Below are 56,782 nucleotides of genomic sequence, written 5' to 3' on the forward strand. Positions count from 1 at the left end.
GCTCCGGGGCGGGCGCGGGAGCGGGCTCCGGTGCGGGTGCCGGCTCCGGGGCAGGTGCAGCCTCAGGAGCAGGCGCAGGTGCGGGTGCAGCCTCCTGAGCGGGGGCAGGTGCCGCTTCAGCAGCGGGGGCGGCCTCGGGCGCCGGAGCGGCTTCAGCGGCGGGTGCCGGTGCAGCTTCTGCAGCGGGTGCTGCGGCAGCCGGGGCGTCGGCAGGAGCCGCGGAACCCGAGCCGTCACCGATGGTCACCAGAACGGCGCCGACCTCGACGGTCTCGTCTTCTTGCACGAGGATCTGCTCGATCACGCCGGCGACGGGCGACGGGATCTCGGTGTCGACCTTGTCGGTCGAGACCTCGAGCAGCGGCTCGTCGACCTCCACCCGGTCGCCGACCTTCTTGAGCCAGCGGGTCACGGTGCCTTCCGTGACGCTCTCTCCAAGAGCCGGGAGGGTGACGGATTCGCTCATCAGCGGGTGCTCCTTCGAAGCCTGTGTGGATAGCTTAGCTACGCGTGATTCGCGTGGGTCAGATGCCGTGCAGCGGCTTGCCCGCGATGGCGAGGAACGCCTCGCCGAGGGCTTCGTTCTGCGTCGGGTGCGCGTGGATGTACGGCGCGATGTCTTCCGGGTACGCCTCCCAGTTGACCGCGAGTTGCGCTTCGCCGATCAGCTCGCCGACGCGCGCGCCGATCATATGCACGCCGAGCACCGGGCCGTCCTTCTGCCGCACCACCTTGACATTGCCGGAGGTGCCGATGATGTGGCTCTTGCCGTTGCCGGCGAGGTTGTAGTCGTACGTGGCGATGGCATCCGCACCGAACTTCTCGACGGCCTTCGCCTCGGTGAGCCCGATCGACGCCACCTCGGGGTCGGAGTAGGTGACCTTCGGCACATTGACGTCGTCGACGACGATCGGGTTCAAGCCCGCGATCTCTTCGGCGACGAAGATGCCGTGCTGGAACCCGCGGTGTGCGAGCTGGAGGCCGGGAACGATGTCACCGACGGCCCAGACGCCGGGGATGTTGGTGCGCAGACGTTCGTCGGTGAGCACGAATCCGCGGTCCATGTTCACGCCGACCTCCTCGAATCCGAGGTTCGCGGTCGAGGGCCCCCGGCCGACGGCGACGAGCAACAGCTCGGCTTCGACGGTGGAGCCGTCTTCGAGCGAGACGACGACGCCCGAGTCGTTTTGGGTGACTCCCGAGAAACGAACCCCGGTCTTGAAATCGATGCCACGCTTGCGGAATGCCCGCTCGAACGCCTTTGAGATCGCGATGTCTTCGTTGGGCACCAGGTTCGGGAGCGCCTCGATGATCGTCACCTCGGCGCCGAACGAGCGCCAGACGCTCGAGAACTCGACGCCGATGACGCCGCCCCCAAGCACGGCGACCTTCTTGGGCACGAAGTCGAGAGCCAGGGCCTGCTCCGAGGTGATGACCCGCCCGCCGATCTCAAGACCGGGCAGCGAGCGCGAGTAGGAGCCGGTGGCCAGCACGATGTTCTTACCGGTGACGGTCACGTCGCCGACCTGGACGGTCGTGGGCGAGGTGAGACGGCCTTCGCCCTCAATCGTGGTGATGCCGCGCGACTTGATGAGGCCCTGCAGGCCCTTCCACTTGCTGGCGACGACCTCTTCGCGGTAGCCGGTCACCGCGGCGATGTCGATGCCGCCGTACGTCGCGGTGACGCCGTACTTGGCGGACTCGCGGGTGACATCCGCCACCTCGGCCGCATGCAGCAGCGCCTTCGTGGGGATGCAGCCGACGTGCAGACACGTGCCGCCGACCTTCCCCTTCTCGATGAGCCCGACCGTGAGGCCCAGCTGGCTGGCGCGCAGTGCGGCGGCGTAGCCACCGCTTCCTGCACCCAGAACGACAAGGTCGAAGTTCTGCTCGGACACCCGGCGACTCCCTATTTGCGTGCGATTGCGGGCCAGGACAGAGGGTGGCGTGTGGCCCAGAAGGGCAAGGTGTTCCTTGCCATATAGACCCTACTACGGCGTGGAAAAGTCTTCAGCGAAGCGCAGCAGGGTGCGCACCGTGGTACCCGTCGGGCCCTTTGCGATGCCGCCGTGGGGGGAGCCCGGATTGTTCGCGACGCCCGCGATGTCGAGATGAGCCCACGGAATGCTGCGCTTGGCGTCACCGTCGCCGGTGCTGCCGACGAAGGTCTTCAGGAAGTGCGCGGCGATCAGCATGCCGCCACTGGTGTTGCCCGGCTTCGCGTTGGCGATGTCGGCGACGTCGCTGTCGAGCAGCGACCGCAGCTCGGGCGGCATCGGCATGTGCCACAACACCTCGCCGACCGCAGCCCCGGCGGCTACCAGCTTCTTCACGATCTCGTCATCGCCCATCACCGGGGTGAAGCGCTCGCCCATCGCCACCCGCGCTGCGCCGGTGAGCGTGGCGACGTCGACGATGGCATCCGGATTTTCTTCGCTCGCAGCGACGATGCCGTCGGCCAGCACCAGACGACCCTCGGCGTCGGTGTTGAGCACCTCGACGGTCGTGCCACCCCGCATCCGTAGCACGTCGTTGGGGCGTGTCGCGGCGCCCGACGGCATGTTCTCGGCGATGCACAGCCACGCGGTCAACCGCACGGGAAGAGCGAGCTGCGCGGCGGCGACGACGACGGCGAGGGCGGTGACGGCACCGGTCATGTCGTACTTCATGCCGACCATCCCTGCCGGCGGCTTCAGCGACAGGCCACCCGAGTCGAACGTGATGCCCTTGCCGACGAGGGCGAGGTGGCGGGTCGCGCCCGCGGGGGAGTAGCGCACGACGACGAGCCTCGGGGGACGTACCGACCCGCGGCCGACCGCCAGGATGCCGCCGAATCCGCCGGCCTCGAGCGCCGCTTCGTCGAGCACCTCGACATCGAGGGGCAGACCCTGCGCGACGTCGACCGCGGCGGCGGCGAGCGTCTCGGGATAGAGGTCCGACGGGGGAGTGTTCACGAGATCGCGCACCGTGTGGATGGCGGCGGCGACGGTCGACGCTCGCGCGACGACGCCCGCCGCGTCGTCGGCGATGGCGGCAGGGACGTGCACGACGATGTCGTCGGCCGGCGTCTTGGTGGTGCCGATCGTCGACACCCGGTAGCCCGTGTAGGCGTATGCGCCGATGCCGGCGCCCTCGAGAACGGCCAGGGCCTCGGCGCCGTCGGTGACCGGGAGGGCCAGGGCCAGCGAGTCGATTCCGGTGAGCTGGCGGGCGGCGGATCCGGCCGCGTACCGCAGCGAGTCGGTCGTGAGCGTTCCGGAACCCAGCCCGATGAGAGCGATGGATGCCGTGCTGCCGTCGAGCGGGGGCAGGCGACGAAGTTCGTCGACGCCGCCCGTCGCGGCGATGCCGGCGAGCGCGGATGAAACCGAGGGGAAGGCGCCGTCGCCGACGGCGAGTCGCGGGCCGTCGGCGGTCTTGCGCACCCCGAGCACGAGCACCTCCGCTGCGGTGCTGACGGGTTCGGCGGATGAGATCGAGAGCACCGGTACGGCCATCGGGCCATGCTAACCGCGTGTTCGCTTACGGCTTCACCGCCGCGACGCTGTTCTCCTGCGGTGGCCGCAGGCCCCGAAATAGAATCGGGGCATGCGAGATCCCGGCGGCTTGTACGACCTGTCGGTCGAGGCCGGCCAGGTTCCGCGTGACCTGCACCTCGTCGCGGGGCTGACCGGATTCACCGACGCGGGCGGCGCGGTCAGCCAGGTGAGCCAGTACCTTCTCGACAATCTCGAGATGAACGAGGTCGTCGCTTTCGACACCGACGCGCTGCTCGACTACCGGGCCCGTCGCCCGATCATGTTCTTCGATCAAGACCACCTGAGCGAATACAAGCCGGCGAAGCTGTCGCTGTATCTCGCCAAAGACGAGCTCGGGCAACCGTTCCTCTTCCTCACCGGGTTCGAACCCGACTTCCAATGGGAGCGGTTCACCGCGGCGATCGTGCAACTCGTCGAGAAGTACGGGGTGAAAGACACGACGTGGGTCAACGCGATCGCGATGCCCACCCCGCACACTCGACCGATCGGGGTCACGGTGAGCGGCAACCGGCTCGACCTGATCGACTCCCTCTCGATCTGGAAGCCGCGCACGCAGGTTCCGTCGAACGCGCTGCACCTGCTCGAGTACCGGCTGCAACAGCTCGGGCATCCGACCGCCGGGTTCGTGCTGCTCATCCCGCACTACCTGTCTGACACCGAGTTCCCGCAGGCGGCCGTCACGGCGCTCGAGAGCATCAGCGCCGCAACCGGGCTGATCTTCCCCACCGACAGACTGCGCGAAGACAACCGGGAGTTCCTCGCCAAGGTCGACGATCAGGTGCACGGCAACCAGGAGTTGGAGCGGCTTGTGGGCGCCCTTGAAGAGCGGCACGACAGCTACATGGAAGAGAACCCACTTCCTTCGCCGCTGATGGACTCCAGTGGCGAGTTGCCGTCGGCCGACACGATCGCCGCAGAGCTTGAGAAGTTTCTGGCGAACCGCCGCGACGACCTCTGATCCCGGCGGCCGTGACGAGCCGGGTGCAAGCCGGTCGCTGCGGAGTGTGAGAGAATGATCGTTCAAGACCCGGTCGGGTCCTCGAGGTTTCCGTTGGAAACGCGGGGGACTTGACAAGGGTCTTAGTAATGCCCGGAAATGCCGGCCCATTCGGGCCGCGGAAGGGAACCCGGATGGCCGCCCGATCCACCTCGAAGACCACTGATTCGAAGAGCACTGATTCGAAGAGCACTGATTCGAAGAGCACTGAGAAGAAGTCCCCGGCAAAGGACGACACTGCCGTCGCCACCGCCACCAAGCGCGCTCCTGCGAAGACCGCCGCCAAGCCGGCCGCGGATCAGGCGCCCGCGAAGGCACCGGCCGCGAAGGCACCGGCCGCGAAGGCACCGGCCGCGAAGGCCGCTGTTACGAAGCCTGCTGCCGCGAAGGCTCCTGCGGTGAAGACCCCTGCGAAATCGGGCGCTTCCCAGGCCGCCGCTAAGGCTCCGGCCAAGGCGTCGCGCGCCAAGGCGGCGCCCGCCGGCGAGGTCGAAACCATCGACGACATCGACGATGTCGAGATCGACCCGACCGAGGTCGAAGAAGTCGAGGTCGACGACGAGGTCGTCGTCGTTGACGACGAAGTCGAAGTCGAGAAGCCCGCTGCCGGTCCGAGCGTCGACGAAGACGCCACCGACGGTGACGACGACGAAGACGACGACAAGCCGATCGAGGTGCTCCCGACGGGTGCCCTGCGCCTGTCGATGACCGACGACGAAGACGAAGTTCCCGTCTATTCGGCAGCGATCACCGGCGCGACGGCCGACCCGGTCAAGGACTACCTCAAGCAGATCGGCAAGGTGGCGTTGCTGAACGCCGCCGAAGAGGTCGAACTCGCGATGCGCATCGAGGCGGGCCTGTTCGCCGAAGAGAAGCTCTCGCATATGGCCGACAGCGAGAAGCGCAGCCAGCTGGGCCGCGAACTCACCTGGGTGGCCCGCGACGGCCAGCGCGCGAAGAGCCACCTGCTCGGTGCGAACCTCCGCCTCGTCGTCTCGCTCGCGAAGCGCTACACCGGTCGCGGCATGCAGTTCCTCGACCTCATTCAGGAGGGCAATCTCGGCCTCATCCGTGCGGTCGAGAAATTCGACTACACCAAGGGCTTCAAGTTCTCGACCTACGCCACGTGGTGGATCCGCCAGGCCATCACCCGTGCGATGGCCGACCAGGCCCGCACCATCCGCATCCCGGTGCACATGGTCGAGGTCATCAACAAGCTCGCCCGCGTGCAACGTCAGATGCTTCAGGATCTCGGCCGCGAGCCCACGCCGGAAGAGCTGTCGCGCGAACTCGACATGACCCCCGAGAAGGTCATCGAGGTGCAGAAGTACGGCCGCGAGCCGATCTCGCTGCACACCCCGCTCGGCGAAGACGGCGACAGCGAGTTCGGCGACCTGATCGAAGACACCGAGGCGGTCGTGCCGGCGGATGCCGTGGGCTTCACGATGCTGCAGAAGCAGCTCGAGAGCCTGCTCGATTCGCTTTCCGAGCGCGAGGCGGGCGTCATCCGCATGCGCTTCGGCCTCGGCGACGGCATGCCGAAGACGCTCGACCAGATCGGCGACACCTTCGGCGTGACGCGCGAGCGCATCCGCCAGATCGAGTCGAAGACGATGGCGAAGCTTCGCCACCCGAGCCGCTCGCAGTCGCTGCGCGACTACCTCGAGTAAGCCCACGTGGACGTTCCCTACGACGAGAACCGCGTGCGGCCCCGCGAGGTCGAGGTCGACGGCGTTCGGTATGAGCGCATCCCGATCAAGACCCATGTGGTGCTGCCGGGCGAGCCGTTGCACCCGGTGATCGAGAAGTACGCGCTCGACCACCTTCAGGACGGCGACTGGCTGTTCATGACCGAGAAGATGGTCGCCGGCTCCCAGGGCCGCGCCTATCCGGTCGCCGAGACGAAAGCCCGGCCGCTGGCCGTCTGGCTCTCGAAGCGTGTGGTTCGTACGCCGTGGGGCATCGGCCTCGGCATCCCCGAGACGATGGAGTGGGCGATCCGCGAGGTCGGCACCCCGCGCATCCTGTTCGCCGCCGCCGTCTCGGTGATCACCAAGCGGTTCGGTCGCACCGGCGACTTCTACCGGATCGCCGGCACGAAGGCGCGCGGCATCGACGGCCCCGGCTACCCGACGATCCCGCCCTACGACGAGATGGTCGTGCTCACCGCCGCGAAGCCGAAGCAGACCAGCGAAGGCGTTCGGGATGCCGTGGCCGGGTGGGGCAAGCGCGTCGACGTCTTCCTCGTCGACATCAACGACATCGGCGGCAACGTGCTCGGCTCGACCACCGATCGCGCGACCGAGCTGTTGGTGGCGCGCATCTTGAAGGACAACCCCATCGGCCAGGGCCACGAGTCGACCCCGCTCGGCATCATCCGCCGCGCCCCCTCGGTGGTCGAGTAGCCCGCGAAGCGGGCGTATCGAGACCAGCCCCGCGGCCTACTCGTTGAGGTAGACCCGGGGAATGCGGGTGGACGCGCGAGCGAGGATCTCGTCGCCGATCGTGGCCGCCCACCGCGCCCAGTCCTCAGCGGTCGGCTCGCCGTGGTCCCCGGGGCCGTAGATCACGGCGACATCGCCCACCTGATCGTGGCGGGTCGCCCCCACGAACGTCTCATCGACGTGGATGACGAACACACCGGCCCGGCGGTCGCCCAGCAGCACCTCGGCGCCTTGCCCGCTCGGCGCATCCGGAGTCGCGGTCGGAGGAAGGCCGTCGGCCGAGCCGATTCCGAGCACCGCGTAGTCGCCGTGCAGTCGAACGATCTCCGCCGTGACCGTCATGGGGGCGCGCATGCCCAGACCCCGCGCATCGACGTCGTCGAACGGCGAGACTCCGTAGGCGGCGATGCCGAATCGCACGAGATCGAAGCGTGCTGCAGGCATTCGGATGCCGGCCGAAGACGCCGCGAGGTGCAGCAACGGGCGGTCGGGGCCGGCCATCGGCACTCCGATACCGGCGGCCACGGCGATCGCGGCCCGGAATTCGGCCAGGGCTGCGGCATCGTCGTCGGGGGAGGCGTCGGCGAGGTGTGACCACAGTCCGGCGAGGCGCACTCGACCGGCTTCCTGAAGGTCGAGGGTCGCCCGCACGAGCTCCGGCCAATCTTCCGGGCTCGCGCCATTGCGGTGCAGGCCGGTGTCGATCTTCAGGTGCACGGATGCCACGCCGGCATCGGCGATCCGCCGCAGTTCGGTGAGCGACGACACTCCGAGGTCGACACCCGCCTCGATCCCCGCGCGAAAGTCGGTCTCTTTCCCATGCAGCCATGCGAAGACTTGCGCGTCGATTCCGGCGGCGCGGATCGCCAATGCGGCGGGGACGTCGAGGACGGCGAGAGAGTCGGCACCGGACTCCAGGGACGCGCGGGCGATCGGCAGCATCCCGTGGCCGTAGCCGTCGGCCTTGACTGCGAGCATCGTGCGCGCCGGTGCGGCCAGGGCGGCGAGGGTGCGAACGTTGTGGCGGAACGCGTCGAGGTCGATCTCGATGCGGGCGCTCATCGAACGCTCCGTACGACACGCGACGCGATCCCGGCGGTGAGCGTTCGCTGCTCGCGCTCGGTCCAGTAAGCCCAGTCGATCGCCGACGGCTCCCCGCGCGCGGGATCGCCGAATAGCACGGCATCCATACCGAGATCGACCTCGGCGTCGCCGACGTCGAGCACGAACTGGTCCATCGCGATGCGCCCGACGAGCGGGAACGTCGTGTCACCGACGAGAACGCGGGCGCGATTGGATGCCAGCCGCGGCACACCGTCGGCGTACCCGAGCGCGACGAGAGCCAGCTGGGTCGGCTGAGCGGTGCGGTACGTGTAGCCGTAAGACACTCCGGAATCGGCAGGCACCTTTTTCACGGCGACGACTTCGCCGACGACCGACATGACGGCCCGCCCGTGTTCATCGTCATCGAAGCCATAGGCCCGCGAGGCTGACAATGGAGGCTCGTGATCGAACCGCACGGCCTCGCGACGGAACCCGGCAGCGACGGCGACCGCGGCATCCTGTTCGTTGCTGACGACGATCTCTGCCACGCCCGCATCGAGCGCCGCGGGGGCAATGAGAGCCAGTCCATGGCCGAATGCATCGGCGCGTGCATCGAGCACATCGCCTGGCCTGTTCGCTGCGAACGCGTCGAGGTCGATCAGCGCTCGACGGCGGATTCCAGACACCCGCCCATCCAAGCACCAGAAACGACGAAGGCCCCGGCGAACCGGGGCCTTCGTGCGAAGTCGATCAGTCGGAGACCGGCTGAAGTAGTCGGCTCGACTCGTCGTGCCATTCCAGCGCGACGGGCTGCAGCTTCTCTTTGAACTCGGTGGCGTGGTGAGCGCAGAAGAGCAGCTCGCCGCTCGCGAGGGTGGCCTTCACGTAAGCCTGCGCCCCGCAGTAGTCGCAACGGTCGAGGGCGCTGAGCAGGGGCGTTCCGAGTTCGAGCTCATCGACCGAACTGTCGGATGCGATGTGCGACATGTGCTCCTCCTCGGGTTGAGATCGGTGTTCCGTGACTCCATACAAGCACGCAGCTGTGTCAGACATGTGTCATGAGCGTTGCATTTCGCTCTCGGCGCACCCGGGAATAGCTCGGAACCGCGGCAACCGGGCGTCGTGCGGGGTGGGATACCGGGCAGGGTCGTCGCCCGGGGTTAGTCTGATCGACGGCCAACTTCCAGAATGTCTCGACAGGAGCAGAACCCGTGGCGAGCGACGACTATTCCGCCCGTCATCTGTCGGTGCTCGAAGGTCTCGAGGCGGTGCGCAAGCGCCCTGGGATGTACATCGGGTCGACCGACTCGCGGGGCCTCATGCACTGCGTCTGGGAGATCATCGACAACGCGGTCGACGAAGCGCTCGGCGGCTACGGCTCACGGATCGACGTCACCTTGCATCCCGACGCGAGCATCGAGGTGCGCGACACGGCCCGCGGCATCCCGGTCGACATCGAACCCAAGACAGGGCTCTCGGGTGTCGAGGTCGTGTTCACGAAGCTTCATGCCGGCGGCAAGTTCGGCGGGGGATCGTATGCCGCATCCGGCGGTCTCCACGGCGTCGGAGCGTCGGTCGTCAACGCCCTGTCGGAACGGCTTGACGTCGAGGTCGATCGCGACGGGGCCACGTGGGCGATGTCGTTTCACCGCGGCGAACCGGGGATCTTCGAGGATGCTGGCGAACCGAGCCCCGACGCGCCGTTCACGCCGTTCATCTCGGGCAGCGAGCTGCGCAAGATCGGCAAGGTCGCGAAGGGCGTCACCGGCACTCGCATCCGCTACTGGGCCGACCGGCAGATCTTCACGAAGGGCGCCGAGTTCCAACTGGATGAACTCTCCGCCCGTGCCCGGCAGACGGCGTTCCTCGTGCCGGGCCTCACCCTCGAAGTCGTCGACGAGCGTGGCGAAGAGACCCAACGTGAGACGTTCCGATTCGACGGCGGCATCGCGGAGTACGTCGGCTACCTCGCTCCCGACACTCCGCTCACTGACACGTGGCGCATCCAAGGCACGGGCACCTTCACCGAGACGGTGCCCGTGCTGCAAGAGAACGGCCACATGGTACCGACCGAGGTCGCGCGCGAGGCCGAGGTCGACATCGCGCTGCGCTGGGGTACCGGGTACGACACCGTGTTCCGTTCCTACGTCAACATCATCGCCACCCCGAAGGGCGGCACCCACCAGTCGGGATTCGAGCAAGGGCTGATGAAGTTCCTGCGGTCGGAGATCGAGAAGAACGCGCGGCGGCTCAAGGTGGGCGCGAGCGAGAAACTCGAGAAGGAAGACATCCTCGCCGGTCTCACCGCCGTGCTCACGGTTCGCCTGCCCGAGCCGCAGTTCGAGGGGCAGACCAAGGAGATTCTCGGCACCCCGGCGGTGCGCACCATCGTCTCGAACGTCGTGGCGAAGGCGCTGGCCGAGAAGTTCGCGAGCAACAAGCGCGACGACAAGGCCCAGTCGGCGCTCGTGCTCGACAAGATCGTCGCCGAGATGAAGAGCCGCATCTCGGCTCGGGCGCACAAAGAGACGCAGCGCCGCAAGAACGCCCTCGAGTCGTCGTCGCTGCCGGCGAAACTCGTCGACTGCCGGTCGAACGACGTACTCGGCACCGAGCTGTTCATCGTCGAGGGTGACTCCGCGCTCGGCACGGCGAAGCTCGGGCGCGACAGCGAGTTCCAGGCGTTGCTGCCCATCCGCGGCAAGATCCTCAACGTGCAGAAGGCGTCCGTGGCCGACATGCTCGGCAACGCCGAATGCGCCTCGATCATCCAGGTCATCGGCGCCGGCTCGGGCCGCTCGTTCGATCTCGAGCAGGCCCGCTACGGCAAGGTCATCATCATGGCCGACGCCGATGTCGACGGCGCGCACATCCGCACGCTGCTGCTCACGCTGTTCTTCCGTTACATGCGCCCGATGATCGACGCGGGTCGGGTGTACTCGGCGGTGCCGCCGCTGCACCGGGTGATCGTGCTGAACCCCGGGTCGAAGCCCAACGAGACGATCTACACCTATTCCGAGGCCGAGCTCAACGCCGTGCTGAAGACCCTCGAGAAGGGCGGCAAGAAGTACCAGGACCCGATCCAGCGCTACAAGGGACTGGGCGAGATGGATGCCGACCAGCTCGCTGAGACGACCATGAGTCGACGGCATCGCACCTTGCGCAAGGTGACCGTCGGCGATGCCGACAACGCCACGCGCGTCTTCGAACTGCTCATGGGCAACGACGTCGCCCCGCGCAAAGACTTCATCATCGCCGGCCAGGGTCTCGACCGTGACCGGATCGACGTCTGACCCGAGCGCGTTCTACGGGTCGCGCGGGCGGCTCGCTCTCGCAGTCGCGGTTTCCACGCTCGTCGTGGGGGCGCTGACACTGCTCGTCTTCCTGATGCGGGCGGGCGGAGATCCGGGGGATGCGGCGACCTGGCCGATCACCTGGGAGTTGCGCTCCAGCGACAACGGCACGCTCTTTCAGTTCTGGCAGGACGTCGCCGCCGGGCGCGCGCTCGACTGGAGTTTCTCGCCCCAGGTGTTCGTGTTTCCCGAGCTGCTGCTGAGCGGGGCCGCCTTCTTCGCGGCAGGCGGAAGCCTCTACGTCTACTACGTCGTCGTCGCGATGCTGAACCAGGTGGTGCTCTTCCTGCTGCTGGCGGCTCTTGCCCGGCACCTGTGGCCGGAGGCGAGCCCGCGCGCCGTGACCTTGCGGGCCGGTGCCGGCATCCTGCCTCTTCTGCTGTTGCCGCTGGTCGGCACCACCTGGGTGTTCTCGTTCCACCTGGCCCCCACCTACTACGTCGGAATGTATCTGGCGTTGCTCGCCGCTCCCTTGCTGTTCTTGGTGCGCACTCTCGCGGTGAGGGTCGCGCTCGTGCTGGCGATCGGGCTCACCGTCGCGTCGAATCCGTTGACCGTGTTGTTCGCGGTGCCCGGCGCTCTCGCCGTCGCTATCGCGGTGCTGGTGCGGTCGGGTCGACGATCCCTCGCCCTACCCGCGCTGCTCGTCGCCGCGGTGGGTGCTATCGCGGTGGTCGGGCGGCTCGCGCTCGGCCCGCTGCAGGGCACGGGACTGCTCACCTACGTCGACCTCGAACGCTTCCGGTCGCGAAACGACGGCCTGTGGCCCTACTGGTCGTTTCAGATGATCGACCCCGCGGCCCGGGTGCTGCTTCCCCTCGGGGCGCTCCTCGCGGTCGGATGCCTCGGGGCCGCCGTCATCGCGTGGGTGCGGCTGGCGGGTCGCACGACCGACGCCGGCGGTCGCAGCTTCGCGACGCTCTACTTCGGTCTCGTGCCGTTGGGCGGGCTCGCCGCGACCGTCATCGCGCTGATCACCCACCAGTACTACTTCTGGCCCGTGCTGGTGCTTCCGTTCGTTCTCGTGTTGCTCGCCGTACCGGTGCGGGCGGTCGAGCCGGTCGTCGTAGGCGGTGCCGCGGCGTTGCTGGTGCTCGGCGTGGCGACCGGCGGGGTCACGAACCTGGCGAGTGCGGGTGGCTACGTCGGCTACCGTAGCGCCGAGACGCGCTGTCTTGATGAAGTGGTGCCCGGCCAGGTGGGCTTCGCTACCTTCTCCGATGCTCGCCGGATCGGCCTGCCGTCGGCGACCGGCATCCGGCTGATTCCTGTCACGGCCGACCTCGCACCGAACCTCTGGCTCACCAACCGCGCGTACGCCCTGGAGTCGGGCACGTTCTTCTACGTCAACGAGTCGGGTGACGAACGGGCTCTCGATGGCGACGCTCTGCGCGCCCGATTTGGTCGGCCCGACCGGGTCGTCGCCTGCAGCGAGGGCCAGCGACTCTGGATCTACGACGAACCGCTCACCGTCGGCGCTGACGAGTAGGCCACCGGTTCCGGATCGGACGTGGCCCTTCGTCGGTCGTCGGTGAGAGGGTGAAGAGATGACCGCCGCCGACCTCCTGCTCACCGAGGGCGACCGTGTGCGAGCCGCACGTCGCGCCGGCATTCGAGCTGCGGCCGTCATCGTGGCGAGTTACATCCCCTTCGGGGTCGCCGCGGGTGCCGCGATGGGGGCGACCAGTGTCGAACCGTGGCTGTCGATTCTCACGTCGCCGATCATCTTCGCGGGGGCCGCCCAGATCGCGGCCGTGCAACTGCTGCACGTCGGAGCGGCGCTTGGCATCGTCGTGCTCACGGTGGCCGTGATCAACGCGCGGCACCTTCTCTACAGCGCGGCGCTCGCTCCGCACCTCGCCGACTGGACGACCCCACAGCGCCTCGGTGCGGCGTTCCTGCTCGCCGACCCGGTCTATGCGCTGGCCGCGGCCCGGTACGACAGCGCGGATGCCGGGGGCGGCATGCGCGAGAAGCGCGCCTTCTACTTCGGGGCGGGTCTGACCTGCCTGGTGGGATGGACGGCGTTGCTCGCGGTCGGCATCGTCGCGGGTGGTTTCATCCCCGACTGGGTGCCGTTCGAACTGGCGATCCCGCTCACCTTCCTGCTGCTCACGCTGCCGCTCATCAAGAACAGGGCGGGGCTGGTCGCATTCGCTATCGCCGGTATCGTCGCGCTCGTCGCGAACACGCTGCCATTGGGCGTCGGCCTGATGGTCGGGGCCGTGGCAGGCGTCGTCGCCGGGGTCGTCGTGCTCAACCTCGCGGATCGCGACACAACGGAGGCCGTCGATGCTTGAGCTTCTCGCCATCGTGCTCGGCGGCATCGTCACCTTCGCGACGCGCGCCATCTTCCTGGTGAGCCGAAAGCTGCGGCCGCCGAAGCGCGTCGAGCGCTACCTGCCGCTCGTCGGCCCTGCGGTGCTCGGGGCGATCGCGATCCCGGGGATATTGGCGCCGCGCGGCGAGATCTCGCTCGTCGACACCGTTCCCGCCGTGATCGCCGCCGTTGCAACTTGGCTCGGCTGGAAGTTCACCCGGCAGATTGCCGTCGGGTTGATCGTCGGGCTCGGGCTGTGGTGGGCGATCCTCGCGGTGATGGTCGCGGTGGGTGTGGAGCGCTGATCACTCGCGACCGCCGCGAGCTTTCCTGACGGCGCGCTCGAGCACTGCGGTGAGTTCGGGCGTCGACATGCTTCTGTGACTGACGCTGATGGTGAGGAGGGTATCGCCGGGTGCTCTCGCATACACCCATACGCTCAAGAAGGCCTCGTACTCGGTCACGACGAGGACCGTCACCGCGACGACGTCGCGCGGAAGCCCGAAGTCGAGCGGCGTTGTGAGGATCTCCGCGGGGATTCCCTGGATCTGCGTCGCGCCGACGATTCCGGCGCACGCCTCAATGGCATTCGCGAGGTTGTGGAACTGGGCGCCGTCAACGCTGCTGACAATGCTCTGCTGGAAAAGGCTCCCGCCGTTGACGAAGACCCGTGACGCGATCGTGCGATCCCGACCTGAGTCGAGTTCTTCGGCGTAGTTCCGGTCGCACGGGGCCTGCGTCGGCTCGGTACCCGCGGCCAGCGGGTGGTCCGGAGAAGACTGGGCGAGCAACCACCCCTCGGGGAGCTCGGATGCGGTCAGGAGCCGCTTGTAGAGCGGCGGTGTGGACTCGGACAGAGCCCGCTGTATCTGCGGCGGTGGAGCGCACGAGACGAGCAGCAGGACAACACCGGCGATCAGGCCGGTGCGAACGAGGAGGCGGGGCACGGGTCCAACCTCCCGCGATCCGACTCCGGGAGCTCGACGTCGCCGTGTCATGTGGACAGCACTCCCGCGAGCTCCGTTGGGGAGGACTCGATCTCGCGGTTGTTCACGCCCCAAGTTCGAGGAGTGACTCAGGATGCTGCGGCTGCCGCGCGCGCTGCATGGGAGCGCGACCCGACGTTCGGCACTCTGAGGCCGACTTCGCGACCGCCGGAAGAGAGCGCACGTTGGGTAACCCGTCGCTGGTCGTCATGCTCATGGCATGCTAACGTCATGCCATGAGCACCCTGCAAGTGAAGAACCTCCCGGAAGAGCTGCATGCTGCACTGGCGGCCCGGGCGAAGTCCGAGGGTGTCACGATGTCCGAGTTCGTCACCCGTACTCTCCACAAGGAGCTGTCGCGTCCTTCCATGGCGGACTGGCTCACGGGCATCCGCAAGGTCGGCGACCCAGATCGCCGGATCGATACCCTCGCCGCCCTCGACGCTGCGCGTGATGAGTACGACCCCGACGAACGGTTTCCGGCACGGTGAGGGCGGTCGTCGACGCCAGTGTGTTCGTCGATGCCTTTCTTCACGATTCGAAGGGGGCGGCCGCGCGTCGCGCACTCGTCGAAGTGGAGCCCTGGGCGCCGGATCTCGTCGATTCCGAGGTGATGTCGGCAATTGCACGGCTTGAGCGAGCGTCTGAGTTGCGCCGTGATGAGGCCGACTCCGTGATCGCGGACTGGACCAATGTTCCCGTAGAGCGGGTGGCCACCTCGACTCTGGTACCCAAAGCCTGGAGGCTCCGGGATGCGGTCCGAACCAGCGACACGTTCTACGTCGTCCTTGCCCGAGTGTTGGGTTGCCCGCTGATCACGAGCGACGGCCGCCTATCGAGGGCCCCCATCGACGTCACCATCATGTTGGTGCGGTGAGACCTGCGGGATACTGGGCGTGTGCCCGCTCAGGACCAGTTGCCCATCCTTGACTCGGTCAACGCCGTCGAAGTCCGGACAGGCCGACCCGTCGCGGGCGGATTCGCGGCGCTGACGACGCTCATCGTCATTTGCACGGTTGTGGGCCTCGGGTTCTGGGGCGTTGTCGCCGCCCTCGTCACCTTCTGGCCTCTCACCCTTGCGGGGCTGGCCCTCATTCAATCGCTGCTCTTCTAGAGCGCGCGACCGATCGAGCCGACCACGGCATCCATCGGTGTTCCCGAGGCGTCGCGCTTCGCACCGACGTCGGGCAGGGTGCGGAGCGACCCGTCGGGGCCGACCGCGAGGGCGGGTGCTGGGCCGGCCCAGGCCAGAGCGAGCGCGTTCTCGCCCTTGAGGAAGGTGTGGGCGCGCACGCCGCCCGTGGCACGGCCCTTGCCCGGGAACTCGCTGAAGGCCGAGACCTTCGCCCGCCCCGGGTCGGCGCCGGCGAGGGTTTCAGTCGGCGTCGAGATCGTTGCGACCACGACATCCGCGGCGGGGTCGACGGCACCGAAGAAGAGCACCTTCGCGCCCGCCGACAGGTTGATGCCCGCCATACCGCCGGCAGCGGTGCCCTGGGGCCGCACGGCCGACGCAGCGAAGTGCAGCAGTTGGGCGTCGGTGGTGACGAACACCAGCTCGTCGGCGTCGCCACCCTGCGCGACACCGACGACCTCGTCGCCGGGCTTCAGCGCGATCACCTCGAAGTCGGGCTTCGAGGGCCACGCGCCCGTCGCGACCCGCTTCACGACCCCGGACGCCGTGCCGAGCGCGATCGGCTCGTCGGAGGTCAGCGACACCAGGCCGAGCACGCGCTCCTTCTTGTCGGCGAGTCCGAGGTAGTCGGCGATGCGGGCTCCGGCCGCGAGTTGCGCCGAGTTGGCGGGCACCGACGGCAGGTCGACAGGGGAGAAGCGCACGAGGCGGCCGCGTGAGGTGATCGCGCCGAGCTCGCCGCGCACCGTCGAGACGACGGTCGAGAGGATGGCGTCGTGCCGACCCCGGCGACCACTGCGAGCCCGCGTCTCGGGAAGGAGAGCTTCGCCGCCCTCGACTCGCACCGTGCGTCCGGTGGTCGACAGCACGACGAGGGTGGGGCCGTCGGCGATCTCCAACGCCGGCCCGCCGGCCGCGGCGGCGCGACGTTGCGCGGGAGTTGACGCGATGGATGCCTTCGCCTCGGTGAGCAGCGTGCGACGCGGGGTGCCGAATCGCTCGGCCACGTCATCCAGCTCGACGCCCACCTGGGTGCGCACCCGCGCCGGGTCGCCGAGCAGCGCTTCGAGTTCGGCGATCTCTTCCTGCAGCTTGTCGCGCTCGCGCTCGAGTTCGATGCGCGAGAATTTCGTGAGACGGCGCAGCTGCAACTCGAGGATGTAGTCGGCCTGCAGCACCGACAGTTCGAAGACCTCGATCAGCCGGGTGCGCGCGGCGGCGGCGTCATCAGACGAACGCACCACCTGGATGACCTCGTCGATGTCGAGGATCGCGATGAGCAGGCCGAGCACGAGGTGCAGGCGCTCCTGGCGGCGGGTCAGCCGGTACTGGGAGCGACGGGTGACCACCGAGATGCGGTGGTCGAGGTAGACCTGCAGCAGGTCGCGCAGCCCGAGCGTCTGCGGTCGCCCGCCGACGAGGCAGACGTTGTTGATGCCGAAGCCGTCTTCCAGCGGCGTGAGCCGGTAGAGCTGCTCGAGCACGCCCTCCGGCGAGAACCCGGTCTTGATGCCGATCACCAGCCGCATGCCGTTCTTGCGGTCGGTGAGATCGGTGACATCCGAGATGCCGGTGATCTTCTTGGCCTGCACCCCGTCTTTGATCTTCTCGATGACCTTCTCGGGCCCGACGAGGTACGGCAGTTCGGTGACCACGAGGGCGGTCTTGCGCGGGCCGACCTGTTCGACGGTGACCTTGGCGCGGGTCTTGAACGTGCCGCGCCCGGTGGCGTAGGCGTCGCGGATGCCGTCGAGGCCGACGATCGTGCCCCCGGTCGGCAGGTCGGGGCCGGGCACGTACGCCATCAGGTCGTCGAGGGTCGCTTCGGGGTTCTCGAGCAGGTGCTTTGCCGCCGCGGCGACCTCGATGAGGTTGTGCGGCGCCATGTTGGTGGCCATGCCGACCGCGATGCCGGCCGCGCCGTTGACGAGCAGGTTCGGGTAGGCCGCGGGCAGCACCTCGGGCTGGGTGAGCTGGTTGTCGTAATTCGGCACGAAGTCGACGACGTCTTCGTCGAGCCCCTCGCACATCGCCACCGCGGCGGTACGCAGCCGGGCTTCGGTGTAGCGGGCGGCGGCGGGACCGTCGTCGAGCGAGCCGAAGTTGCCGTGCCCGTCGACGAGCGGCACGCGCATCGTGAAGTCCTGGGCGAGCCGCACCAGGGCGTCGTAGATCGCCGTGTCACCGTGCGGGTGCAGCCGGCCCATCACGTCGCCGACGACGCGCGAGCTCTTCACGTGGCCGCGGTCGGGGCGCAGGCCCATCTCCGACATCTGGAACAGGATGCGGCGCTGCACGGGCTTGAGTCCGTCGCGGGCGTCGGGCAGGGCGCGCGAGTAGATGACCGAGTAGGCATACTCGAGGAACGAGCCTTCCATCTCGGTCGCGACATCGACATCGAGGATGGTGCCATCGAGGGTCGCAGGATCGTCTGCGGCGGGGGGAGGAGGTGGGGGAGTCATAAGATCGGGGCCATGTTACCGGCGGCGAAAACTCACCGGTTCAGCCTCACCGACGTGCTGTCGAATTGCCTCTCGTCGGTGCTCGGTGAGCGGGGAAATCTGAGCCTTCCGCCGGTGCAGCACGCGGTCGTGCTGCTCGTCGACGGGCTCGGCTCGGTCGCCCTCGAGGCTCACCGCGGCTACGCCAGGCGGTTGCTCGCCGCGCCGCGGGCCGACGTCATCCAGACGGTGTTTCCCTCGACCACCGCTTCGGCTCTCGCCTCCCTGACGACCGGTGTACTGCCCGGTGTGCACGGGCTCATCGGGTACCTCGGGTTCGACTCGAGCGGCGACCGCGTGATCAACCAGTTGACCGGCTGGGGTGGCGACCTCGACCCGGGCAGCTGGCAGCGGGTGCCGACCCTGTTCGAGCAGGCCGCGGCCGACGGCGTTCCCGCCTTCGCGGTCGGGCCGGGCCGCTACCGCGATTCGGGCTTCACAGCAGCAGTCCTGCGTGGCGCGGTGTACCACCCGGGGGAGTCGATCGGGGCGCGGCTGGCCGAGGTGGCCCGCATCCACGGCACCCACGAGCGTTCGCTCAGCTACGTGTACGCGCCCGAGCTGGACGTTGTCGCCCACGCGAAAGGCATCGCCTCCGACGCGTGGGTCGCCGCACTGGAAGAAGTGGATGCCGCGGTCGGCACCTTTGCCGGCACGTTGGGGCCGCGGACGGGGTTGCTCGTCACGGGCGACCACGGCGGCCTCGACATCCCGCGGGAGCACCACGTCATGGTCGACGCCGACCTTCTCGAGGGTGTGCGGCACGTCTCCGGGGAACCGAGGTGCCTGGCTCTGCATCTGGAACGGGGGGCGGATGCCGCCGCGGTTCTGCAGCGCTGGCGGGCCGTCGAGGGGGGGCGCGCCTGGATCGCGACCCGCGACGAGGTCGTGGCCGCCGGCTTCTTCGGCGACGTCGACCCCGACGTGACCCCTCGCATCGGCGACATCATCGTCGCGGCTCGCAAGCGCATCGCCTACTACCTCGACGAGAACGACCGCGGCCGCACCATGATCGGCCAGCACGGGTCCCTCACCCCCGAGGAAACCCACATCCCCCTCCTCCGCTTCGGAGCCTTCGCGAGCTAGCCTCACAACCCGTTTGTGACCGGCCTGACGACGAGCAGCGAGAGGGGTGAGGGGCCGCCCCTCACCCCGACCCCCGAGTTACAAGTCGTCGTCAGTACGAGCCCCGAAAACGATCTCATCCCACGACGGCATCGACGCCCGCCCCTTGCTGCCACGGCGACCGTTGGGCCCGGTGTCGCGGGCCGTCGGCTTGGTGCGCATCGAGTCGATGGGGTTGTCGCCGGAGCTGTCGAGCGGGATGTCGATGAGTCGCACCGTTCCGGTCGACGGGTGGGAGGCGAGGGAATCGTCGGGGTCGAGATCCATCGGGTCGCGTTCGCCCCGGCGCTTGCGCAGGGCGTCGAGCAGGTCAGCCGTCTGGTTCTTCTTCACCGGCAAGTGTTCGACATCGCCGACGCGTCCGTAGGGGACGGGCTCGAGTAGCGGCCCGGTCTCATCTGCGGGGGCGGCCTGCGTCGGGGTGAGGTTGAACGCTCCGCTGTCGAAGCGCGCGGCATCCGCCTGCTCGTCGAGGGGGACGGCACGAAGGCGGGGCACGAGGTTCGTCGGCTGCTCACCCTGCTGCGAGAGCGCGATCGCTTCCTGGTTGAGCGGCGCGAGCGTCGACTTCTTCGGGTCGAACGACCAGCGGGCGTCGTGGTCGATGGTCTCGGCGACGAAGGTGAGTTTCACGACCCAGCCGCCGCCGTCCTCTTTCCAGGAGGCCCAGCGTTCGCCGATCGCGTGCGCGTCGGCGAGACGTCGACGGATGACGGTGCCGAACGTGACGCCACCTCCGAAGGGGTCGGTGTCGTTGGCGAGTTGCACCGGCACGGCAAGCGCCGACTCGATCACGTATTCGCGTTCCGCGAGCACAGGGCCCTCGAAGCGCTGTACGTAGTCCAGGTCCACGCCGGTGATCGCGGCGACGTCTTCGGCCGACATCCCGGCTCGGATGTGGGCCTGGATCTCCCGCGGGGACATTTTGCGCACATTGCCAGGTTCCGGCGACGACTGACGCAGCCGCGACTGTAGCACGTCGTCGATCGCCACCCGGTAGCGATTACCCTGCTCGGAGGCGACGAGCAGCGAACCGCTCTCCACGCCGATGACTTTCAATTCTTCCATCGGGCCCTCCTTCGGGCCCAGGATGACACGGCGGGGCCGGAATCCCGGGGAATATCCCGGGCGCGCCGCAAGTTGACCTGCACGCGAGGAACCCCTGATTCGGGGTGGTTTGCGATTCCGGTGTCGATCATGCAGACTGACGCCGCCGAATCGAGCACCACGGCAGCAAGACACGAGATGGATGGGCATGGCAACCGACTACGACGCACCGCGCAAGACCGACGAGGACACCGAGTCGATCCAAGCCCTGCAGGAGCGCGTTCCCGACAAACTGTCGGGTGTCGTCGACGTCGATGACGCCGACAACCCCGGCTTCGAGCTCGGCGGCGCCGACCTCTCCGACCTCGACCTCGATGTCGTGGTTCTGCCGCCTCAGGCCGACGAGTTCACGTGCGTGAACTGCTTCCTGGTGAAGCACCAGTCGCAGTTCGATCACGACACGAAGCTCGGCCCGATCTGCGCGGAGTGCTCCGCGTAGGACGCTATTTCGTCAACGCTGCGGCAAGCTCCGCGGGGCGTCTGGTCGACACCAGCCAGTAAGGCGTCGGGTCGGCGTCGTCGGCGATCTCGATGCGCACGACGCCCGAGATCCAGCCGCGCAACGCGAGCCACGCGCGGGCATCCAGTCGCGTTCCCCGCTCGGCCACCGCATCCGCACCGGTGTGAGCAGACACCGTGCCCACGAAGGTGCGCTCGATGCGTGCCCGGCCGACTCGCAGCATCCCGTCGGTGACCTCGATCACCGGGGTCGTCACGAGCAGCGCGACGACGATCGCCGCGTAGAGCGCGATGGCGACCACGACCCCGGCCGCGGGGGAGATGGGGAGGAAGACCAGCAGGCTGGCGGGGATGACGAGAGCCGTCGACAGGAACACCCACCAGGTAGGCCAGAGTCTTTCACGGAAGGAATCGGGTCGTTCGAGATACCGCATGGCTCTATTCGAGCATGGGCTAGCCTCGTCAGGTGACCGAGTCGATCGAGGTGCTGTTCTCAGGCACCCTCCCGGTCTACGCCCATCCCGGCGATGCCGGAGCCGATCTGGTGTCGACCGACGACGTGGTGCTCGCCCCCGGCGAGCGCGCGACCGTCGGCACCGGCCTGAAGATCGCCCTGCCGAACGGGTACGTCGGATTCGTCGTGCCGCGCAGTGGACTCGCGATGAAGCACGGCATCACGATCGTCAACGCGCCGGGCACGGTGGATGCCGGCTACCGCGGCGAAATCCGCGTGACCATGCTCAATACGGATGCCCGCGATCCGTACGCCATCGCGGTCGGCGACCGAATCGCCCAGCTCATCGTCATGGCGGTGCCCAGCGTGCGATTCGTCGAGGTGGAGCGACTCCCGGGCAGCGATCGCGGCGAAGGCGGCTTCGGATCGACCGGCTACGGCACAACAGACAGCCCTACAGGAGCACCCACGACGTGAGCGATATCGAACACCCCAAGTCCGCCCCAGCCGACCGTGCAACGGCCGGCCCGTTCGACGAATCCGAAGTCAACCCCGTGCGGCCCTACGTCGACCTCGGCGGCATCAAGCTGGTTCCGCGCCCCGAACTCGCCGTGCGGCTCGAAGTCGAGGAGAGCAACAAGCGCGTGGTCGCCGTCGCGCTCGACTACGCCGGTTCGACTCTGCAGTTACAGCCGTTCGCGGCGCCACGGTCGAGCGGTCTGTGGAACGAGATCCGCGAGCAGATCGTTCAACAGATCGAGAAGCAGGGCGGTCGCACCGTCGCGAGCACCGGCGCGCTCGGCCCCGAGTTGCGAGCCGAGATCCCGGCACCCGGCGGCCAGGGCACTCGGATCGCCCGGTTCGTCGGCGTCGACGGTCCGCGCTGGTTCCTGCGCGGCGTGATCAGCGGCGAAGCAGCGGTCAATGCCGAAGCCGCCGCGAAGGTGGAAGAGTTGTTCCGCAGCGTCGTCGTCGTGCGCGGCACCACCCCGATGCCGCCGCGCGACCTGGTCCCCCTGCACGTTCCGGGGTCGGTCGCCGGGGGGCCTCCGACGGGCGCCACCCCGACCGGTCCGGCAGCTCAGGTCTGACGATGGCCGACCAGCAGCCGATGGATGACGACGCGCCGACGCTCCGCGAGGCGATGTCGGCCGCGGCCCGACGTTCGGGATTGGGCAAGGTGACGCCGGGGGAGACCCCGACGGCGAGCGCCCTGCTCGCCGCAATCGGCGGGGCGCGGGGCCTCATCGAGTCGATCGTGCCCGGTCTCGGGTTCTTGGTGACCTACACGATCACCCAGAATCTGGTGCCGTCAGTACTCGCGCCACTCGGACTCGCCGTGATCTTCATCATCGTGCGGGTGGTCACCCGGCAGCCCGTCACGACTGCTCTCGCCGGCGCCCTCGGCATCGGCATCTCGGCGGCCCTTGCCCTGTTGACCGGCAACGCGAACGACAACTTCGTGCCGGGGTTCTTCATCAACGGCGGGGTGCTGTTGGTGATGATCGTGAGCCTTGTCGCGCGTCGCCCGTTCGTCGGGGTGATCGTCGGGTTGTTGCTGGGCGACGACGACTGGCGGCGCAACGCCGCCAAGATGCGGGTGGCTGCGGTCGCGACAGTGCTCTGGGCGACGCTTTCGGCGGTGCGACTCGCGGTGCAGGTGCCGTTGTATCTCGCGGGGTCGACCGAGGCGCTCGCTGCTACGAAGTTGGTGATGGGGGTGCCGCTCTACGCGGCGCTGCTCTGGGTGACCTGGCTTCTCGTGCGCACCGCGTGGCGCGCTCGTGAAGAACCCGCCGACGGGCGCTAGAATTATCTCGACGTCAAGATAAATCGCGACCGACCCGGCCTAGAATTGCTGGACGGTCAGCGGTGTCAGAGGAGACAAAGTGTCGAAGGTCAACAGCTTCAACTCGAAGGACACCCTCACGGTCGGCGACACCGACTACGAGATCTACCGCATCGACGCCGTGCCCGGGCACGAGAAGTTGCCGTTCAGCCTCAAGGTGCTGCTCGAGAACCTCCTGCGCACCGAAGACGGCGCCAACGTCACGAAGGCGCAGATCGAAGCGCTCGGCGCGTGGGTGCCCGAGGCCGAGCCCGACACCGAGATCCAGTTCACCCCGGCCCGCGTCGTCATGCAGGACTTCACCGGTGTTCCCTGCATCGTCGACCTCGCCACGATGCGCGAAGCGGTGACCGCGCTCGGCGGCGACCCCGACACGATCAACCCGCTCTCGCCCGCCGAGATGGTCATCGACCACTCGGTGATCGCCGACCTGTTCGGCACCGAAGACGCCCTCGAGCGCAACGTCGAGATCGAGTACCAGCGCAATGGCGAGCGTTACCAGTTCCTCCGCTGGGGTCAGACGGCCTTCCAGGACTTCAAGGTCGTTCCGCCCGGCACCGGCATCGTGCACCAGGTCAACATCGAGCACCTCGCGAAGGTCGTCTACGACCGTGAGGTCGATGGGGTGCTCCGCGCCTACCCCGACACCTGCGTCGGCACCGACTCGCACACCACCATGGTCAACGGCCTCGGCGTGCTCGGCTGGGGCGTCGGCGGCATCGAGGCCGAGGCCGCGATGCTCGGTCAGCCGGTTTCGATGCTCATCCCGCGCGTCGTCGGTTTCAAGCTCACCGGCGAGATTCCCGCGGGCGTCACGGCGACGGATGTCGTGCTCACCATCACCGATCTGTTGCGTAAGCACGGGGTGGTCGGCAAGTTCGTCGAGTTCTACGGCAAGGGCGTGGCCTCGGTGCCGCTCGCCAACCGCGCGACGATCGGCAACATGAGCCCCGAGTTCGGCTCGACCGCCGCGATCTTCCCGATCGACGATGTCACGCTCGACTACCTGCGGCTCACCGGGCGTGACGAGCAGACGGTCGCCCGCGTCGAGGCCTACGCCAAGCTGCAGAAGCTCTGGCACGACCCCGAGCACGAGCCGGCGTTCAGTGAGTACCTCGAACTCGACCTGTCGACCGTCGTGCCGTCGATCGCCGGGCCGAAACGTCCGCAAGACCGCATCCTGCTCGCCGACTCGAAGGCTCAGTTCGAGAAGGACATCCTGAGCTACATGACGCCGACGATCACCACCGACATCGTCGACCTCGAGTCGAAGCACTCCTTCCCGGCCTCCGACCCGGGTTCGGTGCCCGGCGAGGAAGAGGAGGCGACCCGCGAGGTGCACATCTCGTCGGGTGCCCCGGCCGCCGCCTCGCGGCCCGTCAAGGTCACGACGCCGGAGGGCACGTCGTACATCCTCGACAACGGTGCGGTGACGCTTGCCGCCATCACCTCGTGTACCAACACCTCCAACCCGTCGGTGATGATCGCGGCCGGGCTGCTCGCCCGAAATGCCGTCAACAAGGGGCTCAAGCGCAAGCCCTGGGTCAAGACCACGCTCGGCCCGGGCTCGAAGGTCGTCACCGATTACTACGAGAAGTCGGGACTCGACAAGTCGCTCGAGGCGGTCGGCTTCTACACCGTCGGCTACGGCTGCACGATCTGCATCGGCAACTCCGGCCCGCTGATCGAGGAGGTCTCCGAGGCGGTCAATTCGCACGACCTCGCGGTGACGGCGGTGCTCTCGGGTAACCGCAACTTCGAGGGCCGCATCAGCCCCGACGTCAAGATGAATTACCTCGCGTCGCCGCCGCTCGTCGTCGCCTACGCGCTGGCCGGCTCGATGCACTTCGACTTCGCGGTCGACCCGCTCGGTCAGGATGCCGACGGCAACGACGTGTTCCTCAAGGACATCTGGCCCTCGCCCGAAGAGGTGCAGAAGACGATCGACACGTCGATCTCGCGCGAGCAGTTCATCAAGCAGTACGCCACCGTGTTCGACGGCGACGAGCGCTGGAAGAGCCTGCCCACCCCCGACGACGCGATCTTCCAGTGGGACGAGAACTCCACCTACGTGCGCAAGGCGCCGTACTTCGACGGTATGACGATGGAGTTGACCCCGGTCGCCGACATCCACGGTGCTCGGGTCATGGCGACCCTCGGCGATTCGGTGACCACCGACCACATCAGCCCGGCGGGCAACATCAAACCGGGCACCCCGGCGGCCGACTACCTGACCGAGCACGGCGTCGACCGGGTCGACTTCAACTCGTTCGGCTCGCGTCGCGGTAACCACGAGGTGATGATCCGCGGCACGTTCGCCAACATCCGGCTCAAGAACCTGCTGGTCAGCGCGGTCAACGACGGCGCTGTGGTCGAGGGCGGCTACACCCGCGACTTCACGAAGCCCGGCGGCCCGCAGTCGTTCATCTACGACGCCTGCATGAACTACCAGGCGCAGGGCACCCCGCTCGTCATCTTCGGCGGCAAGGAGTACGGTTCCGGCTCGTCGCGCGACTGGGCGGCGAAGGGCACCTCGCTGCTCGGCGTTAAGGCCGTGATCACCGAGAGCTTCGAGCGCATCCACCGCTCCAACCTGATCGGGATGGGCGTCGTGCCGCTGCAGTTCCCGGCCGGTCAGAGCTGGGAGTCGCTGGGTCTCGACGGCACCGAGATCGTCTCGATCGCAGGGCTCGAGCAGCTCAACGAGGGCGTGACGCCGAAGACCGTGAAGGTCACGGCGGCGCCCAGCGAGTTCTCGGCCGCGGGCAAGCCGACGGTCGAATTCGACGCGGTCGTGCGCATCGACACCCCCGGTGAGGCCGATTACTACCGCAACGGCGGCATCCTCCAGTACGTGCTCCGCAGTTTGGTCTAGTGGGCGCTTAGGCTCGCGGTATGACTTTGCTCGGCGGCATCCACGGTCCGCGCGACCTCGACGCGCTGAGCACGGAACAACTCGCCGAGCTCGGCGACGAGATCCGCCGCTTCCTCGTCACCGAGGTGTCGAAGACCGGCGGGCACCTCGGGCCGAACCTCGGCGTCGTCGAGCTGACGATGGCGATTCACCGGGTGTTCGACTCCCCGCGTGACGCCGTCGTGTTCGACACCGGTCATCAGAGCTATGTGCACAAACTGCTCACCGGTCGGCAGGACTTCAGCCGACTGCGCATGAAGGGCGGTCTCGCCGGCTACCCGCAGCGGTCCGAGAGCGAGCACGACATCGTCGAGAGCTCGCACGCATCCTCGTCGCTGTCGTGGGCCGACGGCATTTCGCGGGCGTTCGCGATGACCGGGCAGGGCGACCGCTACGTCGTCGCCGTCGTCGGCGATGGCGCCCTCACCGGCGGGATGACGTGGGAGGCGCTCAACAACATCAGCGATGACAACTCCCGCCGCCTGGTGATCGTGGTCAACGACAACGGGCGCTCGTACGCGCCGACCATCGGCGGTATGGCGCGCTTCCTGAACGATGTGCGTACCCGCCGCTCGTATCGACGCCTCTACCGCACCAGCCAGCAGGTGTTCGATCGGTTCGGCACCGTCGGCCGGGCCTTCTACCGCGGCACGCGCGGCGCGGTGCACGGGTTCCTCTCCCGCTTCGCCAACAACCAGGCGCTCTACTCCAACCTCGACATCAAGTACCTCGGTCCGGTGCACGGGCACGACCTCGCCGCGCTCGAGTCGACGCTGCGCCAGGCGAAGGAGTACCAGGCGCCGGTCATCGTGCACGTGATCACCGAGAAGGGCCACGGCTACGGGCCCGCGGTGGCCGACATCGCCGACCAGTTCCACGCGGTCGGTCAGATCGACCCCGAAACCGGCGAACCCGTCGAGGCCCCGTCGCGGCCCTCGTGGACGAGCGTCTTCGCCGACGAGATCGTCGAACTCGCCGACCAGAACCCGCGACTGGTGGGCATCACCGCGGCGATGCTGCGGCCGACGGGGCTCCACCGGTTCGCCGAGAAGTACCCTGATCGGGTCTTCGACGTCGGCATCGCGGAACAACACGCCGTCACCAGCGCGGCGGGGCTCGCCTACGGCGGGCTGCATCCGGTGGTCGCCCTGTATGCGACGTTCGTGAACCGAGCCTTCGACCAAGTGCTCATGGATGTCGCGCTCCATCGGGCGGGCGTGACCTTCGTGCTCGACCGAGCCGGCGTGACCGGGCCCGACGGCCCCAGCCACCACGGCATGTGGGATCTCGCGATCCTGCAGGCGGTGCCGCACATCCGCATCGCCGCGCCGCGCGATTCCACCCGGTTGCGGGAACAGCTGCGCGAGGCGGTGCAGATCGACGACGCCCCGACGGTCGTGCGTTTCTCGAAGGGCAACGTCGGAGGCGATCTGGATGCCGCCCGCCGCACCGAGGACGGCGTCGATGTGCTGCGCGAGGCTGCGCACCGCGATGTGCTGATCGTCACGGTGGGTCCGATGGCGAAGCTCGGGCTTCAGGTCGCCGAGCGACTCGCCGCCCAGGGAATCGGTGCCACCGTCGTCGACCCGCGCTGGGTCATCCCGGTGCCGGCCTCGATCATCAACATCGCCCGCGACTACCGCCTCGTGGTGACGATCGAAGACGGCATCCGGGTCGGCGGCATCGGCACGCGCATCCGCCAGGAGCTGCGGGCGGCCGGCGTCGACACGGCGGTGGACGAGTTGGGTCTGCCGGACAAGTTCCTCGACCACGGCGATCGGGCCGAGATCCTCGCCGACGTCGGCCTGTCGGATCAACAGATCGCCCGCGACATCGTCGCGCAGGTGCTCGGCACCCGCATTCCCGTCGCCCGCCCGCTACCGAATGAGGCCGCGGTCGAGGAAGAGTCGCCCATTCGGGAATAGGCTCCGCGGGCTGAGGGTTGTTCACTCACGGCGCAACTCGCACGGTGAGTCGTGTCGGACCCTGGCGCTAGCGTGAAAGTCCGGCACCTGAAAGTCCGGCAGTCGCCGAGCATCCCTGGAGGAATCGTGAGTCATCCGAGCACGTCGGAAAGCGCGACTGCCGACCACGCCGACCGCCTTGACCCCAAGGCTCGGATGGCGCTCATCCTGCTGCTCGCGGCGGTCTTCGTCGTGTTCCTCAATGAGACCACGATGTCGGTCGCGATTCCCACGATCATCGCCGACCTCGGAATCTCCGCGGCTGAGGGGCAGTGGCTCACCACCGGATATGCCTTGACGATGGCAGTGGTGATCCCGATCACGGGCTGGCTGCTCCAGCGGTTGAACACGCGGCCGATTTTCGTCGCCGCGATGAGCTTCTTCACGGCGGGCACGCTGATCGCGGCGACGGCTCCGGTGTTCGAGGTGCTCGTCGTCGGTCGCATCGTGCAGGCCACCGGAACCGCGATCATGATGCCGCTGATGATGACGACGATCATGACGATCGTGCCCATGCACATCCGGGGTCGCATCATGGGTCGCATCTCGATGGTCATGTCGCTCGCGCCCGCGATCGGCCCCACCGTCGCCGGATTCCTGCTTCAGGCATTCGACGGGTACTGCCGCGGACTGTTCTGGGTGATGCTGCCGCTCGCCATCACCATGCTCGTCGTGGGCATCGTGCTCGTGCCCAACGTCACCGAGACCCGCGCCGTCCCACTCGACGCACCCTCGGTCGTGCTATCGGCGCTCGGCTTCAGCACGCTCGTGTACGGACTCAGCAGCATCGGTCTCGCGGCCGAGTCCGCGGCGGTCGTGGCGCCGTGGTTGCCGATCGCGATCGGTCTCGCCTTCCTGGTGGCGTTCGTGCTCCGGCAGTTCGCGCTCCAGCGCCGGGATGCGGCATTCCTCGACCTGCGCACGTTTCGCGCGCGTACCTTCTCGCTCGCGATCGTGATGTTCTCGCTCGCCATGCTCATGATGTTCGGCTTCGTCATCACGATGCCGATCTACCTGCAGTACTCCCTTCTGCAGCCGACCGAGGTGATCGGGCTCATCATGCTGCCGGGCGGCCTGCTGATGGGTCTACTCGGCCCTTTTGTCGGCCGCTTGTATGACCGGTTCGGCCCACGACCGCTCGTGATCCCGGGCGCCCTCGCCGTCTCGACGTCGGTTTGGGCGTTCGCGCTGGTGCTCGACGTCACCAGTTCGGTGTGGCTCGTCGCCGCGATCCAGACCACGCTGTTCCTGGGCTTCGCATTCCTGTTCCCGCCGTTGTTCACCGCCAGCCTGGGCTCGCTGCCGATGCACCTGTACTCGCATGGCAGCGCGCTCATCGCGACGATTCAGCAAGTCGCCGGGGCGGCCGGCGCGGCGGTCTTCGTCGCACTGTTCACGGTCGCGTTGGCGGCGTCGGGAACGACCGACGTCACCGTTGCCGCGCCCGGCGACATCGCCGACGGTGCGCGCGCGGCTTTCCTCGCGGGGGCATTCGTGTCGCTCGGCATCGTCGCGGCTGCACTCTTCGTGCGCAGGCCGGTCGCGCCCGAGTTCTCTGACGCGTCGCTCAGTGCGGAAGCAGAAGCCACCGCTCACTGATGCGGGCGGGCACGAACCTCAGGCGACGCCGATGATGCGCGGCGTGTGGAAGGTCCCTCCGAAGACGCGCTCGCTCGCGCCGACCCGGTCGAGATAGGGGGTCGCGCCCCCCATCGGGAACGGCCAGCCCGCGCCGAGGATGAGGCACAGGTCGATGTCCTCGGGCGCGCCCACGACCTCGTCCTCCAGCATCCGGTGGATCTCGTCGGCCAAGCCGTCTTCCACTCGCGCTCGCAGCTCGTCGGCGGTGTAGGGCGTGCTGTCCGGGATGCGGTGCTTCTGGACGATCTTCAACACCTTCGGGTCGATGCCCTTCGACGCGCCCTTGGCATCCTTCTCGAACAGACGGCCGTACTCGGCCAGTTCGTGCAGCGCGGGACTCTCGAAGAACCGCTCAGGGAAGGCGGCGTGGTGGGTGTCGAGTACGTGCGCGCCGACCTTCAAGCCGACGAGTTCGAGCAGCACGAAGGGATCCATCGGCAGGCCGAACGGTCTGACGGCCTCGACCACGGTGTCGAACGGCGTTCCGACCTCCACCGCGTGCATCGCCTCTCCGAGCAGCTTCGCGAGGATGCGGTTGACGACGAACCCGGGGGTGTCGGCCGTGATGACCGCGTTCTTGCGCAGCTTCGCGGCCGTCACCATCGCTGTGCTGAGCGCCTCGTCGTTGGTCTTCGGCGTCTTCACGACCTCGATGAGCGGCATCACCGCCACCGGGTTGAAGAAGTGGAAGCCGACGACCCGCTCGGGGTGCTTGAGCCTCGCGCCGATCTGCTCGACCGACAGCGATGAGGTGTTGGTCGCCAGGATCGCTTCGGGGGAGATGTGCGTCTCGACGTCGGCGAACACCTGCTGCTTGACGCCGAGTTCTTCGAAGACGGCCTCGATGACCCAGTCGCAGTCGGCGAAGTCGGCCTTGTCGGTCGTGCCGGTGACGAGAGCCTTCAGACGGTTGGCCTCATCCGACCCGATGCGACCCTTGCCCAACAGGTCATCGATCTCGCCGCGAATCGTCGCGACCCCCTTGTCGACGCGTTCCTGGTCGAGGTCGGTGATGACGACCGGCACCTGGAGTCGTCGCACGAAGAGCAGCGCGAACTGCGTCGCCATCAGGCCGGCGCCGATGACGCCGACCTTCGTGACGGGGCGGGCGAGTGCCTTGTCAGGCGCCCCCGCGGGCTTCTTCGCACGCTTCTGCACGAGGTTGAAGGCATAGATGGAGGCGCGGAACTGGTCGCCCGAGATGAGGTCGGCGAGCGCCTCATCTTCGGCGGCGAACCCGGTCTTCTTGTCAGTGTTCTTCGCCGCCTTGAGCAGCTCGAGCGCGCGATACGGGCTCTTCGCGACCCGTCCGATGCGTGAGGCGAGCATCTTGTCGGCGATGCCGATGGCGACATCCCACTTCACCGCCCGCTCGATCTTGCCCGGCTCGTTCTTGCGCTTGACCTTGGTCTTTCCGGTCAGCACGCTGTCGGCCCACTTCAGCGAATCCTCGAGGAAGTTGGCGGGGCCGAACATCGCGTCGGCGATGCCCAGCTCGAGCACCTGCGGCGCCTTCAGCATCCGGTTGTTCTTGAGCGGGTTCGAGATGATCACCTCGAGGGCGTTCTCGATACCGATCAGGTTCGGCAGGATCCACGCGCCACCCCAGCCGGGGATGATGCCGAGGAAGACCTCGGGCAGCGCGAAGGCCGGCACCGAGGAGTCGATCGTGCGGTAATGGGCGTTGAGTCCGATCTCCACGCCGCCGCCGAGGGCGAGACCGTTGTAGAACACGAACGACGGCACGCCGAGCTCCGAGAGCTTGCCGAGCGTCTCGTGGCCGAGCTTGGCCATGAGCACCCCGGTCTCACGATCGGGGATGTCTTCCACCTTCGACAGGTCGGCGCCCGCGGCGAAGATGAACTGCTTGCCGACGACGGCGACGCCGTCGATCTCCTTCTTGGCCGCGCGAGCCTTCAGGGCGTCGAGCACGCCCGACAGCTCGAGCAGAGTGGCCGGGCCCAGGGTCGACGGCCGGGTGTGGTCACGACCGTTGTCGAGGGTGATGAGCGCGATCGTCGTGCCGCTCGGCATCCGCACATCGCGCAGATACGAGTGTGTGATGACTTCGTCGGGGTCGAGCCCGACCAGCTTGCTGAAGTCGGTCATCTACTTCTTCCCCTTGTAAGCCGGGTTCTCCCAGATGACGCTGCCGCCCTGGCCGAGACCGACGCACATCGCGGTCAACCCGTAGCGCACCTCGGGGTGCTCCTCGAACTGGCGGGCGAGCTGGATCATCAGGCGCACGCCGGATGCGGCGAGCGGGTGCCCGATCGCGATGGCGCCACCCCATGGGTTGACACGCGCGTCGTCGTCGTCGATGCCGAAGTGGTCCAGCAGCGAGAGCACCTGCACCGAGAACGCTTCGTTGAGTTCGAACAGGCCGATGTCGTCGATCGTCAGGCCGGCCTTGCGCAGCGCCTTCTCGGTCGACGGAATCGGGCCGATGCCCATCACCTCCGGTTCGACGCCCGCGAACGCGAACGAGACCATGCGCATCTTCGCCGTCAGGCCGAGCTCTTTGGCGACGTCGGCGTTGGCCAGCACGGCCACGGTTGCGCCGTCGGTGAGCGGTGACGAGTTGCCGGCGGTGACCCGCCCGTGCGGGCGGAACGGGGTCTTCAGCGAAGCGAGACCCTCCATCGTGGTCTCGGGGCGCATCCCCTCGTCTTCGGTGGCGAGGCCCCAGCCTTCCGCGCTCTTGATCGCGACCGGGATGAGGTCGGGCTGGATCTTGCCCGCGGCGTAGGCGGCGGCGACCTTCTGCTGGCTGCGCAGCCCGAAGCGGTCGGCACGCTCCTTCGTCAGCGACGGGAACCGATCGTGCAGGCGCTCGGCGGTGTTGCCCATGTGGAGCGCTTCCGGGTCGACGAGTTTCTCGGCGAGGAACCGCGGGTTCGGGTCGGCGCCGGCGCCCATCGGGTGTCGACCCATGTGCTCGACGCCGCCGGCGATGCCGATGTCGTACTGTCCGAAACCGATCATGCTGCCGATCGACGCGACGCTCGTCATCGCCCCGGCACACATCCGGTCGATCGCGAATCCGGGAACGCTCAGCGGCAGGCCGGCGAGGATCGCGGCGGTACGGCCGATCGTCAGGCCCTGGTCGCCCGTCTGTGTGGTCGCGGCGATGGCGACATCGTCGATGCGCTCCGGGGGGAGGTTCGGGTTGCGCTCGAGCAGCCCGATCATCGCCTTGACGATGAGGTCGTCGGCGCGGGTGCCCCAGTATTGGCCCTTCTCACCGGCTCGACCGAACGGGGTGCGAACCCCATCCACGAAAACGACGTCGGATCTCTCGGCCACGATGCCCTCACTCCAGTTGATTCGGCGCGAACTGTTGTCGCTGTGCGTACGACAGTCAGCCTAGGCAGGGCCTTGCGGGCCTCAGAATCCTTTGATTCTTCCTACGACGTGGGCTCTTCGGGCGATTCGGGCTCTTGGGGGACTTCCACAAAGGCTTGGGCGATCAACTGTGCAGTTGCCTCAACCTGCCAGAGTCGGGCGCCCAGCTCGGCAAGCGCTTCGCCGACGGTGTCGGCTGTGATCTCGGCCGGGGGAGCCCAGGCGACGCGGCGCAACGAGTCGGGGGTCAGCACGTTCTCGACCGGGATGTCGAGTTCTTCGGCCCGAGCCATGACCGCGGCACGGGCGCGCTTCAACCGGCCGTCGGCCTCCGGGTTCTTGTCGGCCCAGATCCGGGGCGGCGGCATCCCGTCGCCGGGCGGGCGCGCTACCGGAAGGTCGGTGGTCGCGAGCCCGCGTTCGATCGCGGCCCACCAGCGGTCGATCTGCGACCGGCTGGCGCGGCCGTTGAAGTCTTTCATCGCGGCCAGATCGTGTTTCGTCGCCGGAAGGGTGCGAGCCGCAGCGAGCAGCGAGGCATCGGGAACGAGTCGTCCGGGTGCCGAATCGATCTCACGCGCGTAGTCGTCGCGGGTCTGCCAGAGTTCGCGGGCAACCGCGAGGTTGCGCTGCTGCCGAAGAGCATGGATGCCGGAGAGCCGACGCCAGGGATCCTGCCGCGAGACGGGCTCGCGATGCAGCACCGCTGCAAACTCTTGACGCGCGATCTCGCCCTTTCCGGAATCCTCGAGCAGCTGGGCGATCGCATCGCGAAGATCGGGCAGCAGTTCGACGTCGAGGGCGGCGTAGACCAGCCAGCTCTGGGGCAACGGCCGGGTCGACCAATCGGCGGCCGAATGCTCTTTCGCGAGGTGGATGCCGAGCAGGTCTTCGACGACGGTTCCGAGCCCGACACGGGGGAGCCCGGCGAGCCGTGCGCCGAGTTCGGTGTCGAAGATGACCTCGGGGTCGAGTCCGACCTCACGCAGGCAGGCGAGATCTTGGCTCGCGGCGTGCAGGATCCACTCCTCACCCGCCATGAGATTCGCGAGTTCCGAGAGGTCGCCGATGGCTGGCGGGTCGAACAGGAACACGCCGGCTCCGCGGCGGTAGACCTGGATCAGGTACGCGCGCTGCGAGTACCGGAATCCGGATGCGCGTTCCGCATCCACCGCGAAGGCGCCGTGCCCGGCAGCGAGTGTGGCAACCGCTGCCCGGTAGCCCTCGACGGTGTCGATGACGTCGACGGGCTCGTGTGTTTCGGGGAGAGCGGGCGTCGCCTCGTCGGGAACCTCAGCCACGCGCCCCTCGCCGGTCCGGCAGCAAGAGGGTGGCGTCGGCGGTCGGTGGCAGGCCCGCGAGGCGGCACAACAGATCACCCCAGGCTTCGACGGACGCGGCGATGGCGTCGGCGTCCGGAGTCCAGGAAGCACGCACCTCGAGCTGCGCGCCGTCGCTCTGATGGGCGAGTTCGCCGAAGCCGGTGGAGAGCACTTTGGTGGCCGTGCCCGAGGCGGCGGTGTAACCGGCCGAGCGGGCGGCGAGCGAATCGGTGAGCCACGACCAGGCGACCTCGGCGACGAACGGGTCGAGCCCGATGTCGGTCTCGAGCGGCGCCTGGGCGAAGCAGACGACCCGGAATGCACCACCCCAGGCGTCGGGCTGTTCGGGATCGAAGAGCAACACGAAGCGGCCGGTGCCGAGCACGGAGTCGAGACCGTGCTTCACCGGGATCACGTCGGCCGCCATCGCGATCGCGTGCGGGGCGAGCCCGGTCGGCGCAGGGATCTCGGTGACCTGAAGCTCCGGACGAATGGTCGCGCGGCGCACCGCGGTCAGGGCACGCCCGAAAGCGGCCGGAACGACCGGATCTGAGCGAACTGTGGCCACGACTGAACACTATGGTTTGAACAGGGAGCCCGTCACGTGCCACGCCGACCGCAGGCGGTGGCGACGGGGCTCTCGACCCTGAGGAGGACCGGATGCGTGCCCGCACGAGGATCGCGCTCGGCGGCGTCATCGGCATCCTTTCGTTGGTCGGCGCGGCGGCCGTGGCGACCGCTGCGGTGAGTGTGATCGTCGCGCGCCGCGTGATCATTCCGCCGTCGCGACGGGAAGAGGATGTCGCCATCCGGTCGGTCGACCTCGACGCGGGCCTTGTCGTGCTCGATGCGACCGCCGACTCGCGGCTGCCCGGGGAGTACAGCTTCTGGTTCACCCGGGAGTCGGGCCATGCCCGCATCGGCGAGATCGTCGCGTCGACGCCGACCACGGTGACGCGACGCCTGCTCGGAGTCGATTCGGGCGACATCACCACGGCACGACGCGGCCGGCTCACCGGGTGGTTCTACCTCACGCCCGCCGATCTCGGCGTGCCCTTCGAAGATGTCGCGATCGCGACGCCGCTCGGCGACGCGCCGGCCTGGCTGATACCGGCTGCGGATTCCACCCGCGACCGTTGGGCGATCCACGTGCACGGACGCGCGGTACGCCGCCCCGAGACGCTCCGCGCGGTGCCGATCTTCCGGGAGGCCGGCTACAACTCGCTCGTGGTCTCGTATCGCAACGACACCGAGGCGCCGCGCAGCGATGACTTCCGCTACGCCCTCGGCGACCGGGAGTGGCTCGACATCGATGCTGCGATGCGTATCGCCGTGCGACGCGGGGCGACGCAGATCGTGTTGGTCGGCTGGTCGATGGGTGGGTCGATGGCGTTGCAGGCGCTCACTCGCTCCACCGTCGGCGATCGGGTGACCGGCGTCATGCTGGAGTCACCGGTCGTCGATTGGATCGCCGCACTCGACTTCCAGGTGCGGCTGCGCCGGCTTCCGGTGATGGTCCGCTCGTTCGTGATCCTGCTCTACAAGAGCCGGTGGGGGCGGATATTCACCGGACTCGCCGAGCCCCTCGACATCGACCGGCTCGACTTCGTGACGCGTGCGAAAGAACTCGACCGACCGGTGCTCATCCTGCACAGCGACGACGACGGCTTCGTGCCGTCGACGGCATCCCGGGCGCTCGCGATCGCGCGCCCCGACATCGTGACCTACGAGGCGTTCGAGGTCGCGCGTCACACCAAGTTGTGGAACTACGACCGGGGGCGCTGGGAGGGCGCGATCCGCAAGTGGCTCGCGAAGTTGCCCGCGCCGAAACGTCAGCGGGACGGGCGCCAGCGCGCGTAGAGGGCGCCGGTTTCGTCGGCCAGCAGTTGCAGCAACTCCAGCTCCCGGGGCCCGGGAGCGGCGCCGCCGAAGAGCAACTGCGCACGGCCGAGGATGCGCGGCACCGTGGTGAGGCAGATCTCGTCGACCAGATCGGCGGCGAGCAGTTGACCGACGAGCCGTGGCCCGCCTTCGCAGACGACGTGCGCCAGGCCGCGATCACGGAGCGCGTCGAGCATGACGTGCAACGGCACCGCGCGGTCGCCGTCGACGGCGAAGTATTCGAACGGTGCGGCGAAGGTACGGCGGGCTCGGTCTTCGGCGCCGGAGGGGCCGACGACGAGGATGCGCCCGGGCTCGATGTCGTCGCGCACGGCCGCTCCGGTGAAGTCGCCGGTGGTCGTCAGCACCGTCAGGTGGGTCGAGCGTGGAACGAGTTCGCCTTCGGCGCGGAGCGTTGCGGCACCCACCAACACGGTGTCGCTCACCGAACGGATCGCGCCGAGCACGGCACGGTCGGCACCTGAAGTGATGCCGGCGCTCGTGCCCTCGGCGTCCATCGTGCCGCCGTCGAGCGTTGCGACCAGGTTCACTCGCAGGCCGGGCGGCGGGTAGAGTGCAGCGATGCGTGCGCGGGCGTCGGGGGCAGCGGTGTCGATGGCGTCGCCGACCGGCGACAGCGGCTGCAGGATCACGCCGCGGTCTTCTCGCGCACTTGGCGCTTGGTGCGGCCGAGGAGGGCCGACATCCCGCGGATGCGCAACGGACTGACGGCCTCGGTGAGTCCGAGCGTCAGCGGATAGTCGTCGGGCACGTCGAGAACCTCGTCGACCGTGAGCCCGGCGAGGCCCTGCGCGAGGATCGACGCGAAGCCGCGCGTGGTCGGCGCCTCCTTCGGAGCCGTCGCGTGCAAGTGCACGATCTCGTCTTCGACATCGACGAAGATGAACACCGGCGACTGGCATTCCTCGACCCGTTCGAGGAGGTCGGGATGGTCGGCGTACTTCGGCGGGAGTTCCGGCAGCGAATTCGCGAACTCGAGCAGCAGAACGAGACGTTCGTGCTGCTCGAGCGCGAGAAAGTCGTCGCGGATGGTCGCGAGCGCCGACGGAAGGTCTGACTCGCTCACCCCTGAAGCTTACTTCGCGGGGAGAGCGCCGGGCTCGACGCCCTTGACGATCGGCACCCGCACCGCGCTGCCCCACTCGGTCCACGAACCGTCGTAGTTGCGCACGCCCTCGAAGCCGAGCAGGTGGGTGAGCACGAACCAGGTGTGGCTCGACCGCTCGCCGATGCGGCAGTACGCGATGACGCTGTCGCCGTCTTTGAGGCCGGCGCCGTCGCGGTAGATCGCGTTCAACTCGTCGGTCTTCTTGAAGGTGCCGTCGTCGGCGACCGCCTTGGCCCACGGCACGCTCTGCGCAGTGGGGATGTGGCCCGCGCGCAGCGTGCCCTCCTCGGGGTAAGCGGGGGCCGTAGTGCGCTCGCCCGAGTACTCCTCGGGGGAGCGCACGTCGACCAGAGGGTTGCCCAGGTGGGCGAGTACGTCTTCCTTGAACGCGCGCAGCTTCGCGTCGTCGCGCTCGACGACGGGGTAGTCGGTGGCATCCCGCTTCGTGGTTTCGGTGACGTAGGGCCGGCCTTCGGCCTCCCACTTCGCGCGACCACCATCGAGCAGACGCACGTCTTCGTGACCGAAGAGCGAGAACACCCACAGGGCGTAGGCGGCCCACCAGTTGTTCTTGTCGCCGTAGATGACCACGGTGTCGTCGCGCGAGATGCCCTTCGCCGAGAGCAGCTTCGCGAAGCCCGCGCCGTCGAGGTAGTCGCGCACCAGCGGGTCGTTGAGATCGGTGTGCCAGTCGATCTTGACGGCGCCGGAGATGTGGCCCGTCTCGTAGAGCAGCACATCCTCATCGGATTCGACGACGACGAGGCCCGGGGTGCCGAGGTTCTCGGCCAGCCATTCGGTGCTCACGAGGCGCTCGGGGTGGGCGTAGCCGGCGAAGGCGGGGGAGGCGTCGGTCTCGACGGTCATCGGTTGCTCCTGCAAGTAGGGTTTGATCGTGCCCTCTCAGGGTAGGCAGTCGATCCTGTGTGCGCCTCCGTGCCGTAAGAGTTCGACACTTAGTTTTCCCGATCAAAGGCCCCGCCCGCATCCATGAGCTCTTCCTTCGTGTCGCTCCTCGACCGCGCCCCGACGATGTCGGGTGACGAGATCGCCGCATCCCTCGTTCCGCCGCGACAGTTCGACGACGCGACGATCGACAACTACCGACCCGACCCCGACTACCCCTCGCAGGCCGAAGCCGTCGAGCGTGTGCGCGCGTTCGCTGCCGCCTGGAAGGGCGGAGGCGGGGGGCTGTTCCGTAAGAAGGGACCGGAGCAGAAGCCCGGCCTTTACCTCGACGGCGGCTTCGGGGTCGGCAAGACCCACCTGCTGGCGGCCCTGTGGAAGCTCGCGCCGGGCCGCAAGTACTTCGGCACCTTTATCGAGTACACCGCTCTGGTCGGTGCCCTCGGCTACCAGGCCACGGTGAGACTCCTCACCGGCTCGACGTTCGTCGCGATCGACGAGTTCGAACTCGACGACCCCGGCGACACGATGATGATGACCCGGTTGCTCGGCGAACTCGCCGAGAGCGGCACACGCATCGCGGCGACGTCGAACACCCCGCCGAACGCCCTCGGGGAGGGGCGGTTCGCGGCGGTCGACTTTCTGCGCGAGATCCACGCGCTGGCGGCGCGCTTCGACATCCTGCGCATCGACGGTCTCGACTACCGACGGCGCGACCTCGAGGGTCACGCCGTCGCGTTCGCGGATGATGAAGAGCTAGATGGCGCTCTCGCCGCGACGACCGGCACCGTCGCGATCGACGACTTCGACGCAGTGCTGCGCCACCTCGCGACCGTGCACCCGTCGCGCTACGTGAAACTGCTCGGCGGGCTGTCGGCGGTCGGGCTTCGAGGCGTCCATGTGCTGCACGACCAGACCGACGCATTGCGGTTCGTCGCGGCCGTCGACCGGCTCTACGACGGCCAGGTGCGAGTGCTCGCCACCGGCGTGCCACTCGACCAGGTGTTCGGTGACGACATGCTCGCCGGTGGCTACCGCAAGAAGTACCTGCGCGCGATCTCTCGGCTCATCGCCTTGACCTCGGCCGCTACCGAATAGCGCTCAGGCCAACAGGAACACCGTCGCCAGGTACGCGACGATCGACAGCACGATCGCGTAGGGCAGCGCCATCCACATCATCTTGACGTACCCGAGGCGAATCAGCGGGGCGAGGGCCGACGTGAGGAGGAACAGGAAGGCGGCCTGCCCGTTCGGAGTCGCGATGCTCGGGATGTTGGTTCCGGTGTTGATCGACACGGCGAGCAACTCGAACTGCTCGCGGGACAGGCTTCCCGCGAGGAATGCCTGCTCGACCTCGGTGATGTAGATCGTCGCGACGAACACGTTGTCGCTGATCGCCGAGAGCACGCCCGCGGCGATGAAGATGAACGAGAGCTGCCCGGTGCCTTCCTGGGCGAGCACGGCGTCGATCACCGGCTTGAACAGCTCCTGCTGTTGGATGACGGCGACGATCGCGAAGAAGGTGACGAGCAGCGCGGTGAACGGCATCGCCTCTTGGAAAGCCTTGCCGATCGCGTGCTCGTTCGTCACTCCGTTGAACGCGGTGGCCAGCACGATGACCGACAGGCCGATGAGGCCGACCTCGGCGACGTGCAGCGCCAGTCCGACGACGAGTGCCAGTGCGGTGAATCCCTGCACGATGAGTCGGGCGCGCATCTTGGGGGTGCGACCTTCGCTCTCTCGCGCATCCCAGTGCTCCATGACCTCGCGAACCGAGGCCGGGAGCTCTGCGCCGTAGCCGAACAGGCGGGTGCGTTCCAACAGCACGCACATCAGCAGCCCGACGATGAACACGGGAATCGACACGGGGGCGACGCGCAGGAAGAACTGCGCGAAGTCCCAGCCCATCGTCTCGCCGATGAGCAGGTTCTGCGGTTCTCCGACCAGCGTCGCGACCCCGCCGAGGGCGGTGCCGACCATCGCGTGCATCATGAGGCTGCGCAGGAACGACCGGAACGTCTCCATATCGCTCTCGCGGCCCGGCTGAACGTAGTCGTCGTCGTCGTGATCGTGGTCGTCATCGAATCCGCGACCCGAGATGAAGCGGTGATAGACGGTGTAGAGGCCGGTGGCGACGGCGATGACGACTGCCGCGACGGTCAGGGCGTCGAGGAAAGCGGAGAGCACCGCCGACAGCGCCGAGAAGGTCAAGGCGAGCAGGATCTTCGACTTGACCGCGACGAGCAGCTTCGTGAACAGCATGAGCAGCAGGTCGCGCATGAAGTAGATGCCGGCGACCATGAACATCAACAGCAGGAGGACGGGGAAGTTCGCCTCGGTCTCCCGGAAGACGTCGTCGGGGGAAGCCATGCCGAGGGCGACCGCTTCGATCGCGAGGAGGCCGCCGGGCAGCAGCGGGTAGCACTTGAGCGCCATCGCGAGCGTGAAGATGAACTCGGCGACGAGCAACCACCCGCCCACGAAGGGATCGATGGCGAGGAACATGATCGGGTTCGCCGCCAGGAAGGCAAGGATCGTGATCTTGTACCAGCGGGGGGCGTTGCCGAGAAAGTTGCGGGCAAGCGAGGGGGCGAGGGTCTTCACAGGTCTCCTATTCGTCACGACGCGTTCGCGTCGGCCGACCAGGCTTCCCGGCGCTCCTGACTAGAGCTTATCGGGGCGCATCGGGGCCGGTCGGCGGGGACTCGAAGCGAATCGGAGGGCCTCCGAAACACGATGTTTACACCGGCAGGGCGTGTGTAACATTCGCGAAACATTTCCCACGCGCCCCGGTAACCTCACGCCGCCAGACTGAGCCGCGTACCCGAGGTAGCAAGTCCCCTCACCGAGCGCGACGTTCCAACGGTGCAATCTTGCAAGCTCCCAGAGAGGTAATTGGTCGAATCCAATGGATAGTGGCACTTTTGCATGGGCGGTGACCGCCGGCGCCCTGGTTCTCTTCATGACGCCTGGTCTCGCGTTCTTCTACGGCGGTCTCGTCAAGGCCAAGAGCGTCATCAGCATGATGATGATGAGCTTCGGCTCGATGGCTCTCATCGGCGTCCTGTGGGTCCTGTACGGGTTCAACATGGCGGCCGTCGGTGACCCGGCCCAGTTGTTCGGTGACCCGTTCTCTACGTTCGCGCTCAGCGGCGTGGCGGAGTCGGATCTCGTGCTTGCCTTCTTCGGCGCGACCTTCGCGATCATCACCGTCGCGCTCGTCTCGGGCGCGATCGCTGACCGCGCGAAGTTCGGGTCGTGGCTGATCTTCGCCGGTCTCTTTGCCACCGTCGTCTACTTCCCCGTTGCGGCGTGGGTTTGGGGCGGCGGCTGGATCATGAACCTCGGCAACACCTTCGGGTGGGACGAGTTCGTGCTCGACTACGCCGGTGGTACCGCGGTCCACATCAACGCGGGTGCTGCCGCTCTTGCGTTGGCGCTCGTGCTCGGCAAGCGCATCGGCTTCGCCAAGGGTGCTCACCAGCCGCACAACCCGCCATTCGTGCTTCTCGGCGCGGCGATCCTGTGGTTCGGCTGGTTCGGCTTCAACGGTGGCGCTGAGGCGGCATGGGTCTACGCGGACGGCAGCTACGGCTCGCTCACCGCTGACGGCACGTTCCTCGGAACGATCGTCGTGAACACGCTGGTTGCTCCGGCGGCGGCGGTTCTCAGCTGGCTCATCGTCGAGAAGATCAAGGATGGCAAGGCCACCTCGATCGGTGCCGCGTCGGGTGCCGTGACCGGTCTCGTCGCGATCACCCCTGCCTGTGCGTTCCTTGAGCCCGGCTGGGCGATCGTGCTCGGCATTCTCTCGGGCGCGATCTCGGCGCTCGCGGTCGAGCTGAAGTTCAAGCTCGGCTTCGACGACTCGCTCGACGTTGTGGGTATCCACCTCGTCGGCGGCATCGTCGGCACGCTGTTCCTCGGCTTCTTCGCTAAGGGCACCGGCCTGATCTACAGCGGTTCGTTCAACCAGCTCGCGCTGCAGGCGATCGCCGCGTTCGGTGTGATGATCTTCTCCTTCGTCGCGGCGTTCATCATCGGCTTCGTCATCGAGAAGACGATCGGCTTCCGCGTCAAGAATGAAGACGAGCTGGCCGGCATCGACACGGTCGTGCACGGTGAAGAGGGCTACGTCCTCGACGCCAAGTAATACCGGTTAGGTCCGCGGACATGTCCGCGCGGGGCGCCGTTCCTTCGGGAGCGGCGCCCCGTACCTTTGTGTCATGACACCGCTCTTCGTCGCGATCTCCTTCGCGGCGGGGGCGCTGGCCACCCTGTCGATCTACCAACTTGTTCGCCCGGTGCTGGGCGGACGGATGGTGTGGCCGGCGACCGCCGCCGCCGTTCTCACGACGGTCGTCACGGCATCCGTCGGGGTGCTCACCGACGCGGCGCGGCTCGACTACCTGCTGGGCATCTCGGCTTTCACCCTGCCCGTGTTGGTGCTGCTTGAAGCGGCGGCCAGCGGGTCGGGGGCCGATGGGTTGGCGCGCTGGGTGCTGATGCTCGCATGGGGCCTGATCGTCTTCCCCGCGGCCGTGCTCATTCCGCCCCTCGTCACCGAGGGGTGTCGCTTCGAGGGCTGCGGCATCGTCGACTTCGGCGGAGGGCTCCCGCTGTTCGTCTCGTCGTCGGCGTATGTGCTGTTGGCGTGGTCACCGATGCGCGCCCGCGCGGTCGCCCTCGTGCGGGGGAGCGAGGCGATCGCCGGCATCCTGGGGTTCTGGATCGCGTTCGCGGTCTGGCTGGTGAGCCTCGAGGTCGCCCTTGACGCGTACGTGCCGCGTATCCTGCTCGCCGGAGTGGTAGGCCCGGCGTCCGGGGCGCTCGGCTGGCTCCTGGTCGACACCCTGAAGGCGACCGGACGGCCGGTGACTCGCTCGCTGGGCTTCGGGTTTCTCGCCGGCATCGCCGCGACCGCATCCGGTGCCGTCACGGTGTCGTTTCCCTGGTCGGCGGTCGTCGGCGTGCTGGCGGGAATCGCGGCCGCAATCGTGCACGCCGCACGGCCCCTCGCCAGCGCGGGTGTCGCCCCCCGTTGGGGACTCTCCCTTCTCGCAGCAACGGCGGTCGGGTTCCTCGCCCCGCCGATCTCCGGCGACACGGTCGGCATCCTGTTCAGCGCTCAGGTCGGAGTGCTGTGGACTCCGATCGTCGCCTTCTTCGGGGTTGCCGTGGGTGCGGCCGTCGTGTCGGCACCGGTTTGGGTGCTGCTTCAGCGCCGGCAGTCGACGTGATGCTGCCCGAGCCGATCCGGCGTACCGCACCTCCCCTCGCGGGCCGCACGATCGCGAGCCAACGCTGGAGCGACCTCACCTTTCTGCACTGGCGCGTCGCCCCTGCCGTCGTCGCTCCGCTGTTGCCGCCCGGGGTGGTGCCCGACGAACACGACGGCGGCACGTGGGTGGGCCTCATCCCGTTCCTGCTCGACCGGGCGACCCTCTTCGGCAGCCCGCCCGTGCCGTACGTCGGCAGCTTCGTCGAGGTCAACGTGCGCCTCTATGGCGTCGATGCGACGGGGCGCAGGGGAGTGGTGTTCCGGTCACTCGAGGCGTCGCGTCTCGCGGCGGTGCTCGCGGCGCGCGCAGTGTTCGGGTTGCCCTACTTCTGGTCGCGAACGACGATGGATGCCGCGGACGGCGTCATCCGGTACAGCTCGCGACGGCGTGGGGGAGGGCCGGCGAGCACGATCGTCGCGCGGCCCGGCGCTGTGGTGCAAGCCGATCCGCTCGCCGACTTTCTCACCGCGCGCTGGGGGATGTTCACCGCCCGGGGTGGGCGCACCCGGTTGCTGCCGAACGAGCACGAGCCGTGGCCGATCCACTCGGCGGAGCTGCTGGAACTCGACGACGAGCTCGTCGCGGCCGCGGGGCTGCCGGGGGTGACGGGTCGGGCACCCGACTCGGTGCTGTTCTCACCCGGGGTGACGACTCGATTCGGGTGGGAGGTCGGGCGCGGCGAGTAGCGTGCCGCCATGACCCAGGATCGCGGCTTCGCGGGCGCCTCGGCCTACCGTGAGAGCCTGCGGCAGGCCGGGTCCCGTGACGCGCGGGCCTGGCGTGCCGGAGCGGTGGGGGAGGCCATCGTCGGTCGGATGCTCGCCGACGCCGCCGTGCGCACCGTGCACGACCGTCGCGTTCCCGGCAGTGACGCCAACATCGACCACATCGCCATCGCGCCGAGCGGCGTCTACGTGATCGACGCGAAGAACTACACCGGACGACCGCGGGTCGACACCTACGCCGGCAGTGACACCACCCCGCGACGCCTGCTCGTCGGGCGCGACGACCACACCCACCTCGTGCACGCCATGCGCCGCCAGGTGCGCGTGGTCGAGGCGGCGCTCGACGATCCCGCGGTGCCGGTGCGCGGCATCCTGTGTTTCGTCGGCGTCGAGTGGGAGGTGATCAACGGCTACCTCGTGCACGGCGTCGGCATCACCTCGCCCGACGGGGTCGCCGCGCTGCTCGCTGTTCCGGGGCCGCTCGACGGGGGGCGACTGGGTGCCGTGCACCGAAAGCTGGCGGCGGCGCTCGAACCGGCGTGAGGCAGCTAGGTCGGGCATAGTCGAGGGGTGGCGGGTCAACGGCAGCGGCAGTCGCGACTGCAGGGATTGCTGACCGACCTCGGGCGCAAACCGGCTGGTGTGCGTCCGCCCGCGCCGCGGCTGGACAACATGCCCGCCGAAGCAGCCGAGCGCGTGCTTGAGCTCTTCCGCGCGCTCGGAGGCACAGCGGAGTCGATGGTGGTCTTCCGCCCGGGCGTCTGGGACATCGTGCTCGCCGACGGTTCGCTCGTCGAACTCGACGAGGAGCAGCACTTCAATCGATACCGCCGCATGTCGCTCGAGCCGGCGTGGGCCGAGTCGTTGCCGTGGACCGACGACTACCGCCGATACTGCGATGAACACGAGATGGCCAGCCTGCGCAAGGCGAGTCGCGGCGGCTACTGGGCCAGCCCCTCGACGGAGCGGATGTTCGGCCCGGCCGACCCACCCGGAACGTTCGGCCCGTCGGGCTCACCCCGGTGGAAACAACGCGCCCTCTATGACGCGATGCGCGACGCCCTTGCGGCCGCAGGAGCCGTGCGGCTGTCACGCGTCGCCGTGTGGGATGAACTCGGTGGCACGACGCTCGCACGGGTGCTCGACGATCGCGCGGAGGCCGACCACGAGGCGTTGGCCGAACTGGTCGCGCTCAGGTCGACGTGACGAGAGAGACGGGAGGTGGTGGGCGATACCGGACTCGAACCGATGACCTCTTCCGTGTGAAGGAAGCGCGCTACCAACTGCGCCAATCGCCCGCGGCCTCCATCTTGCCACAAGGGTCGACGCCGAATCGCTGTCCGGGAGGTCGCGTAACACGCCCTCGGTTGGTTTGGCCGGGGTCGGGGCATCGGCTAGAGTCGAACCCGCACGCGCAAGCGTGTAACGCGGATGTGGCGCAGTGGTAGCGCATCACCTTGCCAAGGTGAGGGTCGCGAGTTCGAATCTCGTCATCCGCTCGAGGGAGAAGTCTCACGGTTCATCCGCTGTTCGGGATGGCCGCTCACGTGGTGGCGTGGCCGAGAGGCGAGGCAGCGGCCTGCAAAGCCGTCCACACGGGTTCGAATCCCGTCGCCACCTCTCTCAATCCGATCCGGTCGCCAGCCGGGAGCGGGCGATTGGCGCAGCGGTAGCGCGCTTCCCTGACACGGAAGAGGTCACTGGTTCGATCCCAGTATCGCCCACCAATTCTACGAAACCCCTGGGTTGACCAGGGGTTTTCGCGTTTCATCGACGGCCCGCGATCGCGACCCGCGACCCGCGCGGAGCCCGTTGAGGATTGTCGCCACATCGATCCCCTCCTGAACAAGTGCTCCCGCGATCGCGGGAAGCACCCCGGTGGCGGCGATGAGCATGAACACGATGCTGAGGCCGATGCCGATCGCGATGCTCTGGCCGGCGATGCGCACGGTGCGGCGGGCGGTTGCGACGGCTGTGCCGACCCGGCTGATGTCATCGAGCAGGATGACGACATCCGCTGATTCGCTCGCCGCTGTCGAGCCCCGCGCTCCCATCGCGACGCCGACGTCGGCGGCGGCAAGCACGGGGGCGTCGTTCACGCCGTCACCGACGACGAGCACGGGGCGGTCGGGCAGCGCCGAGACGACGGCGACCTTGTCGGCGGGCAAGAGCCCGGACCGCACGTCGATGATGCCGACCGCGCGAGCGACGTGCCGCGCCGTCGCGTCGGCGTCGCCGGTCAGCATGACGACCGCGCCCACGCCTCCCGCGCGCAGGAGCGCGATCGTCGCCGCCGCATCCGCTCGTACCTCGTCGCGTAACACGATGCGTCCCACCGGCTCGCCGGCGACGCCTACGTAAACCGCCGTCTCGCCGGGCGCCAGTTCACCCAACTCGAAAGGGCCCGTCTCTGCCGCAACGAAGGCGGCCTTGCCGAGGCACAGCGCAGATCCGTTCCACCGCCCCCGCATCCCGTGAGCGGTGAGCTCCTCGAGGTCGGTGACGTCCTCGGGGCTCAGCGCACGTTGGGCGGCGGCGTCGACGATGGCCGTGGCGAGCACATGGTTCGATCCCGCCTCCATCCCAGCGGCGAGGGCGAGGATCTCGTCGGCCGAGCTGGTGCCGAACGCTTCGACGCGATCCACCTCCGGTCGCCCGCGTGTGAGCGTTCCGGTCTTGTCGATGGCGACGGTGCGTGGTCGGGCCAGTCGTTCGAGGCTCTCGCCGCTCTTGATGACGACGCCTTCGCGAGCCGCGCGTCCCATCCCGGCGACGAACGCGACGGGAGCGGCGATGAGCAGCGGGCAGGGCGTCGCCACGACGAGAACCTGAGCGAAGCGCGTGGGGTCGCCGCTGATCGCCCAGGCGAGTCCCGCGATGAGCAGTGCGAGGGCGGTGAACGGCAGCGCGTAGCGGTCGGCCAGCCGCACGAAACGGCCCCGGGATGCCGCGGCGCCCTCGACGAGGGCGACGATCTGCTGGTACTGGCTGTCGGCGGCACGAGCGGATGCCCGCATCCTCACCGTCGTCGACCCGTTCACCGAGCCGCTCAGAATCGGCGACCCCGCCGGGTGGGTCACGGGCAGGCTCTCCCCGGTGAGCGAGGACTCGTCGAAATCGGCCTCGCCATCGAGCAGTTCGGCATCCACCGGCACGACCTCGCCCGGGGTGACCACGAGCACGTCGCCGGGGGAGACCTCGGCCACGTCGACTGCGTGCGGTTCACCGTCGGAGCCGATGCGCCGAGCGCGTCGAGGGACGCGCGACAGCAACGCGCTCAACTGCCCTCGGGCGCGGTGTGACGCGTAGTCTTCGAGCGCCTCGCCGCCCGCCATCATGAGCGCGACGATCAACGAGGTCCAGTAGTCGCCGAGCACGGCGGTGCTGCCGATCGCGAGAACGGCCAGGACGTCGAGGCCCCACCGCCCCGCACGGGCGTCGCGCACCATGTTCACGACCTGCGCGAGCGCGACAACAGCCGCTACAGCCGTAGCCGTCCAGCGCGCGGCCGGCTCGACACCGGCGAACGCGAAGACGCCGGCGAGGAGTCCGCCGACCAACACGAGGATGACGAGCGGATAGCGCGCCAGAATTCGTGTGGCCGCGCGGATGGTCATGTCCAGATCATCCGCCCGCCGGCAGAGGGTGGCGAGGGGCCTTGGTCCCGGCACGTAACCCCCCGCCCAGCGAAAAGCAAGGGCGTTGCCGGGCTCCAGCCGACGAGCCACGGTGAAACCATGACCCGAGACGACGACCCGACCCAGCCGTTGCCGGCAGCAGGCGACGCCGAGCCGCAGCCCGCCACCGCGGCGACCGAGCCGCTCGTCGCGCCGCATGTGCCCGTCGCCGACGTCGGCCCGGCAGATGTGATGGCGCCTGAACCGATCGGCACGGTACCTCCGCGATCCGGAGCGCGACGCGCGTTCATCATCGGGTTGTCGGCTCTTGCCGTCGCGGCCATCGCGGTGCTCGCGCTCAGTACGCTGCCGCGCGGCGAAGCACCCGCACCCGTCGACTCACCATCGCCGCCGGTCGCGCCGTCGCCCGTGGAGTCGGACGGCACCGTCGACGGGGGTACCAGTCCGGCACCAGCGCCCGAGCCGGAACCGGAGCCGGAACCCGAGCCGGAGCCCACGCCGGAGCCGACCGTCGAGCCCACCCCCGAGCCGACCCCGGAGCCAACTCCCTAGAGCGCCTGCTCCCGTGCGGGACTACTTCTTCTTGACCGCGTTGACGATCAGACCGACGACGGTCGCGACGATCGCACCCGCGACGCCGCCACCGACGAGGTTGCCGGCGATCGCGCCGAGGTCGAGACCCGCACCTCCCGCGAGCAGGGCCTGCACGATCGCACTGCCGGCGGCCCCGCCGATGGCGCCGAGGATGCCGTTGACAATCGGTCCGAGCGCGTTCTTCTTGACCGCGGCGCCCGAGCCGACACCGCCGAGCGCGCCGCCGATGATTCCGATGATCCACTCCATCCGTGAACTCCTTTGTTCAACGCCGACACGGGCGTTACCGTGCCGGTCGAGGGCAGGCTAGCAGCGGCCTGAGGTGCGGGTGGCGCGCCGCTATCGTTGAGCAGGTGAGTTCCAAGACCGGGTTCGACCTGTTTCCCGACCGTGCCGTGATCGCTCTGCGCATCAACGGCGTGCTGGCGGACAAGGCCACGACAGTCACCGAGACGGATGCCGTGGAGCCCGTCGAGATCGACTCGCCCGACGGGCTCGGCATTCTGCGGCACTCGACCGCTCACGTGCTCGCCCAGGCTGTGCAGCGCATCAACCCCGAGGCGAAGCTCGGCATCGGTCCGCCGATCGACGACGGCTTCTACTACGACTTCGACGTCGCGACCCCTTTCACGCCCGAGGACCTTCCGGCGCTCGAGAAGGAGATGGACCGCATCATCCGCTCGGGTCAGCGTTTCGTGCGCCGAGTCGTGAGCGAAGACGAGGCGCGCGCGGAACTCGCGAACGAGCCGTACAAGCTCGAACTCATCGGGCTCAAGGGAGCCGGCGACGACGCCGAGAGCGTCGAGGTCGGCGGGGCCGAACTCACGATCTACGACAACGTCGACCGCGACGGCACAACGGTCTGGAAAGACCTGTGCCGCGGGCCCCATGTGCCCAACACCGGCGCACTCGCTGCGCACAAGCTCACCCGCATTGCGGCTGCGTATTGGCGCGGCTCGGAGAAGAACCCGCAGTTGCAGCGCCTCTACGGCACCGCGTGGCCCGACAAGGGTGCACTCAAGGCGTACCTGGAGCGTCTCGAGGAGGCGGCGAAGCGCGACCACCGCAAACTCGGCAAAGAGCTTGACCTCTTCTCGTTCCCCGAAGAGATCGGCTCGGGCCTCTCGGTCTGGCACCCGCGCGGCGGCGTCGTGCGCATGGAGATGGAACAGCACGCGCGCAAGCGGCACATCGAGGCGGGCTACACCTACGTGTACACCCCGCACATCTCGAAGCAAGACCTCTTCCTCACCTCGAACCACCTGGTGACCTACGCGGAGGGGATGTTCCCGCCCATTCGCATGGACGAAGAGCGGGATGCCGACGGCAACGTCACCAAGCAAGGCGTCGACTACTACCTCAAGCCGATGAACTGCCCGATGCACATCCTCATCTACAAGGAGCGCGGCCGCAGTTACCGCGACCTGCCGATGCGCCTCGCCGAGAACGGTACCGTGTACCGCAACGAACTCTCCGGCGCCTTGCACGGGCTCACCCGCGTGCGCGGCTTCACGCAAGACGACTCCCACCTCTTCGTCACCCCCGAGCAGCTCGAGGCCGAGACCGCGAAGGTGCTCGAGTTCGTCATCTCGATGCTGCGCGACTTCGGCCTCGACGACTTCGAGCTCGAGCTATCGATGCGCGACGACGAGAAAGACAAGTGGATCGGCTCCGACGAGTTCTGGGAGTACTCGACCGACGCGCTGCGACACGTCGCGAAGGCGTCAGGCCTGAAGTACACCGAGGTGCCCGGTGAGGCCGCGTTCTACGGCCCGAAGATCGACCTCAAGACCCGCGACGCGATCGGCCGGGTCTGGCAGCTTTCGACCGTGCAAGTCGACGTCAACCTCCCGGAACGCTTCGACCTGGAGTTCACCGACCGCGACGGCGAGAAGAAGCGCCCGATCATGATCCACCGCGCGCTGTTCGGCTCGATCGAGCGGTTCTTCGCGATCCTGCTCGAGCACTACGCGGGCGCGTTCCCTGTGTGGCTGTCGCCGGTGCAGGTCGTCGGAATCCCCGTCGCCGAGGAGTTCGCTGACTACCTCGGCGCCATCATCGACCGACTCAAGTCCGAAGGCGTGCGCGCCGAACTGGATGTCAGCGACGAGCGCATGCAGAAGAAGATCCGGTCGCACACCCTCATGAAAGTGCCGTTCCAGTTGATCGCGGGGGAGCAGGACCGCGCCGCGGGCACCGTGAGCTTCCGGTTCCGCGACGGCACCCAAGACAACGGCGTGCCGATCGAGGATGCCGTGAAGCGCATCCACGAAGCAATCGCGACGCACGCACAGGTCTGAGATGCCTACTGATTACGACGGCACCGAGTACCCCGATGCGGAATCATCGGCGGGGCTCGCCGGCATCCCCGACGGCTTTCAGCGGCTGTGGACCCCGCACCGCATCGCCTACATCGAACAGGGTGGCGTCTCGCCCGGGGATGACTGTGTGTTCTGCACCGCCCCGACCTTGACCGATGAACAGGCGCTCATCGCGCATCGCGGCGAACTCGCGTACGTCATCCTCAATCTCTTCCCCTACAACAGCGGCCATCTGCTCGTCGTGCCGTACCGCCACATCGCGACCTATGACTCGGCGACGCCCGAGGAGGTCGCCGAGATCGGGTCGCTCACCCAGACCGCGATGCGGGTGCTCACCCAGACCGCTCGTGCCGACGGCTTCAACCTCGGCATGAACCAAGGCGCGATCGCCGGGGCCGGCATCGCCGCGCACCTGCACCAGCACGTCGTGCCGCGCTGGGCGACCGACGCCAACTTCTTCCCGATCATCGCCCGCACCAAAGCCATCCCGCGGCTGCTCGGCGAAGTGCGCGACGAAATCGCCGCCGCCTGGCCCCCCTCGTCGCTGGAGTAGCCGCGCAGCGGGGCCCGTTTCGGTGGTCGAGTAGCCGCGCAGCGGCGTGTCGAGACCGGACTCTGCGCTCACCCGCCTGTCGCCGCCGTCTGTTCGGTGCGGTCCAATTCCCGTGGTGTGGCTCCCGCCGCTGCGGGTCGGCAGCACGCGGCGCGCGTAGAATCGATCGTTATGAGCACGATCGACACGACCCCGCACTCGACTCCGGAGCTGGGCACGAAGGGCGTCAAGCGCGGACTCGCGGAGATGCTCAAGGGTGGCGTGATCATGGATGTCGTCACCGCCGACCAGGCGAAGATCGCCGAAGACGCGGGCGCCGTCGCCGTCATGGCACTCGAGCGGGTTCCCGCCGACATCCGCGCCCAGGGCGGCGTCGCACGTATGAGCGACCCCGACCTCATCGACGGCATCATTGCGGCGGTGTCGATTCCGGTCATGGCGAAGGCTCGCATCGGCCACTTCGTCGAGGCCCAGATTCTGCAAGAGCTAGGCGTCGACTACATCGATGAGTCCGAGGTGCTCTCTCCCGCCGACTACGTCAACCACATCGACAAGCACGCCTTCACGGTGCCGTTCGTGTGCGGCGCCACCAACCTCGGCGAGGCGCTGCGCCGCATCACCGAGGGCGCGGCGATGATCCGCTCAAAGGGTGAAGCCGGCACCGGCGACGTCTCCGAGGCGACCAAGCACATCCGCACCATCATGGGCGAGATCAACTCTCTGAAGTCGAAGACCAAAGACGAGCTGTACGTCGCGGCGAAAGATCTGCAGGCGCCGTACGAGTTGGTGGCGGAGATCGCGGCGACGGGCAAGCTACCTGTCGTGCTGTTCACCGCGGGTGGCGTCGCGACCCCGGCGGATGCCGCGCTCATGATGCAGCTCGGCGCCGATGGCGTGTTCGTCGGCTCGGGCATCTTCAAGGCGGGCAACCCGGCAGCGCGGGCCGCGGCGATCGTCAAGGCGACGACGTTCTTCGACGACCCGGCCGAGATCGCCGCCGCGTCGCGGGGCCTCGGCGAGGCGATGGTCGGCATCAACGTCGCCGACATCCCGGCGCCGCACCGCCTCGCCGACCGTGGCTGGTAGCGATCTCGGTGGTCGAGTAGCGCCCGCAGGCCGCGTGTCGAGACCCAAGGTCGGCGTTCTCGCCCTCCAGGGCGACTTCCGCGAGCACCTGCTCGTCCTGCGCGAGTTGGGGGCGGATGCCGTGCCGGTTCGCCGGGCGTCAGAACTCGACGAGGTGGCCGGGTTGGTGATCCCGGGCGGCGAGTCGAGCGTCATGGACAAGCTCTCGCGCACGTTCGGACTCGCGGAGCCGCTCAAGAAGCGCATCGCCGAGGGGATGCCCGTCTACGGCACGTGCGCGGGCCTCATCCTGCTTGCCGACACCGTGCGGGATGCCATCGCCGGCCAGCAGACCCTCGGCGGGCTCGACGTCGTCGTGCGACGCAACGCTTTCGGCAACCAGAACGACTCCTTCGAAACCGATCTCGACATCCCGGAACTCGGCGGGCCCCCGGTGCATGCCGTATTCATCCGCGCGCCCGTTGTGGAGTCGGTGGGGCCCAAGGCCCACGCCCTGGGCGTACTCGATGACGGCCGCGTCGTCGCGGTGGAGCAAGGCCCCCTGCTGGGGACGGCCTTTCATCCCGAGGTCACCGACGACTATCGCTTCCACTCCCGGTTCCTCGACAAGGTTCGCGGGTGAGCACACCGCCCCCGGAACAGCCCGGCTGTCGCGCCGCCTCCCCGGCGCTCGAAGCTGCCGTGGATCATCGGCGGCGCCGCGCTCGCCCTGCTGATCATCGTCGGAGTCGTCGTCGCGATCGTCGTCAGCAGCGTCCTCGGCGCCGTACGGGCTCCGCAGGAGGTCATCGGACAGTACGACAAGGCGTTCGATGAGGTCGATTGCGAGCTGTACTTCAGCATCACGACCGAGGAGTATCAGGAGTCGTTCGAGCCCACGTGTGAGGGCTTCGAGAGTGTCGCGCAGAACTTCCTCGACAGCCACAGCGACTACAAGGTGATCGTCACCGACACCTCGGTGTCGGGTGAGACGGCGACGGTACAGACCACGCCTGGCTGATCGATCGGCTCGACCTGGCCTGACCACCGCCGCGATCACGCTGCGCGCGGCATCCTGTGCCAGGAAGATAAGAGAATGAAGATCTACTCCGACTTCGCCGCACGCCGCACCCGCCAGATCATCGCCGATGTGCTCGCGCTCAGCGCGATCGCCCTGTGGGTCTGGTTCGGCTACACCGTGTTCACCCTGATCAACAACCTCGCCGTCTTCGGGGTTCAGATGGAGGACGCGGGAGCAGGCTTCCGAGAGACGATGACGGAAGTCGGCGAGACGCTCGGCGGTGTTCCGCTCATCGGCCCCGGCATCCGCCTGCCCTTCGACGGGGCGAGCGACGCGGGTGGTTCGCTGGAGGCTGCCGGGCAGGCACAGCAGGATGCCGTGCTGCAGCTCGCGACGACCCTCGGCATCGGCACGGCGGCGCTTCCGGTGCTGACGATCCTCATCATCTGGCTGGTGCCGCGCATCCTGTTCATCCGGCGCGCGGGGCGGGTGAAGGCGATCGTCACCGCCGACGCCGGGCTCGACTTGCTCGCGCTCCGAGCCCTGACGACCCAGAAACTGTCGGCGATCACCAGCATCGACTCCGACGCCCTCGGCGCCTGGCGCCGCGGCGAACCCGACGTCGTCCGGCGGCTGGCGCAGCTCGAGCTGAAGTCGTCGGGGGTGCGGCTGAAAGAGGGCTAGAGGCTGTCGGTGCGGAGGGTGACCTCCACCGGCGCGGCAGAGGCGACCGCGCGGAACTCGGGGGAGCGGCGGATGGTGCGCTCGAACTCGGCAACCTGGGTCGGCGTGAAGCACCAGGCGTGTCCGCGACCGAGCGCCCGTCGCGCCGGCGTCCAGCGGTAGGCCAAGCAGAGCGTCACCTGAACGATCGGCTGGTCGTCGCCCTCGCGGATCAGCTGCCGGGTGACGCCCGCAGTGAACCGGGTGGCATCGGCATCCGGACCCCACTGCCAGAGCAGCCCGTCGCCCTCGTCGAGGATGCGAGCGTGCTGGGCACGCGAGTCAGTGTAGAAGCCGGTCGCCGCTTTGAGGGCACCGCCGATGCGCAACGACTCGAGGGGCTCGCCGATCTCGGTGAGGTATCGCTGAAATGCATTCTCTGCGAAGGAGATGCGGAACCAGCGGGCAGGCACCTCGTGAGCCTAGAGCGGGGCTCGGCAAGGGCGCCAGCTAAGATTGCGAGGGCTTTTGACGCGAGAAGGAGCACCGTGAGCGGGCATTCCAAGTGGGCGACCACGAAACACAAGAAGGCGATCATCGACAGCCGTCGTGCCAAGTCGTTCGCCAAGCTCATCAAGAACATCGAGGTCGCGGCCAAGATCGGCGGCGCCGACCTCGCCGGCAACCCGACCCTCTTCGACGCGGTGCAGAAGGCCAAGAAGACCTCGGTTCCCAACGACAACATCGACCGCGCCATCAAGCGCGGCGCGGGCATCGGTGGCGAAGCCGTCAGCTACGAGTCGATCATGTACGAGGCGTATGGGCCCAACGGTGTCGCCTTCCTCGTCGAGTGCCTCACCGACAACAAGAATCGCGCGGCAGCCGAGGTGCGCACCGCACTCAACCGCAACGGGGGCACCCTCGCCGACCCGGGCAGCGTCGCCTACAACTTCAGCCGCAAAGGCGTGATCTCGATCACGAAGGTCGACGGCGTCGACGAGGACTCCATTCTCGAAGCCGTGCTGGATGCCGGGGCCGAGGAGGTCAAAGACCAGGGCGGCGGATTCGAGGTCGTCACCGATCCGTCCGACCTCGTGCGGACCCGATCCGCACTCCAGGAAGCGGGCATCGACTACGACTCCGCCGAAGCCGAGTTCGTGCCGAACCTGCACATCGAGGTCGACGCCGACACCGCCCGCAAGGTGTTCCGGCTCATCGACGCGCTGGAAGACAGCGACGACGTGCAGAACGTCTTCAGCAACTTCGAGATCCCGGACGCGGTCCAAGCCGAACTCGACACCGACGAGTAGCCCGCGCCCCTCGTCGGTTGAGTAGCCGCCGCAGGCGGCGTGTCGAAACCATTCGTACATTCGTTCGATTAGCCTGGCCGAGTGCGCATCCTCGGAATCGACCCCGGCCTCACCCGGTGCGGTGTCGGCGTCGTCGAACTCGGCGCCGGGCGTCGGGTGCGCTTCATCCATGCCGGCGTCATCCGTACTCCGGCCGGCGACCCGCTCGAAACCCGGCTGTTGGCCGTGTCGCGCGGGATCTCAGCTCTCATCGCCGAGTTCACCCCTGGTGCAGTCGCCGTCGAGCGCGTCTTCGCGCAACACAATCTGCGCACCGTCATGGGTACCGCGCAGGCGAGCGGCATCGCCCTCGCGGTGGCGGCCGAGCACGGGCTGCCGGTCGGGTTGCACACGCCGAGCGAGGTGAAGGCGGCGATCACCGGATACGGGTCGGCCGCGAAGGCGCAGGTGGGCAACATGGTGATGCGCATTCTGGCCCTCGACGAAGTGCCGAAGCCGGCGGATGCTGCGGATGCTTTGGCGCTGGCGATCTGTCATGGGTGGCGGGGTATGCCGGGCGTGGGTCTCGACACGCGGCCTTCGGCCGCTACTCGACCACCGAAGGAAGGGCTCACAGCGGCACAGGTTGCGTGGCGGGAGGCCGAGAAGTCGGCGGGCAAACGTAGGGTGGCGTCGTGATCTCGTCGGTGCGTGGCACGGTGCTGAGCGTCACGACCTCGCACGTGCACGTGGATGTCGGCGGGCTCGGGTACTCGGTGCAGGTCACCCCGCAGCACGCGCTCACCCTCCGGGTGGGCAACGAGACCCGGCTGCACACCGCCCTCATCGTGCGCGAAGACGACATGAGCCTCTTCGGGTTCGCGACGCTGCCGGAGTTGGAGATGTTCGACCTGCTGCGCGGCGTCTCCGGCGTAGGGCCGAAGTCGGCTCTCGGCGTGCTCGCCACGCTGACCCCCGACCAGATTGCCTCCGCGGTCGCCGCGGAAGACGACGCTCCCTTCCGCAAGGTGTCGGGAATCGGGCCGAAGACGGCGAAGCTCATCGTCGTCTCGCTCGCCGGCAAGATCTTCGCTCCGGTCGGAGTCGCTCCTGCTGCTGCACAGCCGTCTTCGACGGCGCAGAACGTTGTCGCCGCGCTCGTGGGACTCGGCTGGAACGAGCGGGTCGCCATTCAGGCGGTCGACGAGGTCATCGA

General features: G+C 68.0%; 55 protein-coding genes and 4 tRNA genes (1 of these 59 cut by a window edge). 37 read left to right on the plus strand and 22 right to left on the minus strand.

The genetic code is table 11. The features are described 5' to 3' along the window. The 3 genes from WBL06_RS08120 to WBL06_RS08130 form a co-directional block, all read right to left on the minus strand. Positions 1–466, minus strand: a 466-nt coding sequence (locus WBL06_RS08120; RefSeq protein WP_424455488.1) for a biotin/lipoyl-containing protein, incomplete at its 3' end; no start/stop codon positions are given. A gap of 58 nt (positions 467–524) precedes the next feature. Beyond that, entirely contained in the window at positions 525–1,898 is a 1,374-nt protein-coding gene (lpdA, locus tag WBL06_RS08125; protein WP_424455489.1) for a dihydrolipoyl dehydrogenase, read from the minus strand. 93 nt (positions 1,899–1,991) lie between these two features. Next, positions 1,992–3,497: a leucyl aminopeptidase gene (locus tag WBL06_RS08130; RefSeq protein WP_424455490.1), complete on the minus strand. Its 1,506-nt coding sequence runs from the start codon at positions 3,495–3,497 to the stop codon at positions 1,992–1,994. 91 nt (positions 3,498–3,588) lie between these two features. Here WBL06_RS08130 and WBL06_RS08135 point away from each other — a divergent pair, with 91 nt between their 5' ends. The 3 genes from WBL06_RS08135 (at position 3,589) to WBL06_RS08145 (ending at position 6,941) form a co-directional block, all read left to right on the plus strand. After that, on the plus strand, positions 3,589–4,497 hold the full coding sequence (locus WBL06_RS08135) for a proteasome assembly chaperone family protein (protein WP_424455491.1): 909 nt from the start codon (positions 3,589–3,591) through the stop codon (positions 4,495–4,497). Between the two features lie 173 nt (positions 4,498–4,670). Then, complete coding sequence (locus WBL06_RS08140) at positions 4,671–6,206, plus strand: RNA polymerase sigma factor (protein WP_424455492.1); 1,536 nt, start codon at positions 4,671–4,673, stop codon at positions 6,204–6,206. Positions 6,207–6,212: 6 nt separating this feature from the next. Then, positions 6,213–6,941: a coenzyme F420-0:L-glutamate ligase gene (locus tag WBL06_RS08145; protein ID WP_424455493.1), complete on the plus strand. Its 729-nt coding sequence runs from the start codon at positions 6,213–6,215 to the stop codon at positions 6,939–6,941. Positions 6,942–6,977: 36 nt separating this feature from the next. Here WBL06_RS08145 and WBL06_RS08150 read toward each other — a convergent pair whose 3' ends face one another. The 3 genes from WBL06_RS08150 to WBL06_RS08160 form a co-directional block, all read right to left on the minus strand. Then, a complete protein-coding gene (locus tag WBL06_RS08150; RefSeq protein WP_424455494.1) occupies positions 6,978–8,042 on the minus strand; it encodes an alanine racemase in 1,065 nt (354 codons plus the stop codon). Further along, positions 8,039–8,710, minus strand: coding sequence for an alanine racemase C-terminal domain-containing protein (locus tag WBL06_RS08155; protein WP_424455495.1), 672 nt, complete (start codon positions 8,708–8,710; stop codon positions 8,039–8,041). The genes WBL06_RS08150 and WBL06_RS08155 overlap by 4 nt, the downstream gene beginning before the upstream one ends. 64 nt (positions 8,711–8,774) lie before the next feature. Beyond that, on the minus strand, positions 8,775–9,011 hold the full coding sequence (locus WBL06_RS08160) for a DUF7455 domain-containing protein (RefSeq protein WP_424455496.1): 237 nt from the start codon (positions 9,009–9,011) through the stop codon (positions 8,775–8,777). A 224-nt stretch (positions 9,012–9,235) separates the two neighbouring features. Between WBL06_RS08160 and WBL06_RS08165 the strand changes: the two genes are divergently transcribed. Genes WBL06_RS08165 through WBL06_RS08180 form a run of 4 tightly spaced genes read left to right on the plus strand, consistent with a single transcriptional unit; the run spans position 9,236 to position 14,002 of the window. Then, positions 9,236–11,317 (plus strand): DNA gyrase/topoisomerase IV subunit B, encoded by a 2,082-nt coding sequence (locus WBL06_RS08165; RefSeq protein WP_424455497.1) that lies wholly within the window; start codon positions 9,236–9,238, stop codon positions 11,315–11,317. After that, positions 11,298–12,866 (plus strand): hypothetical protein, encoded by a 1,569-nt coding sequence (locus WBL06_RS08170; RefSeq protein ID WP_424455498.1) that lies wholly within the window; start codon positions 11,298–11,300, stop codon positions 12,864–12,866. The genes WBL06_RS08165 and WBL06_RS08170 overlap by 20 nt, the downstream gene beginning before the upstream one ends. Positions 12,867–12,924: 58 nt before the next feature. Continuing rightward, positions 12,925–13,677, plus strand: a complete 753-nt coding sequence (locus WBL06_RS08175; RefSeq protein ID WP_424455499.1) for an AzlC family ABC transporter permease — start codon at positions 12,925–12,927, stop codon at positions 13,675–13,677. Further along, positions 13,670–14,002 (plus strand): AzlD domain-containing protein, encoded by a 333-nt coding sequence (locus WBL06_RS08180; RefSeq protein ID WP_424455500.1) that lies wholly within the window; start codon positions 13,670–13,672, stop codon positions 14,000–14,002. Before WBL06_RS08175 ends, WBL06_RS08180 begins: the two co-directional genes overlap by 8 nt. On the opposite strand, the gene WBL06_RS08185 is transcribed toward WBL06_RS08180, so the two are convergent. Then, positions 14,003–14,644 (minus strand): hypothetical protein, encoded by a 642-nt coding sequence (locus WBL06_RS08185; RefSeq protein ID WP_424455501.1) that lies wholly within the window; start codon positions 14,642–14,644, stop codon positions 14,003–14,005. 275 nt (positions 14,645–14,919) lie between these two features. Between WBL06_RS08185 and WBL06_RS08190 the strand changes: the two genes are divergently transcribed. From WBL06_RS08190 to WBL06_RS08200, 3 genes are read left to right on the plus strand one after another with little or no spacing between them, the layout of a single operon-like run. Beyond that, a complete protein-coding gene (locus WBL06_RS08190) occupies positions 14,920–15,174 on the plus strand; it encodes a FitA-like ribbon-helix-helix domain-containing protein (RefSeq protein WP_424455502.1) in 255 nt (84 codons plus the stop codon). Further along, a complete protein-coding gene (locus WBL06_RS08195; protein WP_424455503.1) occupies positions 15,171–15,560 on the plus strand; it encodes a type II toxin-antitoxin system VapC family toxin in 390 nt (129 codons plus the stop codon). Before WBL06_RS08190 ends, WBL06_RS08195 begins: the two co-directional genes overlap by 4 nt. Before the next feature lie 21 nt (positions 15,561–15,581). Continuing rightward, positions 15,582–15,797: a hypothetical protein gene (locus WBL06_RS08200; protein WP_424455504.1), complete on the plus strand. Its 216-nt coding sequence runs from the start codon at positions 15,582–15,584 to the stop codon at positions 15,795–15,797. On the opposite strand, the gene WBL06_RS08205 is transcribed toward WBL06_RS08200, so the two are convergent. Further along, on the minus strand, positions 15,794–18,280 hold the full coding sequence (locus WBL06_RS08205) for a DNA gyrase/topoisomerase IV subunit A (protein ID WP_424455505.1): 2,487 nt from the start codon (positions 18,278–18,280) through the stop codon (positions 15,794–15,796). The two genes, WBL06_RS08200 and WBL06_RS08205, sit on opposite strands and share 4 nt — an antisense overlap. A gap of 12 nt (positions 18,281–18,292) precedes the next feature. Here WBL06_RS08205 and WBL06_RS08210 point away from each other — a divergent pair, with 12 nt between their 5' ends. Further along, on the plus strand, positions 18,293–19,405 hold the full coding sequence (locus WBL06_RS08210; RefSeq protein WP_424455506.1) for an alkaline phosphatase family protein: 1,113 nt from the start codon (positions 18,293–18,295) through the stop codon (positions 19,403–19,405). A 78-nt stretch (positions 19,406–19,483) separates the two neighbouring features. Here WBL06_RS08210 and sepH read toward each other — a convergent pair whose 3' ends face one another. Further along, positions 19,484–20,512, minus strand: a complete 1,029-nt coding sequence (sepH, locus tag WBL06_RS08215) for a septation protein SepH (RefSeq protein ID WP_424455507.1) — start codon at positions 20,510–20,512, stop codon at positions 19,484–19,486. Between the two features lie 187 nt (positions 20,513–20,699). Here sepH and WBL06_RS08220 point away from each other — a divergent pair, with 187 nt between their 5' ends. After that, positions 20,700–20,990 carry a DUF4193 domain-containing protein gene (locus WBL06_RS08220; RefSeq protein WP_424455508.1) on the plus strand — a complete coding sequence of 97 codons (291 nt, stop codon included), beginning with the start codon at positions 20,700–20,702 and terminating at the stop codon, positions 20,988–20,990. Positions 20,991–20,994: 4 nt separating this feature from the next. On the opposite strand, the gene WBL06_RS08225 is transcribed toward WBL06_RS08220, so the two are convergent. Next, entirely contained in the window at positions 20,995–21,444 is a 450-nt protein-coding gene (locus WBL06_RS08225) for a DUF3093 domain-containing protein (RefSeq protein ID WP_424455509.1), read from the minus strand. 32 nt (positions 21,445–21,476) lie between these two features. Between WBL06_RS08225 and dut the strand changes: the two genes are divergently transcribed. The 6 genes from dut (at position 21,477) to WBL06_RS08255 (ending at position 29,790) form a co-directional block, all read left to right on the plus strand. Then, positions 21,477–21,941 (plus strand): dUTP diphosphatase, encoded by a 465-nt coding sequence (gene dut / locus WBL06_RS08230; protein ID WP_424455510.1) that lies wholly within the window; start codon positions 21,477–21,479, stop codon positions 21,939–21,941. Beyond that, positions 21,938–22,555 carry a DUF3710 domain-containing protein gene (locus WBL06_RS08235; RefSeq protein ID WP_424455511.1) on the plus strand — a complete coding sequence of 206 codons (618 nt, stop codon included), beginning with the start codon at positions 21,938–21,940 and terminating at the stop codon, positions 22,553–22,555. Before dut ends, WBL06_RS08235 begins: the two co-directional genes overlap by 4 nt. Positions 22,556–22,557: 2 nt before the next feature. Then, positions 22,558–23,274: a DUF3159 domain-containing protein gene (locus WBL06_RS08240; RefSeq protein WP_424455512.1), complete on the plus strand. Its 717-nt coding sequence runs from the start codon at positions 22,558–22,560 to the stop codon at positions 23,272–23,274. Between the two features lie 79 nt (positions 23,275–23,353). Beyond that, a complete protein-coding gene (gene acnA, locus WBL06_RS08245) occupies positions 23,354–26,188 on the plus strand; it encodes an aconitate hydratase AcnA (protein WP_424455513.1) in 2,835 nt (944 codons plus the stop codon). 20 nt (positions 26,189–26,208) lie between these two features. Next, positions 26,209–28,152: a 1-deoxy-D-xylulose-5-phosphate synthase gene (gene dxs / locus WBL06_RS08250; protein ID WP_424455514.1), complete on the plus strand. Its 1,944-nt coding sequence runs from the start codon at positions 26,209–26,211 to the stop codon at positions 28,150–28,152. Between the two features lie 126 nt (positions 28,153–28,278). Next, entirely contained in the window at positions 28,279–29,790 is a 1,512-nt protein-coding gene (locus tag WBL06_RS08255; protein WP_424455515.1) for a DHA2 family efflux MFS transporter permease subunit, read from the plus strand. An 18-nt stretch (positions 29,791–29,808) separates the two neighbouring features. Here WBL06_RS08255 and WBL06_RS08260 read toward each other — a convergent pair whose 3' ends face one another. The 4 genes from WBL06_RS08260 to WBL06_RS08275 form a co-directional block, all read right to left on the minus strand. Further along, positions 29,809–31,941 (minus strand): 3-hydroxyacyl-CoA dehydrogenase NAD-binding domain-containing protein, encoded by a 2,133-nt coding sequence (locus WBL06_RS08260; RefSeq protein ID WP_424455516.1) that lies wholly within the window; start codon positions 31,939–31,941, stop codon positions 29,809–29,811. Beyond that, positions 31,942–33,138 carry a thiolase family protein gene (locus tag WBL06_RS08265; RefSeq protein WP_424455517.1) on the minus strand — a complete coding sequence of 399 codons (1,197 nt, stop codon included), beginning with the start codon at positions 33,136–33,138 and terminating at the stop codon, positions 31,942–31,944. 101 nt (positions 33,139–33,239) lie between these two features. Further along, the gene (locus WBL06_RS08270) at positions 33,240–34,478 is read right to left on the minus strand and encodes an HRDC domain-containing protein (RefSeq protein WP_424455518.1); all 1,239 of its coding nucleotides are present in this window, start codon (positions 34,476–34,478) and stop codon (positions 33,240–33,242) included. Continuing rightward, positions 34,471–35,067, minus strand: coding sequence for a DUF3000 domain-containing protein (locus tag WBL06_RS08275; protein WP_424455519.1), 597 nt, complete (start codon positions 35,065–35,067; stop codon positions 34,471–34,473). Before WBL06_RS08275 ends, WBL06_RS08270 begins: the two co-directional genes overlap by 8 nt. A 92-nt stretch (positions 35,068–35,159) precedes the next feature. Here WBL06_RS08275 and WBL06_RS08280 point away from each other — a divergent pair, with 92 nt between their 5' ends. Further along, positions 35,160–36,359, plus strand: coding sequence for an alpha/beta hydrolase family protein (locus WBL06_RS08280; RefSeq protein ID WP_424455520.1), 1,200 nt, complete (start codon positions 35,160–35,162; stop codon positions 36,357–36,359). Here the strand turns inward: WBL06_RS08280 and WBL06_RS08285 are convergent. From WBL06_RS08285 to WBL06_RS08295, 3 genes are read right to left on the minus strand one after another with little or no spacing between them, the layout of a single operon-like run. Continuing rightward, positions 36,332–37,033, minus strand: a complete 702-nt coding sequence (locus WBL06_RS08285; protein ID WP_424455521.1) for a dihydrofolate reductase family protein — start codon at positions 37,031–37,033, stop codon at positions 36,332–36,334. The two genes, WBL06_RS08280 and WBL06_RS08285, sit on opposite strands and share 28 nt — an antisense overlap. Then, on the minus strand, positions 37,030–37,467 hold the full coding sequence (locus tag WBL06_RS08290; RefSeq protein WP_424455522.1) for a SufE family protein: 438 nt from the start codon (positions 37,465–37,467) through the stop codon (positions 37,030–37,032). The genes WBL06_RS08285 and WBL06_RS08290 overlap by 4 nt, the downstream gene beginning before the upstream one ends. A gap of 9 nt (positions 37,468–37,476) precedes the next feature. After that, positions 37,477–38,376 carry a sulfurtransferase gene (locus tag WBL06_RS08295; RefSeq protein ID WP_424455523.1) on the minus strand — a complete coding sequence of 300 codons (900 nt, stop codon included), beginning with the start codon at positions 38,374–38,376 and terminating at the stop codon, positions 37,477–37,479. 123 nt (positions 38,377–38,499) lie between these two features. Between WBL06_RS08295 and zapE the strand changes: the two genes are divergently transcribed. Then, positions 38,500–39,513, plus strand: coding sequence for a cell division protein ZapE (zapE, locus tag WBL06_RS08300; RefSeq protein WP_424455524.1), 1,014 nt, complete (start codon positions 38,500–38,502; stop codon positions 39,511–39,513). A 3-nt stretch (positions 39,514–39,516) separates the two neighbouring features. Here the strand turns inward: zapE and nhaB are convergent, their stop codons facing one another. Beyond that, complete coding sequence (gene nhaB / locus WBL06_RS08305; protein WP_424455525.1) at positions 39,517–41,019, minus strand: sodium/proton antiporter NhaB; 1,503 nt, start codon at positions 41,017–41,019, stop codon at positions 39,517–39,519. Between the two features lie 304 nt (positions 41,020–41,323). Here nhaB and WBL06_RS08310 point away from each other — a divergent pair, with 304 nt between their 5' ends. The 5 genes from WBL06_RS08310 to WBL06_RS08330 all read left to right on the plus strand — a co-directional run bounded on the left by WBL06_RS08310 (position 41,324) and on the right by WBL06_RS08330 (position 45,628). Continuing rightward, positions 41,324–42,568, plus strand: a complete 1,245-nt coding sequence (locus tag WBL06_RS08310; RefSeq protein WP_424455526.1) for an ammonium transporter — start codon at positions 41,324–41,326, stop codon at positions 42,566–42,568. A gap of 73 nt (positions 42,569–42,641) precedes the next feature. Beyond that, positions 42,642–43,655 carry a hypothetical protein gene (locus WBL06_RS08315; RefSeq protein ID WP_424455527.1) on the plus strand — a complete coding sequence of 338 codons (1,014 nt, stop codon included), beginning with the start codon at positions 42,642–42,644 and terminating at the stop codon, positions 43,653–43,655. Next, the gene (locus tag WBL06_RS08320; protein WP_424455590.1) at positions 43,655–44,383 is read left to right on the plus strand and encodes a YqjF family protein; all 729 of its coding nucleotides are present in this window, start codon (positions 43,655–43,657) and stop codon (positions 44,381–44,383) included. The genes WBL06_RS08315 and WBL06_RS08320 overlap by 1 nt, the downstream gene beginning before the upstream one ends. Positions 44,384–44,392: 9 nt before the next feature. Then, entirely contained in the window at positions 44,393–44,965 is a 573-nt protein-coding gene (locus tag WBL06_RS08325; protein WP_424455528.1) for a nuclease-related domain-containing protein, read from the plus strand. Positions 44,966–44,992: 27 nt separating this feature from the next. Further along, positions 44,993–45,628, plus strand: a complete 636-nt coding sequence (locus WBL06_RS08330) for a DUF7255 family protein (RefSeq protein ID WP_424455529.1) — start codon at positions 44,993–44,995, stop codon at positions 45,626–45,628. A 16-nt stretch (positions 45,629–45,644) separates the two neighbouring features. On the opposite strand, the gene WBL06_RS08335 is transcribed toward WBL06_RS08330, so the two are convergent. Continuing rightward, positions 45,645–45,720, minus strand: a tRNA-Val gene (locus tag WBL06_RS08335). A 129-nt stretch (positions 45,721–45,849) separates the two neighbouring features. Here WBL06_RS08335 and WBL06_RS08340 point away from each other — a divergent pair. From WBL06_RS08340 to WBL06_RS08350, 3 genes are all read left to right on the plus strand, one after another. Further along, positions 45,850–45,921, plus strand: a tRNA-Gly gene (locus WBL06_RS08340). A 50-nt stretch (positions 45,922–45,971) separates the two neighbouring features. Further along, positions 45,972–46,042 (plus strand) — tRNA-Cys (locus WBL06_RS08345). A gap of 32 nt (positions 46,043–46,074) precedes the next feature. After that, positions 46,075–46,149, plus strand: a tRNA-Val gene (locus WBL06_RS08350). Positions 46,150–46,152: 3 nt separating this feature from the next. Here the strand turns inward: WBL06_RS08350 and WBL06_RS08355 are convergent. Beyond that, entirely contained in the window at positions 46,153–48,039 is a 1,887-nt protein-coding gene (locus tag WBL06_RS08355; RefSeq protein ID WP_424455530.1) for a heavy metal translocating P-type ATPase, read from the minus strand. A gap of 120 nt (positions 48,040–48,159) precedes the next feature. Here WBL06_RS08355 and WBL06_RS08360 point away from each other — a divergent pair, with 120 nt between their 5' ends. Next, entirely contained in the window at positions 48,160–48,612 is a 453-nt protein-coding gene (locus tag WBL06_RS08360) for a hypothetical protein (protein WP_424455531.1), read from the plus strand. A 21-nt stretch (positions 48,613–48,633) separates the two neighbouring features. Here WBL06_RS08360 and WBL06_RS08365 read toward each other — a convergent pair whose 3' ends face one another. Continuing rightward, on the minus strand, positions 48,634–48,903 hold the full coding sequence (locus WBL06_RS08365; RefSeq protein ID WP_424455532.1) for a hypothetical protein: 270 nt from the start codon (positions 48,901–48,903) through the stop codon (positions 48,634–48,636). A 104-nt stretch (positions 48,904–49,007) separates the two neighbouring features. Between WBL06_RS08365 and thrS the strand changes: the two genes are divergently transcribed. The 5 genes from thrS (at position 49,008) to WBL06_RS08390 (ending at position 54,298) form a co-directional block, all read left to right on the plus strand. Beyond that, a complete protein-coding gene (thrS, locus tag WBL06_RS08370; protein ID WP_424455533.1) occupies positions 49,008–50,954 on the plus strand; it encodes a threonine--tRNA ligase in 1,947 nt (648 codons plus the stop codon). A gap of 1 nt (position 50,955) precedes the next feature. Then, entirely contained in the window at positions 50,956–51,528 is a 573-nt protein-coding gene (locus WBL06_RS08375) for an HIT family protein (protein ID WP_424455534.1), read from the plus strand. A 171-nt stretch (positions 51,529–51,699) separates the two neighbouring features. Further along, entirely contained in the window at positions 51,700–52,614 is a 915-nt protein-coding gene (gene pdxS / locus WBL06_RS08380; protein ID WP_424455535.1) for a pyridoxal 5'-phosphate synthase lyase subunit PdxS, read from the plus strand. After that, a complete protein-coding gene (gene pdxT, locus WBL06_RS08385) occupies positions 52,604–53,236 on the plus strand; it encodes a pyridoxal 5'-phosphate synthase glutaminase subunit PdxT (protein ID WP_424455536.1) in 633 nt (210 codons plus the stop codon). The genes pdxS and pdxT overlap by 11 nt, the downstream gene beginning before the upstream one ends. Before the next feature lie 453 nt (positions 53,237–53,689). Further along, positions 53,690–54,298: a hypothetical protein gene (locus WBL06_RS08390; protein ID WP_424455537.1), complete on the plus strand. Its 609-nt coding sequence runs from the start codon at positions 53,690–53,692 to the stop codon at positions 54,296–54,298. Here WBL06_RS08390 and WBL06_RS08395 read toward each other — a convergent pair. Continuing rightward, positions 54,295–54,750 (minus strand): hypothetical protein, encoded by a 456-nt coding sequence (locus WBL06_RS08395; RefSeq protein ID WP_424455538.1) that lies wholly within the window; start codon positions 54,748–54,750, stop codon positions 54,295–54,297. The two genes, WBL06_RS08390 and WBL06_RS08395, sit on opposite strands and share 4 nt — an antisense overlap. Positions 54,751–54,825: 75 nt before the next feature. Between WBL06_RS08395 and WBL06_RS08400 the strand changes: the two genes are divergently transcribed. The 3 genes from WBL06_RS08400 to ruvA form a co-directional block, all read left to right on the plus strand. After that, positions 54,826–55,587 carry a YebC/PmpR family DNA-binding transcriptional regulator gene (locus WBL06_RS08400; protein WP_424455539.1) on the plus strand — a complete coding sequence of 254 codons (762 nt, stop codon included), beginning with the start codon at positions 54,826–54,828 and terminating at the stop codon, positions 55,585–55,587. A gap of 81 nt (positions 55,588–55,668) precedes the next feature. After that, complete coding sequence (gene ruvC, locus WBL06_RS08405) at positions 55,669–56,265, plus strand: crossover junction endodeoxyribonuclease RuvC (protein WP_424455540.1); 597 nt, start codon at positions 55,669–55,671, stop codon at positions 56,263–56,265. Beyond that, positions 56,262–56,782: the 5' portion of a Holliday junction branch migration protein RuvA gene (gene ruvA / locus WBL06_RS08410; RefSeq protein WP_424455541.1), read on the plus strand. It continues 88 nt past the right edge of the window; 521 of the gene's 609 nt are visible here — the first part of the coding sequence; its start codon is at positions 56,262–56,264; the stop codon falls past the right edge of the window. Before ruvC ends, ruvA begins: the two co-directional genes overlap by 4 nt.

Source organism: Pseudolysinimonas sp., assembly GCF_049651805.1.
Classification (GTDB): domain Bacteria; phylum Actinomycetota; class Actinomycetes; order Actinomycetales; family Microbacteriaceae; genus Pseudolysinimonas_A.

Bases quoted from the DNA above. Each gene is read 5' to 3' on its own strand.
- WBL06_RS08130 (WP_424455490.1), bottom strand. From the start codon at position 3,497: ATGGCCGTACCGGTGCTCTCGATCTCATCCGCCGAACCCGTCAGCACC.
- WBL06_RS08135 (WP_424455491.1), top strand. From the start codon at position 3,589: ATGCGAGATCCCGGCGGCTTGTACGACCTGTCGGTCGAGGCCGGCCAG.
- WBL06_RS08140 (WP_424455492.1), top strand. From the start codon at position 4,671: ATGGCCGCCCGATCCACCTCGAAGACCACTGATTCGAAGAGCACTGAT.
- WBL06_RS08150 (WP_424455494.1), bottom strand. From the start codon at position 8,042: ATGAGCGCCCGCATCGAGATCGACCTCGACGCGTTCCGCCACAACGTT.
- WBL06_RS08160 (WP_424455496.1), bottom strand. From the start codon at position 9,011: ATGTCGCACATCGCATCCGACAGTTCGGTCGATGAGCTCGAACTCGGA.
- WBL06_RS08175 (WP_424455499.1), top strand. From the start codon at position 12,925: ATGACCGCCGCCGACCTCCTGCTCACCGAGGGCGACCGTGTGCGAGCC.
- WBL06_RS08180 (WP_424455500.1), top strand. From the start codon at position 13,670: ATGCTTGAGCTTCTCGCCATCGTGCTCGGCGGCATCGTCACCTTCGCG.
- WBL06_RS08190 (WP_424455502.1), top strand. From the start codon at position 14,920: ATGAGCACCCTGCAAGTGAAGAACCTCCCGGAAGAGCTGCATGCTGCA.
- WBL06_RS08205 (WP_424455505.1), bottom strand. From the start codon at position 18,280: ATGACTCCCCCACCTCCTCCCCCCGCCGCAGACGATCCTGCGACCCTC.
- WBL06_RS08210 (WP_424455506.1), top strand. From the start codon at position 18,293: ATGTTACCGGCGGCGAAAACTCACCGGTTCAGCCTCACCGACGTGCTG.
- sepH (WP_424455507.1), bottom strand. From the start codon at position 20,512: ATGGAAGAATTGAAAGTCATCGGCGTGGAGAGCGGTTCGCTGCTCGTC.
- WBL06_RS08220 (WP_424455508.1), top strand. From the start codon at position 20,700: ATGGCAACCGACTACGACGCACCGCGCAAGACCGACGAGGACACCGAG.
- WBL06_RS08225 (WP_424455509.1), bottom strand. From the start codon at position 21,444: ATGCGGTATCTCGAACGACCCGATTCCTTCCGTGAAAGACTCTGGCCT.
- WBL06_RS08240 (WP_424455512.1), top strand. From the start codon at position 22,558: ATGGCCGACCAGCAGCCGATGGATGACGACGCGCCGACGCTCCGCGAG.
- dxs (WP_424455514.1), top strand. From the start codon at position 26,209: ATGACTTTGCTCGGCGGCATCCACGGTCCGCGCGACCTCGACGCGCTG.
- WBL06_RS08260 (WP_424455516.1), bottom strand. From the start codon at position 31,941: ATGACCGACTTCAGCAAGCTGGTCGGGCTCGACCCCGACGAAGTCATC.
- WBL06_RS08280 (WP_424455520.1), top strand. From the start codon at position 35,160: ATGCGTGCCCGCACGAGGATCGCGCTCGGCGGCGTCATCGGCATCCTT.
- WBL06_RS08295 (WP_424455523.1), bottom strand. From the start codon at position 38,376: ATGACCGTCGAGACCGACGCCTCCCCCGCCTTCGCCGGCTACGCCCAC.
- zapE (WP_424455524.1), top strand. From the start codon at position 38,500: ATGAGCTCTTCCTTCGTGTCGCTCCTCGACCGCGCCCCGACGATGTCG.
- WBL06_RS08310 (WP_424455526.1), top strand. From the start codon at position 41,324: ATGGATAGTGGCACTTTTGCATGGGCGGTGACCGCCGGCGCCCTGGTT.
- WBL06_RS08315 (WP_424455527.1), top strand. From the start codon at position 42,642: ATGACACCGCTCTTCGTCGCGATCTCCTTCGCGGCGGGGGCGCTGGCC.
- WBL06_RS08320 (WP_424455590.1), top strand. From the start codon at position 43,655: ATGCTGCCCGAGCCGATCCGGCGTACCGCACCTCCCCTCGCGGGCCGC.
- WBL06_RS08325 (WP_424455528.1), top strand. From the start codon at position 44,393: ATGACCCAGGATCGCGGCTTCGCGGGCGCCTCGGCCTACCGTGAGAGC.
- WBL06_RS08355 (WP_424455530.1), bottom strand. From the start codon at position 48,039: ATGACCATCCGCGCGGCCACACGAATTCTGGCGCGCTATCCGCTCGTC.
- WBL06_RS08360 (WP_424455531.1), top strand. From the start codon at position 48,160: ATGACCCGAGACGACGACCCGACCCAGCCGTTGCCGGCAGCAGGCGAC.
- WBL06_RS08365 (WP_424455532.1), bottom strand. From the start codon at position 48,903: ATGGAGTGGATCATCGGAATCATCGGCGGCGCGCTCGGCGGTGTCGGC.
- WBL06_RS08375 (WP_424455534.1), top strand. From the start codon at position 50,956: ATGCCTACTGATTACGACGGCACCGAGTACCCCGATGCGGAATCATCG.
- pdxS (WP_424455535.1), top strand. From the start codon at position 51,700: ATGAGCACGATCGACACGACCCCGCACTCGACTCCGGAGCTGGGCACG.
- WBL06_RS08390 (WP_424455537.1), top strand. From the start codon at position 53,690: ATGAAGATCTACTCCGACTTCGCCGCACGCCGCACCCGCCAGATCATC.